We start from the raw sequence: 56,692 nt of genomic DNA, 5'->3' as shown, positions 1-56,692 counted from the left end.
CGTCTCGCGCCGATTTGGCAAGAAGACCGCCGTCGACAGCGTCGCGCTGGAAATCGAGCAGGGCCAGATGGTCGGCATCATCGGCCGTTCCGGCGCCGGTAAATCGACCCTTCTGCGCATGATCAACCGTCTTATCGATCCCTCTCAGGGGTCGATTTTTTTTGAGGGTGCGGAAGTGTCGGCCCATCGCGGCGCGACATTGCGGCGATGGCAGCGCGACTGCGCCATGATCTTCCAGCAGTTCAATCTCGTGCCGCGCCTCGACGTGCTGACCAACGTCCTGCTCGGCCGGCTCAACCACCGTTCCACCGCACTGAACCTGCTCGGCATGTTCTCCAACGAGGAACGTGCCCAGGCGATTGCGGCGCTTGAACGACTAGACATCGCACCGACCGCACTTCAGCGCGCCGGCACGCTTTCGGGTGGCCAGCAGCAGCGCGTGGCGATCGCGCGCGCCCTGATGCAGCAGCCGAAGCTGATCCTCGCCGACGAACCGATCGCCTCGCTCGACCCGATGAATGCCAAGGTGGTGATGGACTCGCTGCGCGACATCAACCTGAGGGAAGGCATCACCGTCATCACCAATTTGCACACGCTGGACACGGCGCGCAGCTATTGCAACCGCATAATCGGCATGGCCGGCGGCAAGGTGGTGTTCGACGGCGCGCCTGAAAGCCTCACCCGCGAGGCCGTGCGCCTCGTCTACGGCGCCGATGCCAATGGCGAAGAAATCTCCGAGGCCATTACCTCGACCAGCATCCGCCCCGAGCGGCTGCGCAAACTCGAATCCGCCGGATCGCTCGAGCCCGCCTACGCCGGCCACTGAGCGTCCGTGATCGTTTCGCCCGCGTGAAGGGCCGGTTCTGCACAAGACACATCGATATCAATCGGAATTAACAGGAGACACGTCCATGTTCCCAAGGAAAGCCCTTATGGGCGCGGTTGCGCTCGCAACTCTGGCCGGTGCCACGGTCGCTCATGCCGATAGCCCGGAAGTGTTCCGCGTCGGCATTCTCGGCGGCGAAAACGAAGCCGACAGCCTGCGCAACTACCAGTGCCTCGCCGACAAGCTTCCGGCTGCCATCGGCGTCAAGGAAGTCAAGCTGTTCCCGGCGACCGACTATGACGGCGTCATCCAGGGCCTGCTCGGCGGCACGCTCGACTATGCCGAGCTCGGCGCCTCGGGCTATGCCAAGATCTACCTGGCGAAGGCCGACGCGGTCGAGCCGATCCTGACCACCGTCCAGACCGACGGCGCGACCGGCTACTATTCGATCATGGTCGCCCGCAAGGATTCGGGCATCAAGACGCTGGCCGACATGAAGGGCAAGAAGCTCGGCTTTGCCGACCCGGATTCGACCTCAGGCTACCTGATCCCCGTCACCTCGCTGCCCAAGGATATCGGCAACGTCGCGGTCAAGGACTATTTCGGCGAAACCGGTTTCGGCGGCGGCCATGAAAACCTCGTTCTGGCCGTCAAGGACGGCAAGTTCGACGCCGGCACCACTTTCGGCTCGGGCGTAGGCTCGTTCGACGAAGGCTACACCTCGGGCAACCTGCACAAGATGGTTTCCAAGGGCATGATCGACATGAAGGACTTCAACGAAGTCTGGCGCTCGCCGCTGATCCCGAACGGCCCGATCGTCGTGCGCACCGCAATCGACGCCAACATGAAGGCAAAGTTCAAGCAGTTCATGGTCGATCTGCCGAAGTCCGATCCGGCCTGTTTCTCCGCCATCCAGGGCGGCGACTTCACCAGCTACACCGAAGTGACGCCGGCCTTCTACCAGCCGATAATCGACGCCCGCAAGGCGCAGATCGGCGGCTAAGAACCCTTCCTATAAGGCGGCCGGGCAATAAAAAATGCCCGGCCGTTTTTGCAATCTGATGTGAGTTGGAAAGCGGCATGAGCCAGACTGTCCATACCGGCCTTTCCGCCGAGGGATTAGCCATAGAGCGGCATTGGCGCGAGCTGGCCTCGCGGCGGCGTCTCTATTCCATCCTGATAATCGGCGCGCTGGCAGTGGCGCTTGGAAGCTCGCTTTGGTTTGCCAATGAATCCAATGCCGGCAAATTCTTCGACCGGCTGCCGCATTTCTTCGATTTCGCCGGTGACATGCTGCCCCGCGACGGCTGGGAAGTGTGGCGCGCGCTGTTCGACCTGCCCTCGCCCTATTTCGACGGCAGCCTGAAATATGATTATCCGGAAGGCCGCGTCTATCTGTTCGGCTCCAGCCTCTATGTGCCGGAGTATTTCTACAAGATGCTGGAAACGCTGAACATCGCAGCCCTTTCCACGCTGATCGGCTTCGTCTTCGGCTTCATGCTCTGCTTCCTCGCCGCCAAGAACCTCGTTGCCAGCCGGATGCTGCGCTTCCTCGTGCGCCGCTACATGGAAGTGCTGCGCGCCTTCCCGGAAATCGTCATCGCCGGCTTCTTCGCCGCCGTGCTGTCGCTGGGCGCGATCCCGGCGATCTTCGCGGTCGGCATCCACACGATCGGCGCGCTCGGCAAGCTGTTCTACGAGGTGGTCGAGAATGCCGACATGAAGGCCGAAGAGGGCCTGCGCGCCGTCGGCGCCAACTGGTTCGAGCGCGTCGGCTTCGCCATCGTGCCGCAGGTGATGCCGAACTTCATGTCTTATGCGCTGCTGCGCCTCGAGATCAATGTACGCGCCTCGACCATCATCGGCGCGGTCGGCGGCGGCGGCATCGGCGAGGAATTGCGGCTTTCGATCGGGCGCGGCCATGAGGCCAAGACGCTGGCAATCATCCTGCTGCTGTTCACCACCGTCGTTGCAGTGGACCAGTTCTCGGCATGGCTGCGCCGCCGGCTTGTCGGCGCGCAATCCTTCGATTTCGGACGCTGATCATGACAAGTCTTTCTGCAACACAACTCGCCGAGATCGAAAACCGTCATCCGGACGTGTTCCGACGCTCGCTGCTTAAGCGCTACACGCCGCTGTTGGTGGCGCTGGGGTGCCTGCTCTATGTCGTCTATTGCTGGTGGTTCTTCTCCATTGGCGCGGTGATAGGCGGCGGCCAGTGGGAGCGCGCCAATCTCTATGCGCGGCAATGGTATTCCTACGACCTGCGGCCGACGATCCGATTCACCGGCACCGAGGCAAAGATCACCTATCCGCGCTATTCGCCGCTGGGCAACAATCCGAGCCCGGAGTGGGTGAACCAGGCCGGCGGCAGGGTGACCGTGGATTTCGGCTCCAGCGGCAGCGTCAGCGCGGACAGCAAACGCGTTACCGTCGACCACCGTGGCGAGACGCTGACCATGGTTCTGGAGCCGGACGGCGCCAAGCCGCAAGGCCCGATGCCCGGCTGGGCGACATTACGCGAAGATGAGGTGAAGGTCGATTTCGGCTTTGCCGGCGAAGCGCGCATCTCGCCGGAGCGGGTGTCGATCAGCCGCCGCTTCATGGGTTGGCCGAACTTTGTTTTCGACCCGAACTCGCCCTTCTGGGGCAAATCGTTCTCCGAAGTTGCGGGGCTCATCACGTCGGGCGAGCGCATCAAGCCGGAAATGTCGAATGCGTCGCTTGCCTTCGACAACATCTGGAACAATTCGCAGTGGCAGCATGGCGACGTCTGGACCAAGCTGCTTCAGACCATCGTGATGGCATTCGTCGGCACGCTGTTTGCATCTCTTGTTGCGCTTCCGCTTGCCTTCATGGCGGCGCGCAACATCACGCCCAACTTCTTCGCCAACCAGCTGACCAAGCGCTTCTTCGACTTCCTGCGCTCAGTCGACATGCTGATCTGGGCACTGTTCTTCACCCGCGCCTTCGGACCGGGACCGCTCGCCGGCATTTCAGCGATCTTCTTCACCGACACCGGCACGCTCGGGAAGGTCTATTCCGAGACACTGGAGAATGTCGACGACAAGCAGCGCGAGGGCGTGCGCTCGGTGGGCGCTTCGCCGGTGGTGGTGCAGCGCTTCGGCGTGGTGCCACAGGTGCTGCCGGTGTTCCTCAGCCAGGCGTTGTATTTCTGGGAATCCAACACCCGCTCGGCGACCATTATCGGTGCCGTCGGCGCCGGCGGCATCGGCCTGAAGCTATGGGAAGCGATGCGCACCAATTCGAACTGGGCCAACGTCGCCTATATGGTGCTCTTGATCCTGATCGTGGTGTTCATCTTCGACAATATTTCCAATGCGCTGCGAAGAAGGCTGATGGACGGCGGGAATGCGGGGCATTGAGCGGCATTTCGATGGTTCGCAAGTCTACGCTGCCCCTCATCCGCCTGCCGGCACCGACCGGGGCGAGCCACGGGTCTCGCCCGTCCTTCGGACCCCCGTATAGTGACGGGGAGAAGGTGGAAGCTCCAACGCTGACGCCTCCCTCTCCCCCGTCCTTACGGGGAGAGGGTAAGGGTGAGGGGCGGCGCTACGCGGGAGATTGCGATGCGACTAGCCAGTCACCCCAGCTGATAAACCCGCTTAGCCGTATCATGCAGCACGGCCTTCTGCACCTTCTCCGGGAAGGACGACAGCGCCGTGCGATAGGCCGCAACGAGATCGGCGTAGCTCGTCCATAATTTCTCGATCGGGAAGTTGGAGCCGAACAGGCAGCGCGCAGGCCCGAACCGGGCGATGGTCTCGGTCACCACATCGCGAATATGCTCGGCGTCGTTGCTGTGGATGAAAGTGCCGAGGCCGGAAAGTTTGCTGACCACGTTTTCCTGATCGGCCAGCCGCTTCATGCCCTCACGCCATGATTTTCGCCCGGCCGGCGACAGGTTTTCGAGCATGCCGGCATGCTGCAGCACGAAGGTGATGTCGGGGTTGTCCTTGGCGAGTTTCGCCGCACCCTTCATCTGCGACGCAAAGACCTGGAGGTCGAAGGACAAGCCGTGTTCGGCCAGCAGGCGGATGTTCTTCCTCAGTCGCGCATCGCTCGCCAGATCCGGATCGGCGGCAAAGCGGTAAATCTCGTTTTTGTGCCAGTGAAGCTGCATGCGGATGCCGCGCATCAGCGGGAATTTCGCCTGGCGCTTCAAGGTCTCGCCGGCATTGTCGTCGAGCAGGTCGGCATAGCCGACGATGCCGTGCGGCCAGCCATGCGCGTCGGCCACGCTCTGCACCCAGGCGACCTCGTCGACCGCACCGGTCTTGGCCCAATTGGTCTGGATATAGACGGATTTTTCGACGTTCGAGCTTTTGATGTCGGCCAGGAATTCTTCGATCGGATAGTCGCGGCGAATGGATTCGTAAGGCCCGAAAATGCGCGGCACCATCGGCCCCTGTAGCCACGGCAGATCGGCCTGCCGCCAGATGTGGTGATGGCCATCGATAATCTTGATCATGAAGGAACCTCTGTCGAAAAGCGTCTTGCCGCCTGCCGGCGCGGACGCTGTTCCAGCCCGGCGAGATCGCCGACCAGCCTTTCCAGCGCGACAAGACTGCCGCCATCGGCGACGAGATCGAGGCTGGGCAGAATGCCGGCCATGGCGCGCGTGACGGGGCGATAGCGTGGATCGGCGGCCAGCGGCGTGACCCAGACGAGCCGGTGGCCGAGGCGGGACAGACGCTCGACGGCATGGACCATCGCCGCCTGATCGCCGCGCTCCAGCCCATCGGAAAAGACGATGACGACCGCGCCGCGCACGAGGGCAGTATGGCGAGAGACGGAAAGAAAATCCTCCAGCGACCGGCCGATCAAGGTGCCGCCGTCGAAGTCGAAGACGATGTCGGCGAGGCCGGCCAGCGCCTGCTCCTCGTTGCGGTGCTTCAGCACCTTTGTCACCCGCGACAGCCGCGTGCCGAAGCAGAAGGTCTCGACCTTGGGCCGCTGCCGCGTCAGGAGATGGGCGAAGCGCAGATAGGGTTCCGACTGCGCCTTCATCGAGCCGGAAACATCGATGAGGAGCAGCAGCCGGCGTGGGCGTTCGGGGCGGGCCTGCCGCAGGATGCGCAGCGTCTCGCCGAAGGTTTTTCGCGCCGCGCGAATGGTGCCCGCAAGGTCGATGCGATGACCTGCGAGGGCCGGCCGCCAGCTTCGGCTGCGCGTTGCCGGCAGGCGGTCGAGGCGGCGCCGCATGCGGGCGAGCGTATCGCGGTCATCTTCACCAGCGCTGGCGAAGTTCTTGCGGTTGCGCACATGATCATCGGCAGCCGCTTGCCCTGCGGCATCGCCATCGAGCAGATCGAGAAGCTGGTCGCTGCCCTGCGGACGGTCGCTGCGCGGGCTTTCCTGCTCGTCCGGCGACTTGACCACGCCGGCGATAGAGGCCGCACCAAACCACGCCTCGAAAACGGAATCATAGAGCGGGAATTCTTCCGGAGAGGCGGTGAGCGTGACGCGACCGGCGCGCGCTAGATCGCCGATGCCGGAAAGCCGCGACACGCGCACGGCGTGAAGAAAATTCATCGCGCGGCCTGGATCGATCGGCAGGCCGGCCTCACGTAGTGCTGCGGGAAAGCCGGCGAGCAGGTCGGCGCCGAGCGCTGCCGGAAGGCTTTGTGCGGTCGCGCTCATATCACGCCCGCACGCTCGATGACGCCAAAGTCTTCCTGGTCCTTGACCAGCAGGCCGAGCGACCGTTTCAGCGCATCGGGCCATGGCGTGCCATCGCGGTGCAGCACTTCCGCCGCGCGCGCCCAATCTATGCTTTCGGCAATGCCGGGCCGCTTGATCAGCGGCAGGCGGCGGATGGCGGCGACGGCCTCGACCAGCCGCTCGGCCGCTTCCGACGCAATGCCGGGCGCATGGCGCTCGATGATGGCGCGCTCGCGGGCACGGTCGGGATAGTCGATCCAGTGATAGAGGCAGCGACGGCGCAGCGCGTCGTGCAATTCGCGGGTGCGGTTGGAGGTCAGGATGGTGACGACGGGCTGCTCGGCCTTGACCGTGCCGATCTCGGGGATGGAAATCTGGAAGTCGGACAGGAATTCGAGCAGGAACGCCTCGAAGGCATCGTCGGCGCGGTCGATCTCGTCTATCAGGAGCACCGTCGTGCCGGCGTTGCGCAGTGCTTTCAGCAGCGGCATTTCGATGAGGAATTCCGGGGCGTAGAGGTCGGCGGTCTGGACCTTGCCGCCGCGCTCGGCCACCCGCACCGCCAACAGTTGGCGGGCGTGGTCCCAGTCGTAGAGCGCCCGCGAGGCATCGATGCCTTCATAGCATTGCAGGCGCACGCATTGCCGATCGAGGATTTTCGCCAGCGTGTTGGCGACCTCGGTCTTGCCGACGCCGGGCACGCCCTCGAGCAACAGCGGCTTGCCGAGCTCGAGCGCGAGATAGAGGGCGGTGACCAGCGTTTCGTCGGCAAGATAGCCGGCGGCGGCTAGGGAGGCGTCGAGTTGGTCCTGGGTTAGTGGTGCGGGCATGGAAATGCACCCGATCTTACGCCCGAAACCACCTTGTAATAGATCAGGTAAGTTGGAGGTACAGGCCGGAGTCGAACCGGCTCATGGCGGTTTTGCAGACCGCAGCGTTCCCATCTCGCCCCTGCACCATGCCTCGGCTTTAGCAAGAAATCATAAGGGAAGCTACCGTCCATAGAAACGATCTCGCACTGATGCTCTGCGCCAGCTTTTCGCCTCAAAACTGCAATTTCTCGTCGCACACCATCCGAAACCGGTTGGAACAATGCGCGGCAGCATCCCCGCCCGCAGCCTTGCCGGCTTCGGTGGCGAAGGCATCGGCCATGGCCTGCTCGCTGTCGAAATACATCTCCGACACGCCGTCGAAAGGCGCTTCGGCATTCTCGGCGCGCAGCACATTGGAGGTGTATTTGCGCATGCCCGGCAGGTTGCGGGCGAAGGCTACGTGGTCTTCCAGAATCCATTTGCGGAAGTCGTCGAAGCTCATGCCGTCCTTGCGCTTCATCAGGGCCATGACTTTGATCATTCCATCGTCCTTTCGATTTCAGTTCGGGTTGCCGCGCAGCGCATCAAGGCCGCGCAGGATTTTTTCGGGCGTGATCGGCATGGAGGTGACGCGCACGCCGCAGGCGTCGAAAATGGCGTTGGCGATGGCGGGAATCGGCGAATTGGCCGTCATCTCGCCGATGCCCTTGGCGCCGTAAGGGCCGTTGGAGGACGGCCGCTCGATGATGACCGAATCCATCTCGGCGATGTCGCCCGGGCCCGGCATCAGATATTCGGAGAAGTCGAGCGGACCATGCGCGCGGTTCGGATAATAGGGCTCCGTCGTCTCATAGAGCGCATGGCTGATGCCCATCCAGGCGCCGCCGACGATCTGCTGGTGGGCAAGCGCCGGGTTCATGGCGCGGCCGATCTCATAGGCGTTGGTCATCTTGAGCACGGTGACGTCGCCGGTCTCGTCGTCTACCTCGACCTCGGCGATGGTGCAGGCATGGGCCTGGCAGGAATCCGGGTCCATCTCGCCGGTTTCGGGCACGACCTCGCTTTTCGGCTTGAGATACATGCCGCGTCCCGAGATGGTCTTGCCGTGCTTGAAATGGGCGGCGAGCGCGACATCGAGCACGGCGATGCCCTTGTCTGGCGCGCCGTTGACATGGATGCGGCCCTTGCCATCGGTGACGAGATCGCCGGCATCGACTTCCAGCTCGGTCGCCGCCACGCACATCATCACTTCGCGCGCTTCTTTCGCCGCCATCATGATGGCGTTGCCGATGCGGTGGGTGCCGCGCGAGGCAAACGTGCCCATACAATGCGGCCCGGTGTCGGTGTCGGCAGTGTCGATCATCACGCTTTCATAGGGCACGCCCAGCGTTTCGGCGGCAATCTGGGCGCCGACCGTCTTGATGCCCTGCCCGAGATCGACGGAGGAAAGCGTGATGACAAAGCTGCCTGTGGTCGTCGCATGGATCAGCGCCTGAGACGGGTCGCCACCAAGGTTCATGCCGGTGGGATAGTTCACTGCCGCAACGCCGCGGCCCTTCAGCCTCGCCATGTCACCCCTCCCTCGTCATCGACGACATTTTTGCAAAGCGCGGCGCAAGCTGCTTGCCGGTCTGGCGGGCGGCGGCCTGGATGACTTCGACCAGGGCAGCGCCATCGACCTTCTTGCGGTGGGCCTTCATGTCGCCGTCGCGATAGGCGTTCAGCAGCCGCAATTCCATCGGGTCCATGTCGAGGAAGCGCGCGATCTGGTCCATCTGCGATTCCAGCGCGAAATCGCCGATGGTCACGCCAAAGCCGCGCATGGCCGAGGACGGCGTGCGGTTGGTGTAGACGCAATAGGCGTCGACATGGACATTGGGGATCGTATAGGGCCCCGGCATATGGGCGGCGGCCTTGGTGGTGCCGTAGGTGGAATGGCGGCAATAGGCGCCGGCATCGACATAGAGCGTGATTTTCCGGGCAATTATGCGCCCGTCCTTCATGACGCCGTCCTTGATGTAGATGCGCTCGGCGGCGCGCGGCGACGACACCTGCATCTCCTCGGCACGGCTGTAGGCATATTTCACCGGCCGGTTGGTGAGCATGGCGCCCAGGGCTGCAATGGGTTCGACGATGACATCGACTTTGCCGCCGAAGCCGCCGCCGACCGTACCGCCGACGAGCCGCAGCTTGTTGAAGGGAACGCCGAGGATGAGCGCCATATTGTCCAGCGTGAAATAGAGCGCCTGCGTGTTGGAATAGATGGTGATGCGGCCATTGCCTTCGGGCTTTGCGGTGCAGCCGGTGGTCTCGGTCGGCGCGTGCTCGATGGGCGAGGATTCGTAGCGGTGCTCTATGACGTGGTCGGCCTCGGCAAAGCCTTTTTCGACATCGCCGAAGCGGATGCGCCGGCAGTTGTGGCCCTCATAGACGAAGTAGTTGGTGCCGTCCTTCTTGAAGGGCGTGGAGGTCATGGCCGCCTCGACATCGAAGACGGGTGGCAGGTCCTCGTAATCGACCACCACGCGGCGCGCGGCCTCGAGGGCTGCCTGCGGCGTCTCGGCCAGCACGGCGCAGATCTGCTCGCCCATGAACAGCACCCGGTCTTCCGGTAGCACCGGTTCGTCATCGGGGCCGACGCCGATCAGCTTGAGGATCGTGTACCAGTTGTTGGGCACGTCCTTGTGGGTGAGGATGCGCACGACGCCCGGCACCTTCATGGCGGCCTCGGTGTCGATGCCCTTGATCAGCGCGTGATGGCGGGTGGAGCGCACCATCTTCAGGTGCAGCGTGTTGGGGAAGGTCACGTCCTCATAGAACTGGGTGCGCCCGGTGACATGGCCGCGCGCATCGGCACGCTGGACGCTTTCGCCGACCACCGAAAGCTCGGCCTCGCGTTCCTTGGCAAAGAAGCTGGTGTCGATCTTTTCCATCAGATTGTTTCCGTCGGCAGGGCGGTTGAGCATCCGTGGTTCGGCGAGGCTGCACTCCTTCCAGCACCCCTCATCCGTCTCGGCGTTACACGCCGATCCACCTTCTCCCACAAGGGGAGAAGGAGATGCGCGTTTCCTTCTCCCCTTGTGGGAGAAGGTGGCCGAGCGAAGCGAGGTCGGATGAGGGGTGTTGGACGGAGCGCAAAGTTACAGGAATGAAGCATACACCCTCTCCTCACGCCGCCTCGGCATGTGCGGCCGACCTGATCCTGACCGCGGCATCGAGGATGGCGTCGATGATCGCCTCGTAGCCGGTGCAGCGGCAGATGTTGCCGGAGATCGCGCGCACGACATCCTCACGCGACGGGTTGGGGTTCTTGGCCAGCAGGGCAGCAGCAACCATGATCATGCCCGAGGTGCAGAAGCCGCATTGGGTGGCGAAACCTTGGAGGAACGCTTCCTGGATCGGATGCAGCCCTTGCGGCGGCGTCAGGCCCTCGATGGTTTCGACATGCGCGCCTTCGATCGTCTCGACCGGCAGCATGCAGGACATCGCCGTCTTGCCATCGACAAGCACGGTGCAGGTGCCGCAGGCGCCCTGCTCGCAGCCGCGCCGCGTGCCGGTCAGCCCCTGGCTCTCGCGCAGTACGTCGATCAGCGTGCTGCCGGGTGCCACCAGCATCTGGCGCTCTGCGCCGTTGATGGTGAGCGATACGACGGAATGCTTCATGGCTACCCTCCCGGTGGCTTATTTTTCGCTGAAAACCGGTCCCCGCTTTTTGGGATCATGGTTTTCACTGACCCCGATTATTCTCCGAGCAATGCCCGCCTGACATGCACCGGCGTCACCCGCGCGCGATACCAGGCGCTGGCATAGGCGTCGTCTGCCGGATCGATATCCTTCAAGGCTTCCTTCGCGGCTGCTTCGACATGCGCGCGGTCGAAGAGTTTTCCCGTCAGCGCCTTCTCGACGGACGTTGCCCGGACCGGCGTCTTCGCCACGCCGCCGAGCGCGATGCGGGCTGAAGAGACGACGCCGCCTTCCAGCACCACGACCGCAGCGACGGTGACGATTGCTGCGGAGTTGAAAGCCTTGCGGGTCGCCTTGGTGAATTTGAACGCGTCTTTCGCCGGCATCGCGAAGCTGACCTGCGTGACGATTTCGCCCGCTTTCACGCCGCTGGAGACGGTCTGTTCGACCGGCTCGATGCGCTCGCCCTTCGCGCCGGCAATCGTGGCGGCAGCACCCAGCGCGATCAGGCACACAGTAAGATCGCCGTAGGGCTGTTTGACGAAAAGATTGCCGCCGGCTGTCGCCATGTTGCGGATGGTCGGCGACGCGATGGTGTCGAGGGCGGGGTGCAGGAAGGCCAGCGCCTTCTCGTCCTCCAGTTCGGTCAGCGTGGTCGCCGCACCGATGGTGGTCTTGCCAGTTTCGACGCTGATGCCGGAGAGCCCGGCCTTGCGCAGGCTGACGAGACTGGTGAAAGCGTCGGTGCCGTAGTTCAGCACCGGCATGACCACCGTGCCGCCGGCGAGGATGATCGCGCCTTCTAAATTCGACAGGAATCGCTGCGCTTCGGGCACGGAACCCGGCATTGCCACGGTCTGAAGCATGGTCTCCTCCCAGAGATCAGGCGATCTGTTTGCGCTGGTTGTCGCGCTGGCCGTCTTCGACCTTGATTATCTATTATCGATAAATCAAAATCGCTTTGTCAACTCTGGTCCGACCAAATAAGATGCTTCGACGCAGTAGCAGATGGATTCGGCAGGACATTCGATGAGCGAAATGCGCAAGGCGAAGGCGGGGGAGTTGCCGGATATGGGCTTCGTCAACACGCCGCTGAGGCAGCGGCTGAAGGAGGTGCTGCTGCGCCGCATCCTCGGCGGGCATTACGATCCCGGCGAGCGGCTGATCGAACTGCGCATCGCCGAGGAATTCGGCACCAGCCAGGGGCCGGTGCGCGAGGCGCTGCGCGAACTGGAAGCGACCGGCCTCGTCACCAATTTGCCGAGGCGCGGCACCTATGTCTCCGAAGTGATGGGCGATGGCCTGCGCGAAATCTACACGGTGCGCGGCGCGCTGGAGGAGCAGGCGACGCGCATCGCCACCACGCAGCGCGCCTGCGACCTCGATTACCTGCAGCGCGAGATCGACCTGATGCGCGATGCGGCGATTGCCGGCGACACGCATGGCGTTGTCGAACATTCGGTAAAATTTCACCGCTCGATCATGGAGGCGGCGAAGAACCGGCTGCTGCTCAACATCTGGCAGTCGCTGCAGATCGAGACGCGCACGACCATCACCATGCTGACGGAGGGGCTCGATCTGGTCGAGATCGCCGACAGCCACCAGCCGATCATCGACGCCATCGCCAGCGGCAATGCCGAGGAAGCGGCGCGGGTGGCGCGCGAACATCAGGATTATTTCGAGCGTCTGCCGGTGCCGACGCGGGCTTGAGCCCTAGAATCAGGAATTAGCCGAAAGGCCGGCGGCGGAGCGGTCTGCGGCGGAGGAATTCAGGGAGGAATGTCATGAATATTGCGACGACTGCTGCCCAACAGAGCACGGTTCCGTTCGATCACGCCAAGCTCGACCGGCTGATGGACGAGGCCGGCATAGACGTGCTGGTCGCGACCTCGAAGCACAATGTCCAGTATCTGCTGGGCGGCTACAGGTTCATCTTCTTTTCAGCCATGGAGGCTATCGGCCACAGCCGCTACCTGCCGGTGCTGATCTACGAGAAGGGCCAGCCGGACCATGCATCTTACGTCGGCAACCGCATGGAGGGCGGCGAGCACCAGAACAACCCGTTCTGGACGCCTTCGGTCCAGACCGCGACATGGGGTTCGGCCGATGCGGCAAAGCTTGCGGCAGAGCATCTGAAGAAGATCGGCAAGGACAAGGCGCGCATCGGCATCGAGCCGCCGTTCCTGCCGTCGGACGCGCATGGCGTGCTGCAAAGTGCCCTGCCCGGCGCGACACTTATCGATGCGACCTCGACCATGGAGCGCCTGCGCGCGATCAAGACGCCGCAGGAACTGGAAAAGCTGCGCCAGGCCTCCGAGCTGATCACCGATTCGATGACCGCCGTCTTCACGGGCCAGCGCGCCGGTGCGAGCAAGCGTGAGATCGTCGATGCGCTGCGCCGCGAGGAGACCAATCGCGGCCTGCAGTTCGAATATTGCCTGCTGACCCTCGGCGCCAGCCACAACCGCGCCGTCTCGCCCCACACATGGAACAAGGGCGAGGTGCTGTCGCTGGATTCGGGCGGCAATTTTCACGGCTATATCGGCGACCTCTGCCGCATGGGCGTGATGGGCGAGCCGGACCAGGAGTTGAAGGACCTGCTGGCCGAGATCGAGGCGGTGCAGCAGGCGGCATTCTCGCTGTGCCGCGCCGGCACGCTGGGCGGCGACATGATCGACCATGCCGAAAAGGCGCTAAAGGCTTCGCCGAGCGCTGCCTTCACCGATTTCTTCGCCCACGGCATGGGGCTCATCAGCCATGAAGCGCCATTCCTGATGACCAACCACCCCGTCGCCTATGAGGGCGTCGATGCCGGCAAGCCGCTGGAAGCCGGCATGGTGCTGTCGGTGGAGACGACCATGCTGCATCCAACGCGCGGCTTCATCAAGCTGGAGGATACGGTTGCGATCAAGGATGGTGGGTATGACATGTTCGGCGAGCGCGGGCGGGGGTGGAATGTGAGTGGGGGTTGAGGGTGATTGCCTGATTTGCTCATTATAATCGAGTTGACGCCGCAAGACCCCTCTCCGTCTCGGCTTCGCCAAGCCACCTCTCCCCATTTCATGGGGCGAGGAACCCAAGTTCTGTAATGCCTTGACCTCTAAAACTGCTGCGACCACGGCGAGTGCCGGTTCCTCGCCCCCCGCAAAGCGGGGGAGAGGTGGCGCGCGAAGCGCGACGGAGAGGGGGAGCGGCAGATGTTCCGGATGACGCGCTGAAACCCTACCCGCCATGCTTCTCAAGAAACGCTTCCGCATCCAGCGCCCGAAAATCATCAAGCGCCGTGCGCAACCGCGCGTGGTCCCAATCCCACCAGGCGAGCGCCTGGTAGCGCTCGGCGGTCTTGCGGTCAAAGCGCTCGCGGATCGGCTTGGCCGGCACACCGCCGACAATCGTATAGGGCGCGACATCCTTCGACACGACCCCCCCTGCCCCGACTGCCGCGCCGTCGCCGACGGCGACGCCGGGCAGGATGGTCGAACCGTGGCCGAGCCAGGTGTCGTGGCCGATGGTGACCGCGTTGGAGCGGCGCCAGTCGAAGAATTCTTCCTCATGCGTGGCGTCGTCCCAATAGTCGGAAGCGCGGTAGGTGAAGTGATGCAGCGTCGGCCGCCATGTCGGGTGGTTGGTGGCGTTGATGCGCACGGCGGCTGCGATGTTGGCGAACTTGCCGATGGTCGCGCACCAGACGCCGCAATCCTGCATGACGTAGGAATAATCACTGAGCGTCGTTTCGTGAACGCGCGAGCGGTCGGCGATCTCGGTGTAGCGGCCGAGCGTCGAGTTGCTGACCTCCGCAGTCGGGTGGACGCGCGGTTCTTCCGAAAGCTTGCCGCTCATGCTGCGATCTTTCCGGCGGCGAATTCGGTGACATCGATGATGCGGTCGGCGACCGCCTCGCGCACGTCCTGATCGTGGAAGATGCCGAGCAGGGCGACGCCCGAGGCCTTCTTCTGCGCGATGAGATCGACCACCACCTGCCGGTTGACGGCATCTAGAGAGGCTGTCGGTTCGTCGAGCAGCAAGACCGGATGCGCGGTGATGAAGCCGCGCGCGATGTTGACGCGCTGCTGCTCGCCGCCCGAGAAGGTGGCGGGCGGAAGCAGCCAGAGCTTTTCCGGCAGGTTGAGGCGGGCAAGCAGTTCACGCGCCTTGTCGCGGGCGCCATCCCTGTCCTCGCCGAGCATCACCAAGGGCTCGGCGACGACGTCGAGCGCGGATACGCGCGGAACGGTGCGCAGGAACTGGCTGACATAGCCGATCGTATCGCGGCGGATCCGCAGCATCATGCGCGGGCTGGCGGTGGCGAGATCGATCAGTTCGCCGCCATGGCTGACGATGATCTGGCCTTCATCGACGGCATAGTTGCCGTAGAGCATTTTCAGGATCGAGCTTTTGCCGGCACCCGACGGCCCGCCGAGCACGGCGCATTCGCCGGACTTCAGCGAGAAGGAGACATTGGCTACGACCGGCAGTTTTATGCCGTCGCGTAGATGCATGGTGAAGCTTTTCGCGACTTCGGAGACGACGACGGGGGTGGGCATGATTACACCTGCAGGATGGACGAAACGAGAAGCTGCGTGTAGGGCGCGCGGGGATCGTCCAGCACGCGGTCGGTGAGGCCGGTTTCGACGACGCGGCCGTCCTTCATCACCATCATGCGCTGCGACAGGAGCCGCGCCACGGCGAGGTCGTGGGTGACGACGATGGCCGCCAGTCCCAGATCGGTGACGAGGCCGCGCAGGAGATCGAGCAGGCGCGCCTGCACCGACACATCAAGGCCGCCGGTCGGCTCGTCCATGAAGACGAGGCGCGGGCCGGTGACGAGGTTGCGCGCGATCTGCAGCCGCTGGCGCATGCCGCCGGAGAAGGCGCGCGGCTGGTCATCAATGCGGTCCTCGCCGATTTCGACGCGGCCGAGCCAGTCGATGGCGGTCGAGCGGATGTTGCCGTAGTGGCGGTCGCCCACCGCCATCAGCCGCTCGCCGACATTGGCGCCGGCCGAAACCGTCATGCGTAGGCCGTCGGCCGGGTTCTGGTGGACGAAACCCCAGTCGGTGCGCATGAGAAAGCGGCGCTCCGCCTCGCTCATACGGTAGAGGTCGCGCCAGGTGCCGTCGCGCATGCGGTAGGCAGCGGTGCCCGATGTCGGCATCAGCCGGGTCGACATGCAATTGAGCAGCGTCGTCTTGCCGGAGCCGGATTCGCCGACCACGGCCAGAACTTCGCCCGGCCAGAGATCGAAGGTGATGTCCTCGCAGCCGACGCGCGAGCCGTAATATTTCGACAGGGAGGTAACGCGGAAAAGCGGTTCGTCGGTCATTATTCTGCCTCTCGGCTTTTTTCGAACGTTTGGTGCTGCCCCTCACCCTTACCCTCTCCCCGTAAAGGACGGGGAGAGGGGGGCGTCAGCGTTGGGGCTTCCTCCTCCCCATCCTTACGGGGAGAAGGTCCGGCAGAAGATGAGGGGCTGGCGCGGCTTTCATTTTCCGGAGCCATATGTCCCCGATGCCCATCTTCCCGCCGTTTCTCGCAGTGGTCGGTATCCGAGCAGACGAACATATGCCCGCCCTTGTCATCAAGGATGACCTCGTCGAGATAGACCTGCTCGGCACCGCAAAGCGCGCACGGCTGGTCGAATTTCTGGATCTCGAAGGGGTGATCCTCGAAGTCGAGGCTGACCACTTTCGTGAAGGGCGGAACGGCATAGATGCGCTTTTCGCGGCCCGCGCCGAACAGCTGCAAGGCCGGCGACATGTTCATTTTCGGGTTGTCGAATTTCGGCGTCGGCGACGGGTCCATGACATAGCGGCCCTCTACCTTCACCGGGTAAGCATAGGTCGTCGCGATGTGGCCGTGGCGGGCGATGTCCTCGTAGAGCTTCACATGCATCAGCCCGTATTCTTCCAGCGCGTGCATCTTGCGCGTCTCAGTCTCGCGCGGTTCGAGGAAGCGCAGCGGCTCCGGAATCGGCACCTGATAGACCAGGACCTGCCCGGCATGAAGCGGCGCTTCGGGAATGCGATGGCGGGTCTGGATGATGGTCGCCTTCTCCGTCTCCGTGGTGACGGCGACGTCGGCGACCTTTTTGAAGAAGGCACGGATCGAGACGGCGTTGGTGGTGTCGTCGGCGCCCTGGTCGATGACCTTCAGTATATCGTCCGGCCCGATGATCGAGGCCGTGACCTGCACGCCGCCGGTGCCCCAGCCATAGGGCATCGGCATTTCGCGGCTGGCGAAAGGCACCTGATAGCCGGGAATGGCGATGCCCTTCAGGATCGCCCGGCGGATCATCCGCTTGGTCTGCTCGTCGAGATAGGCGAAGTTGTAGGTGGCGATATCCGTTGCCTGGATGTTCATTCCGCGGCCTCCCGGGTTTCCTGATCGTCGCCGCGTTTGCGGGCTTCATGCTCGGCGCGCATGCCGCGCACGAGGCCGAGTTCGGCCTGGAAATCGACATAGTGCGGCAGTTTCAGATGCTCGACGAAGCCGGTGGCCTGGACATTGTCGGAGTGCGAGATGACGAATTCCTCGTCCTGCGCGGGGGCAACGACATCTTCGCCAAACTCGCGGGCGCGCAGCGCGCGGTCGCATAGCGACATGGCCATCGCCTTGCGCTCGGATTGGCCAAAGACCAGCCCATAGCCGCGCGTGAACTGCGGCGGCACCTTGGCCGAGCCCTTGAACTGGTTGACCATCTGGCATTCGGTGACGCGGATGCGGCCGAGCGGCACGGCGAAGGGCAGTTCCGGCACATCGATTTCAACCTCGACCTCACCAATGCGGACTTCGCCGACGAAGGGATGGCTGCGACCATAGCCGCGCTGGGTGGAATAGGCGAGCGCCAGCAAAAAGCCCTCGTCGCCGCGCGACAGCGCCTGAAGGCGCAGGTCGCGCTCCAGCGGAAACTCCACCGGCTCGCGCGTGAGATCGCCGGTGACGTGGTCTTCCGGCAATTCGCCGTCGCTTTCGATCAGCCCTTCATGGGCGAGGATTTCCGAAACGCGCGGCATCCAGCCGGCTTCGGCCTCGCGCCGTTCCGGTTCGGCCACCGGCGTGCCAGTGGCGATTTCGGGATCGAGCAGGCGGTGCGTGTAATCGAAGGTGGGGCCGAGAAGCTGGCCGCCGGGCAGATCCTTGTAGGTTGCGGAAACGCGGCGCTCGACCTGCATGGCGGCGGTGTCGATCGGGAGCGTATAGCCAAAGCGCGGCAGCGTGGTGCGATAGGCGCGGACGAGGAAGATCGCCTCGATCATGTCGCCGCGGGCCTGGGCGATGGCGAGGGCTGCCAGTTCGCGATCGTAGAGCGAACCCTCGGCCATGACGCGATCGACGCCGAGCGCCAGTTGCTCGACGATCTGGTCGAGGCGCAAGGCGGGCACGGAGCGGTCGCCACGCCGACGGTCGGCGAGAAGCTGGTGCGCGTTGGAAATGGCGGCATCGCCGCCCTTTACGGCCACATACATCGGTCAGGCCTCCATGGTCTTGATGCGCGTGGTGCGCGGCAGGCAGGCGATGCCTTCGGGTGCTGCCAGGATGACATCGACGCCACGCGGGAAACGGGCGCGGTTCTGCTTCCATTGCTCGACGAAATGGCGCGGCAGCGGGGTTGGCGCGAGCATCGCAGCCTTCTCGATGCCGGGGCCTTCAAGCAGCAGGTTTTCGCCCGAGGACAGGCTGGTCACCTGCAGGATCAACGTGGTCGAGCGGTCGGGATATTCCTGCGTGCCTTGCGCGAAATTTTCGAGCGCGATCAGTTCGGCCGGGCTGGAGACGAGCGCAAACTGCGCATCTGCCGGCGTGTGGGCAAGCGGCGAGCCGCTGTGAAAACCGAGCCAGTGTTTTGCGGCGGCAGAGGCCTGCAAGGCAGGATCGAGCCAGAGCGGCGTGTCGTTGTCGCAGAAGGTCAGCGCCACGGCACCGGCGACCGGCGACAACGGTGCCGGCGGCACGGTCAGGCCGCCGCAAGGCTGGATGGTGCCCGGACGGGCCATGGCGTCCATGACGGCGCGGAACACCGCCTGTGCGTCGAAGACCGGATTGGCGAAACCGCCATCGATTGCCTGCGTTTCCATCAATCCTCTCCGCGTACCATGGTGAAGAAATCGACCTTCGTCGCCGCCGTCTCGGCGCGGCGCGTCTCGTCGGCAGTTGTCTGCTCGGCGCGCAGCGGCTCGATGATGCAGGCTTCGATCTCGGCACGGCGCGAAGCATCCTGCCAGAGAGCGTCGGCGATGGCTGAAAGCAGCGCTTTTTCCTTGTCGCGGCCGAGCGCATAGGCATGGCCGACCGCGCCACCCTCGACCCGCACCGTGGCGCGGGTGACGGTCGCCTCGCCGAAATTGAATGGTGCGCCGCCTCCGCCGATGCGGCCGCGTACGGTGACAAGGCCGGTTTCGGGGCCGCGAAGCTTCTGCGCGTCGCGCGGCAGGCCGGCCTGCACCCACAACGCCTTGAGCCTTTCGCCCGGAGCATGGGAGAGTGCCGCCATCGCCGCCTTGCGGCCCGCCGCCTCTTCCCTTTCCTGCCGTCTGTCTGTTTTCATCGTCCGGTCCGCCGTTGCAAAATTTGTCTATTGCTCTATACAACCATACAAATTATACTCTCTTTCTAGCGCCTGTCCATGACGGTGCGATGACGGGGTGAAAAAATGGGTCCGGAAGACAGTCAACTCGGTATGGAGCGGCGCAGCGGGGTCGCGCTGTGGCGGCAGGTCGCCGACCGCATCAGACACGGCATCGGCGGCGGCACGCTCGGCGACGGGCACAAGCTGCCGCCGGAAATCTGGCTGTCCGAGCATTTCGGCGTGAACCGTCACACCGTGCGCGCGGCAATCGCAGCGCTGGTGCAGGAAGGCGTGCTGCGGGCAGAACAGGGCCGCGGCACCTTCATCGAAAGCCGCAAGCGCCTCGCCTACCCGATCTCGGCGCGTACGCGCTTTTCAACAGGCATGCAGCATCAGACGCGCGACCGGCGCGGCATACTCCTGGGGCATCAACAGGAGGAAGCCAGTGCGCGCGTGGCGGAAGCGTTGGCGCTTGAACCAGGCGCGGCGGTGCTGCGGCTTGAGACAGTGAGCGAGGCGGATGGACGGCGCGTCGGGCGTGCGACGGGCTGGTTCGATGCCGTGCGCTTTCCGGGTTTCGAGAAAGCCTATGCCGAGACGGGCTCTATCACATTATCCTTCGCGCGCTTTGGCGTGAACGATTATCTGCGCCGCTCGACACTGGTCTCGGCGCGCCATGCCGATACTGACGACCTGGAGAACCTGAAACTGTCGCCCGGCGCGATCGTGCTGGTGGCAATCGCTATCAATGACGATCTCGAAGGGCGGCCGATCCAGTTTGCTGAGACGCGTTTTGCCGCGGATCTGGTGGAGCTGACGGTGGAGACTTGAGGGATAGGGCGCACGCTTTCGAAGCTGGCGCTGCCCCTCACCCTTACCCTCTCCCCGTAAGAACGGGGAGAGGGGGTCGTGGACGTTGCGGCTAACCTCTTTCCTTCCCGTCGTTACAGGGAAAGGATGAGGCTCCCACGTTGAAGTCTCCCTCTCCCCGTTCTTACGGGGAGAGGGTAAGGGTGAGGGGCAGCTCTGCCTTATCGCCCGAGTTGATCTACCCTCTACCGCTCCATCACAATCAGCGTCGACGTGGCACTTGCATAAAGTTTGCCGTCGCGGTCCATCAGCTTCGCCTCGGAAAACCCGGCGCGGCGGCCGAAGGAAAGCACGCGACCTTCGGCGCGCAGCAGTCCGGTGTCCTTGGTGATTGCCTTGTGATAGGCGACCTTCAGTTCCAGCGTCGAATAGGCTTGGGTGGCGCTGAGCTTCGAGTGGACGGCGCAGCCGCAAGCCGAATCGAGCAGCGTCGCTGCATAGCCGCCATGGACCATGCCGATGGGATTGTAGACCGACAGGCTGGGCGTGCCTTCAAAGACGGCAAAGCCGTCGTCGACCTGGACCAGCCTGAAGTCCAGCGTTTCGGCAATCGGTGGGCGCCCTCCCGAGGCGATCAGCGCCCGAAGCTGTTCGAGCCCGGTCAGGCCCGGGCCCATTTCGGCTGCAAGGTTCATGATGGAAGGCTCCAATGGAAACTGTCACTAGGTTTGTCGAGATTCAGGTCAGGACGCGCCGAAAATGATGGTCTTCGAGAACCGGAGCGGAGCGTACGTTTTGTACGTGAGCACCGGAAGCGCAGAAGACCATCATTTGCAGGCCGTCATCACCTGAATACGACAAACCGAGCGGTCAGTAATCCTTTTCGTAGAAGACGCCAAGGCTGGAATCGCCGCCGGTGCCGACGGCGCCGCGCGCCTTGAGATCCTTGGTGATGTCGAGATTGATCGTGCCCTTGGTCGAGCCTTCGGCACCCGCCTCAACGCCGAGATAGATGTTGTCCTGGATGTAGCGGCCGGCGCGCACGGCGGCATTGCCTTCGCTGTCGGTGACGACGTCGAGATCATCCAGACCTGTCGCGCCGCGCAGGCTGCCGATCAGCGAATTGTTCGAGCCGCCGGCGAGTTCTGCCGCCGCAGCGGCAAGCTGCGCAATCTGGAAGGCGGACAATTCGCTGATGCCGCGATTGAAGATCAGGCGCGCCAGCACCTCGTCCTGGGGCAATTCTGGCTGCGACGAGAATTTGACGTCGATGTCGGAGGCACGGCCGCTGACGGTGATGAAGACGGTGATGTCGGAGCCTTGCGAGCGGGCGACGAAATTGAGGAACGGGTCGAGGTCGCCGACAAGCGTCACCGAACCCTCGTCGAAGGTGATGCGCTGGCCGAGGATGCCGAGGCGGCCACGAATGAGATCGAAACCGCCGACCGGCTGGATGTTGGAGACCGGGCCAGTGAGGCGCAACGATCCGCCAAGTTCGGCATCCAGCCCGCGCCCGCGCACGAAGATGCGGTTGGGCGCGTTCACGCTGATGTCCAGCCGCACGACGCTCGGCCGGCCGGTCGGCGTCGGCGTGCCGTCATTGGCGCGGGCGCGCTTTAGCGTCTCGGCAACGGCCTTCGATGGGTGGATATGCTTGACGTCAAGCGCTGCCGCGCCGCCGGCAAAGCTTTCCGGCACGGTGATTTCGGCGCGCTCGACATTGATCGTGCCGGACAGAAGCGGATCGCGCGTCAGCGGGCCGGTGAAGGCCAGCGCGCCGCTGACGGTGGCGACGACGAGGTTGCCGTCGGCATAGCGGGCCTGGTTGAGCGTGACGCGGATATCGGCCGGGAAGTTTGCCGCCGCATTGAGCGAGACCGTGCCTGTCGCACCGATCGAACCGCCGGCGGCGAGGTTGGCCGAGACGTTGCGGAGCGTGACGCGGTCGCCGTCGATCGTGCCCATGACCGCGATGGAGCGCAGGCGCGTGTTGCTTTCGGGGTCGACGAACTCCGCCCCTTGCGTCGAGAACATGCCGCGGATCGCCGGCTGCTTGAGGCTGCCGGACACTGTGGCATTGACCTGAAGCGTACCGCCCGCCTGCGCGCCGCGATCGGCCAGGAAGCGGTTGGCGAGCGCCAGCGGCGCCTCGCCCCGGACCGAGAGATCAAGGCCGTTGCCGGAAACCGGGAAACGTCCATTGGCCGAGACCGTCAGGCCCTGCGGGCCGTTGGCGGTTGCGGATGACAGCGTTAGCACCTTGTTGGCGAAGTTGCCGGATGCGCTGATTTCCAGTGGTGCCGCACCGGCCGAATCGAGGGCTGCCGCGCGTACGCCCGCCCCGCGCAGATTGAATGAGGCGGCGGGATTGGCGAGCTGGCCGGTGACCTTGGCCGAACCGGAGATGTTGCCGCCAAGATTCTGGCCGGGCGCCGCTGCGTTCAGCACCGCCAGCGGGAAGGATTCCAGCCCGATGTCGAGCGCCATCGCGCCCTTGTCGAGCGGCACCACGCCGCTGGCCGTGGCGCGCAGGCCTTCCGGGTTGGTCACAGCGGCTTTCAGGTTCAGCCGGTTGGCGCTCGAGGTGCCGTCGGCATCGAGATTGATCGAGCCAAGCCCTGCCTGGCGGAGTGCTGCGGCAGCGATGGAGCGGCCCTGGACGTTAAACTTCACGTCCGGGCTGGCGCGGGTGCCGCCGATATTGGCCGTGCCGTTGACGGTGCCGGCCAGCGCCAGATCGGGCTTGATGGCATTGGCGATGGCCAATGGCAGATTGGCGATGTTGACCGCCAGATCGAGCTTGTCGGCAATCTCGCCACGCGCGGTGACGCGGCCGCCGCCGACATCGAGCGCGACGTTGTCGATGGTAATGGTCTGGCCGCGCATCTGGATCGCCGCCGGCTGGGTCAGGCGGGCAGCGAGACTGCCTTGCGTCACATCGGCATTCTGGAGCGCCAGGCGGTAGCCGCCTTCGATGGGCGTGAGCGCGCCGCCGGTGGAGACCTTGGCGCCATTGTCGAGCGCTGCGTCGGCCTTGAAGTTGGTGGTCTGGCCCTGCTGCTGGGCTGTGGCCTGCAAGGTGGTGACATTGATGCCGCCGGCAGAAAGTTTGCTGGCGTTGAGCGAGCCGTCAGCGATCGGCACGTTGAACAGGTCGGCGACCCTGGCATTGAGATCGGCCTTGCCGAGCTTGACCGTGTCGACGGCGAGGTCGTTCACGTCGGCGCGCACGGTGGCGTTCTGCTTGCCGTCCTGATGGCTGAGCGCGATATCGGCGTTGACCGCGCCTGTCGCTTCCTTGAGCAGGAGTGCGGCAGCCGTGGAAACATCGGGCGCTGCCAGCTTCAACTTGCCGTCGAGCAGTCCGGCCTTGTCCTGAGTCACGTCGCCGGTAATGCTCGCACCGCCGGCGGTGAATTTGAGATCGCCGAGGCGCTTCTCGTTTTCCGTGACGGCGACTGCCGAGGCCAGCTCTATGCGCACGCCATCGAGGAAGGCGTCGCCCATGATCTGGCCGTTGAGGTCGCTGTTCTGGAGCGTGCCTTCGAAGCCGAGCACGGCGTTCTTGAGATTCTTGCCGACCAGTGCGCCGGTCGGAACCTCGGCGCCGAAGGTCAGGCCGATGAGGCCGTCGGAACCGTTCGCCCTGCCCTTGGCGGTCAGGCGGCCGGAAGCCTTTTCTGAGACCAGCGCCAGATCGCTCAGCGCGAGATCGAAGTTGAAATCGGCGGTTCCCGTGGCGAAACGGCCATCGGCGGTCATGCTGACCTGATCGTTGAAGATGCGGAACTGGCGTGCCACCAGCCCGGTCTCGCCGCGCGCAACGCCGCCGGTCAGGCGCGTCTGGCCCTGGAGCAGATTGTCGGCCGGCGGGCTGTCGATACCGAGGCCGTCAGCGGTGCCGTCGAGAGCAAGGTCGAAGCCGCCGCCGATCGGCGTGACCGTGCCCTTGGCGGTGAGATCGATCGCGCCCGAAAGCTGTCTTCCGGCAAGGCTGGAGAACGGGGCCAGCGCATTGGCCTTGAGGCCGATATCGCCCTTGAAGACATAGTCGGCAATGTCGCCGGCAAGCGACAGGGCAAAGCCGTTGGCCGCGACCTGCGCCTTGGCAAGCTTGACCGGCGTGCCGGCTGTCCATTCGCCGCCGACATCGAGCTTGATCTCCTTGCCGAGCGCCTCGGCAACGTCGGCGCGCTTGGCCTCGATGCCGGAAACGCCGCCATTGGCCGCGAAAGTGACATGGCGCTGCGCCGGGTTGGACAGGTTCTGCGCCAGGCCGGACAAAAGGATCTCGACCGATTTCGACGAGAAGGTTTCGGTGGCGAGATCGTCGACCTTGATGGCGCCGGACCATTGATCGCTGCCGCTGTCGCCAAAGGCGAGCTTCACATTGGCGCGCTGCACGGTGTTCTGGCCGGGGATCGGCAGCAGCACCTTTTCGGAGGTGCCGTTGTCGATATTGGCGTCCAGCGTCAGGCGCTGCAGGAAGTTGTCGGCGGTCGTCTCGGCGGCAGCCTTTATTTTCAGGGCAGCGCTCTCCAGGTCGAGGTTTTCGAGCAGGACACCGCCAGCGTCGCGGACGAGGCCCGAGGTCTGCAGCGTCGTGTTGGCGCCGAAGAAGTCGCGGAAGCGCGGCGAGATCAGCCGGGCGATCGGGCCTTCGAGATCGGCGGTGAAGGCAAGGCCCTCGCTCTGCCGGCGCAGCTCGGTCTTGCCGGTCAGCACGCGCTGCTGGTCGGCATCGAGCGTCAGGTCGAGATCGAGGTCGGAAAGCGGTCCCTTGCCCAGCAAGGCCAGCGCCATAGGCGGACGGCCCTCGACGCCGAGCAGATTGGCGACGATGCCGTTTGCCGGCTCATTGAGCTTCAGGTCGAGATTGAGGATCTGGTCGGCATTGGCGTAGGTCGTCGTCAGCGCCAGCTGGCCGCCGGGACCGTCGAGGCGGGTGACGTTCAGCGCGGTGTCGAGCGAGCCGCCGGCCAGTTGAAGACGCCCGGTGATGCCCATCTCGGAGGCGAGGCCGAACAGGTCCTGGCCGAAGACGACATGCGGCACTTCCAGCGCGCCGAGCGACACGGAGACCGGCAGTTCCGGTATCTGGAAACTGCCCGCTTCAGGAGCCGGAGCGCCCTCGTCCGGCAAGGGCTTGCGTATGACATCGATGCGGTCGGCTGCCAGCCGGTCGATCGACAGGCGGCCAAGCAGAAGTGCCGAGCGCGTCCAGACGATGCGGGCATTGGTGATTTTCAGCCAGACGCCCTGGCGGTCGGCAATGGTGATCTCGCCGATGACAGCGTCAGACGAGAGCACGCCCTGGATGTTGTTGATGCGTATCTGGCGGTTTGGCGTGGAGAGCTGGTCTTCGAGCAGGCCCACCAGATAGGAGCGGTCGGCCTGTTCCGAATCCTGCGCGACGGCGGCCGTAAGCGCGGTGAAGAAAAGGGCGATGGCCAGAAATATCCGGGTCAAAACGCTTGTCCTATTCCAACATAGAAGGCGACGCTCGGATCGCCGTCGTGGCGATTGAGCGGCACCGCCGCATCAAGCCTGATAGGGCCGAGGCCGGTCAGGTAGCGCAGGCCGACGCCGGTGCCGACGCGCAGATCCTCCTGAAATTTCGGGAAGGAATCGGCGCCGACATAACCGGCATCGACAAAGCCGACGACGCCGATCGAACTGGTGACGCGGGCGCGCAGTTCGGCCGAACCCTCGATCAGCGAGCGCCCGCCGATGACGTTGCCGTCCGGCAGGACGACGCCGATGTTGCGGTAGGCATAGCCGCGCACCGAGCCGCCGCCGCCGGCGAAGAACAGCTTGTCCGGCGCGGCCTCCGAAATCGGCGAACCGACGAGGCTGCCGATTTTCACACGGCCAGCGGCAACGATGCGGTTATCCTCGCCGAAGCCGTAATAGGCCCGGCCTTCGGCGGTGAAGCGGGCGACGGCATTGCCGTATTTGATCTCGTAGAAGGGTTCGAGAGTGGTCTCGAAATAATAGCCCTCGGTGGCGTCCACCTTGTTGTCGCGGCTGTCATAGATGAGGCCGCCGACCAAACCGACATTGGCGAAATCGCGCCGGCCGAAAACATCGTCGTCGAAGCGCGAGACGCCGCCGGCTATCGCGGCCCGGCCGGAAAGCTCGTCGGTGAAAATATGGGTGAAGCCGACCTCGGCATTGATCGAGGTGCGGGTGTAGGGCTCCAGCACCTCACGGTCGCCGATGAGAGAAGCGACGAAATCGGTGTCGGGCGTATAGACGCCCGGCTTGGTGAAGATCGCGCCGACACGGTAGGTGAAGTCGCCCGGATCGAGTGAAGCGCCCATGCCGGCAACCTTCGCTTCAAGCCGCAGGCGCTCGGCCTTGCCGAACAGGTTGCGGTGCAGCCAGTAGGCCTCGATGCCGGCGCCGTCGACCGTGGAATAGCTGCCGCCGACGCCGAAACGGCGCGGCAGGCGCTCCTGCACGATGAGGCTGATGGGCAAGAGCCCGTCATTTCCGATCTCATCGCCTTCCTGGAAACGCATGGCGCGGAACACGTCGAGGCGGCCCAGCCTCTTGCTGGCGCGGTCGAGATCGTCGGGATCATATTCCTGCCCCGGCTCCAGGCCGGTCATCCAGGCGAGGAATTTCGGATCGATGCGCTCGGTGCCCTGCACCTCGACGGGCGCGTAATACGCCTTGCGGCCGGGATCGACGGTCAGCGTCGCATCGACGGTATTGTCATCATGTGCCGCCTCGACGCGGCGATCGGCGATCTTTGCCTTGGCGTGGCCCTGCTGGCGCCAGGCCTCGACGGCAAGCCGCTCCGACTGGAGGATGACGCCGGACTTTGCGATCTGGCCCGGCACGAAACCTTCGTCCTCAGGCTGCTTGACCTCGTCCTTGCGCTCGACCGGCGGCGGGGCGCGATTGATGATGGCGGTTTGCCCGAACATGAAGGTCGGGCCGGGATCGACGCTGACACTGACGGCTACCGGGTCGGGCAAGGTCGCATCCGGCGGCAGGTCCGCCGCTTCCTGCCCGCCAACCTTGATGCTGATGGTGCCGCCATAGCGGCCTTCGCTGTAGAGCGCTGCCAGCAGGCGGCGATAGTCGCCGCGCGCCTTGGCGAGCAGGCCGGAGACGCCGGACGCCGGCTTCTCGCGGTCTTTCCACAGGCCGGATGTGTTTTTCAGCTTGGTTGCGATGTCTTCATTGTCGCCGGAGACGGTGAAATCCACGGAATAGTGCTGCGGCTCGCCGATGACGTCTTCGGACTCATCGACCTTCTTGCTGCCCCACAGCTTTATGCCGAAGAGCTCGAAAGCCTGCGCCGGCGTGGCCATGCCGGTGGCGAGGCTGATGCCGATAAGCAGGCAAAGGCCCCGCGAAGTCCTGGAAAACACAACTCTCACTCAAGCTCCTAGACGCGGTCGAATAGGCCACACGCACCAACATCAGCGCGCCTCGAAAAGCTCTCCGCCCCCTAGAGAATGTTACTATTGTAAGGGAATGTATTGGGGGAAGAAACCCTTGGCGGCCGTGCGATCCTCTCCTCGTAGCCAATTTTCAGCCGGCATGTGTCCCAAAATAGACACCAAAGGTTGCAGCTTTACGAACTGTTTCCTTAACGTTCGGGACACGTCCCCAGCCTCAGTGGCCCGAGGTGAGCTTGAGGCCGGTCAGGCCGACGACGATCAGACCGACGCTGGCTATGCGGAAAAAGGTGGCCGGCTCGCTGAAGAAGACCAGCCCGACGATGAAGGCGCCGACCGCGCCGATGCCGGTCCAGATGGCGTAGGCGGTGCCGAGCGGCAGCGTTTTCATGGCCAGCGCGAGCAGCCATAGGCTGATGAGCATGGCAACAGCGGTGATGATGGAGGGGGTGAGTTTGGTGAAGCCTTCCGACTGCTTCAGGGTCGAGGCCCAGACGACCTCGAACAGCCCCGCAAAGAAAAGATAGACCCAGGCCATGATGATTTTTCCTTGTATTCGATGCCCGAAAGACTGGCATCGTTCAGTTAAAGAATGAAACATGAAGTACGAAAGGAATCGCAAGATCGCTGCCTGATCGTCGAAGAGTTTCAACGGGATCGACTGCAAAAGGTCGAGCCAGATGGCGCGGAAAAGCTGACCAGCGACAGGCACGCGCCAAGCGCGGCGGCGAATGGCCGGATGCTTGAAAAGGACAGTGGGTGTCATGCGCCATTACTTCGGTTCTCCGAAACAATGGGGCCGTCCCCGGATGATTTTGGAAGCGCAGGTCGTCCTGCAGGACCCTTATATGAGACCGCCCGCCCGAATGCCAAGGGACAAAAGGTCGCCACCCATGGGTAGGCAGATCACATCCGGCGGATCGGCGCGCCGAGTTGCAGGAAATCGCGCTCGCGGCAGGTGAGGATCAGGATCTGCTGGTTGGCTGCCGCCTTGTGCAGGATAAGGTGCATGCGCTCCAGCCGCGCCTCGTCGGTGTTGACCAGCGCGTCGTCCAGCACGATGCAGGATTCCTGGCCGGCCTCGCGCAGGATATCGGCGAGCGCAATGCGGGTGATGACGGCGATCTGCTCGCGCGCGCCGACGCTCAGGCCGCCGAAGGGCTCGGCCACGCCGTTGCGCACGACCTGATCGATCTCGAATGTCTCGTCGTGCAGCACGATATTGCTGTCCGCCTCGATCAACCGGAGATAGGGCGCAGAGCGTTCGCGCACCGGCGCCAGCCAAAGGTCCCGCATCTCGCGCTGCGCCTGCGACAGCGTGTTGAACAGAAGCCGCGCCGCCTCGGCTTCCAGCGTCATGGTCTTCAGGCGGGTTTCGCCAAGCGCAACCTGACCTTCCAACTGAGCAAGCTGCTCGCCAAGCCCGTCCTTGCCGAGCGCGCGCAAGGCCGCCTCGATCTCGCGCTTTTCGATGTCGAGCGCGGTGATATCCCTGCGGATCATCGTCTCGGCCTGCTCGGCCTGTCGCAAAGCGAGCTGCTTTGCTTCGGGATCGGCGTTGGCAAGTGCTGCACTTGCGGCCTGACGATCCTGATCGGCGGCCTGAAAAGCCTGCTGCTCGGCTGCGAGTTCATCTTCCAGCACCTGGTCGCCAGTGACCTGCCGTGCCGCCGACAATTCCTCGAGGCGTTTCCCGTATCGCTGGCCGGCGGCCGAGGCGCGCTCGTCGAGTACGGCCAGTTCGCGCCGCGCGGTCTCGGCGGCTGAGCGCCGCGCCCGGGCTTCGCTTTCCAGAACCGCAAGCCGGCCGCGTATTTCGTGGCTCTCGCGCTTTGCGCATTCGAGATCGCCGGGCTCAGCGCCGTCGACAGCCTCACCCGCACTCACCAGGACGGCATTGCGCGCCAGTTCCTGTTTCAACGCCTCGATGCCGCCGGGGGCGACGGCAGCCACTGTCCTGCCAAGATTGGCAGCTTCTGCGCGCGCATTTTCCTGAAGGCGAAGCGCATTGCGCGCAGCGATCAATTCGGCAAAGCCAAGCCGGCGCAGCGCCTGCTGGAATGCCGTTTCGGCAGTCTCCGCGGCGCGCATCAAGTCTTCCGTGCCGCCACGGGGATGAATGCCGACCTCGCCGTAACCTTCGAGGACGAGCCTTGCGTCTCGGGAAAGAACGAGTTCGCCGCTCGCAACCGGCTTGCCGTCTAGACGCACGGCCTGCGCAGCGTCGGGGTGGAGCGTGATGCGGACGCCGGCGGCCTCAAGCCTGACGCGGGCCTGATACAGATCCCGTTCAAGGCTTTCCAGCGCGGCGATGTCGTTCGCCGTCAGGCTGGTCGCGCTGGCAACCGCGCTCGCCTTTCGCCGGGCTGCGTCGGCATCCTCCGCAAGCTTCAACTGGCCGGTCAGGCGCTCGACCGCTTCGGTGGCCTGACGCCGCGCGATCGCCTGCTCCATGCGGCGCACGCGCCCGGCTGCCTCCTGTTCGGCCCTCGCGGCTTCGTTCAGGCACGCCGCCGTTTTGCTGGAAATCGCATCGAGCCGGGCGAGTTCGGTGCTTGTTTCGTTGCGCGCAGCATGGGCTGCGTCCATCTCCGACTTGTCGGCAGCCAGATCGGCGGCCAGCCTGCGCCGCGCCATGTTACGGGACATGGCGGCATCCAGCCTCAGCCGTGCCCGCTCCACGCCGCCCACGGCAGCCTGATGCTTTTCCTCCAGCTGGGCAACACGGGCTGCGGCCGCGCGGGCAGCGACCGCTTTCTGGATCGCCTGATTGAGCGTGTCGTCGCGCGTGTGCCGGGCAAGGATATTTTGCACCCCGGCCAGCCGCGAAACCTGGGCATCGTGCTCGGCCATCTGCTTTTGCAGCGTGGCAAACTGTTCGCGGTCGGCTTCAAGCTGCGCGGCAAGCGCCCGGAACTCTCCGCGCGGATTGTCGCGCTTGTCCCAGAAGCCGGACTTTCGTTCCTCCGAAGCGGCCAGCAGCGCACGCCCGCGTTCGCCGCCCGTCACCTGCCCGACTTCGCTTTCGAGCGCCGAGGCAAGATGATTGCGCCCGCTGCCGATGCCGAGCGCGCGATGCGAGGTGCCCTGCTCGACCCAGAGAAGGCCGAAAACACCATGATGTTCCAGCGGCTTCGATCCGCCCGAACCAGGCGGCGTGAAGCCGAACATTTCTGCCAGTTTTTCCTCGACGGCATCGCCCGTGTAGCGCTCGCCATTGCCGGCGAGCTCGGCCTCCGGGCGCTGGCAGAATGCCTTGCGCAACTGCCACGCCGCGCCGTTGCGCTCGAAGTCGAGGCGGATTTCGGGGCGGACCGACTGGTTGTAAGGCTGCATGGCGACGGCGGCGGCCCCACCGACGCGGTGGCGCTCGAACAGCACAGCGCGCAAGGCGGCGAGCAAGGTGGACTTGCCGGCCTCGTTGTCGCCGACGACCACATTGAGGCCGTCGCCGAGATCGTCGATGACGACATGGCCGAGCTTGCGGAAATCCGTGACCTCAATGCGGCGCAGCTTCATGTGCCGCTCATATGGTCGACATACATCATGCGCAGCGCGACGCGGGCGCTTGCTGCCGCGGGATTCGACGGATTGCCGGCCTGCGCCTTCAGCCGGTCGACCGCCAGCCGGACGAAGCCGGACGAATCCAGCGCGTCGAGATCGTCTTCCGTCGGCTCCTCGAACAGGCCCGCATCATCGATGTCGAGATGGTGGAAGCGGTGCTGCCAGGACGACAGTTCGGTGCCAAGGCGGTAGCGTTCCGCCAGGCTGACGCCGCCGCGCAAGGTGAGCGACACGACGCGGCGCGCGGCTTCGCTTTCGATCGAAGACAGCGCTTCGAGCGCTGCCTGGCAGGTGCCGTCGAGCAGCTGGGCTTCGAGCTGGTGCCATTGGTAATGGCCGACCGGGACCGTCTCGACGCGCTCGGGCGCATCGGGGCCATCGAGATCGACGATGTGAACCAGACCGGAACTGTTGGCACGGTGGCGGTCGGTTTCGGGCGTGCCGGAATACCAGGTTTTCGGCGCGATCTTCAGCGAGCCATGCCAGTCGCCAAGCGCCAGATAGGCGAGCCCTGCCGTCTGCGCCCGCGTTTCCGGGATTTCGTTGCTGGCTTCGGCAACACCGGGCAGGCGATTGGCGACGCTGCCATGGGCAAGGCCGACGCGGATCGCGCCCTCGGGTGTCGCGGCGGCGTCGAACCATTCGGTCTGGTCGAGCGATTCGCGACGGCGCGACAGCGGCCCGGGCAGGACGACGGCGCGGCCGTCCCAGCCTTCGATTGGCACTGGCTTGTCGGCAATGGTGATGTTGGCCTCCAGCCCCATCTGGCGCATGCGGCTCCAGACGCTGTGGGCAAGTGCTGCATCATGGTTGCCGGGCAGGAAAATCCAGCGGCCGGAAAAGGGTTTCAGCGCATCCAGCGTGCGCAGGATAGTGCGGTCCTGCACTTCGTTGCTGTCGAAAGCATCGCCCGCGACCAGCACGGCGTCGACGCCGCGTGTTGCGGCCAGCCTGGCGATGGTGCCGATGGTGGCGATGCGCTGGGCGCGCAGCTCCGCGCCGGCATCGCCCGGAACGTTGCCGAAGGGCTTGCCGATCTGCCAGTCCGCTGTGTGAAGGAATCTGAACGCCATGTGCGTCCTCGATAGCTGTCCTTGCGCAGGCTGTGCAAGAGGCGTCTCCGCCCATCACCAGCCCATTGCGGCGGCGCTCAGATTGGTATTATGTTGGTATTACTCTGGTATTATGGTGCAACGTGACGCTTCCCGGCATTTTTTCTCCTGACAAACTGAACCGGGACGATCCCGCGCCGGCCTATCGACGCCTGCAGACGCTGGTTTCCGAGGCAATCGCCTCGGGCGAGCTGAAGCCGGGTGCCGCGCTGCCTTCCGAGCGCGAGCTTGCCGTGCAGCTCGGCATTTCCCGGGTGACCGTGCGCAAGGCGATCGTCGGGCTGGTCGAAGACGGGCTGATCGTCCAGCGCCACGGCAGCGGCAACTATGTCGCCGGCGGACCGGAGCGGCTGGTGCAGAGCCTGAGCCAGCTCTACTCCTTCACCGAGGACATGAAGTCGCGCGGCAGGGAGGCCGGCACGCGCTGGCTGTCCCGCGAACGCGCGCAGGCCAATGCCGATGAGGCTGGTTTGCTCGGCATTGCCGAGGGCGAAATGGTGATCCGCCTGCGCCGCTTGCGACTGGCCGATGGCGAACCGATCGCGGTGGAATGGTCGCTGACGCCGGCCAGCGTGCTTGCCGACCCGCAAGATGTCGGCGCTTCGCTTTATGAAACATTCCGGGCGCGCGGCTACAAGCCGGCGCGGGCCGTGCAGCATTTCACCGCCATCAATGTCGACGCCGAGACGGCCAAGCTGCTGCAGATTCCCGTCGGATCGGCAGCGCTCGATATTCACAGAATCACGCGGCTGGAAGACGGCCGCATCGTCGAATCCAGCCGCTCGATCTTTCGTGGCGACGCCTACGACTTCGTCGCGGAACTGGGCATCGGAGCTTAGAATGAGACTTTCGAACGCTACCTCGCCCGGCATCGCGCCGGGGACTCTACCGGCTTTGCATTGCGTCAATGGGGCTTGCACATGAGCCGCTATTTTCTCGGCATCGACGCCGGCTCATCCGTAACCAAGGCTGCCGTCTTCGACGAGGCAGGCCGGCAGCTTGGCGCAGGCGCGCACCGCATCCGCCTGCAACGGCCGCATCCGGGCTGGTCGGAGATCGATCCGGCTTCGGCGTGGGAGGCGGCGACCGTGGCGGTCAAGGCGGCACTGAAGGACGCGGGCGTCACGGGCGCGGATATCGCTGCCGTGGGCCTGTCGGCTGCGATGGTCGGTGCCTGGCTGGTCGATGAGGCGGGCAATGCGCTGCGCCCCGGCATCATCTGGGAAGACAGCCGCGCGCAGGATTGGATGGAGCGCCGCGCGGCGGAAGTCCCGGACTTTTATCAGCGCATCTTCCAGTCGGATGGCTGCGTGGTACAGCAGGGCTGCACGCTGCCGCTTATGGCATGGCTGAAGGAGAACGAGCCGGAGGTTCTCGACCGCGCGGCGCACGTCTTCAGCTACAAGGATTTTCTGCGGCTGAAGCTGACCGGAAAGGTCGCCGCCGACCGCACCGAGGCGGCAGTCGCCCCCGGCAGCGCGCGCGACCGCGACCGCAGCGCCGAGATGCTCGAGCTATTCCAGGTTTCGGACCTCGCGCACAAACTGCCGCCGGTGGCCGATTCCGAAACCGTCGGCGGCTTCGTCACCGCTGAGGCGGCGGCGGCAACGGGTTTGGCCGAGCGTACGCCGGTGGCCATCGGTGCGGGCGATGTGCCGGCGACCGTGACCGGCGCGAGTGCGTTGGAAGCCGGCATGGCCATGGCCGTGCTCGGCACGACCTGCATGGTCGGCGTGGTTTCGGATCGTCCCGTCTTCACCCCGCCCGATCTCGGACTGCTGTTCACCCTGCCGGGCGAGACCTGGTACCGCGCCATGGTCAATGTCGCCGGCACGCTCAATCTCGATTGGGCGGTGGAGACGCTGCTGCCCGACCTGGCGAAGGAGCCGGACCTCTATGCCCGCATGGAAGCGATGATCGCGCCCATTCCGATCGGCAGCGAGGGTGTCGTTTATCTGCCCTATCTCAGCGAAAGCGGCATCATCGCGCCGGTGGTGAACCGCGAGGCGCGGGCCGGCTTCCACGGCCTTTCGCCCCGGCATGGCCGCCCGCATATGATCCGCGCGGTCTATGAGGGCGTGGCGCTGGCGCTGCGCGACCTTTTCCAGGATCTGGAAGGCGCGGGCCACGAAATACTGCTGACGGGCGGCGGCGCGCGCAGCCCGATGTGGACGCAGATGATCGCCGATTGCCTCGGCACGGCCGTGCTGGTGCCGGCCGGTACCGAGTTCGGCGCACGCGGTGCGGCCCTGCTTGCCGCCACCGCCATCGGACGTTTTTCATCGATCCGCGAAGCCTCGGTCTCGACGCGCGAAATCCAGCGCCGGCATGAACCGGACACTGCCGTCAAACCTGCCTGGGACAGCGCTTTTGTCACCTATCGTGCCCGTCGCGACGCTGCATTGGGGAAATAGGCGGCAAAGCACTTTACAGGATGCAAGAGAGTGGTGCATACCACTGGTAGCAATGGAATATACCGGTGCCCATGACGTCTATCGCCGCCGACCAGCAACCGCTCTACCAGCGCATCGCGAATGACTTCGCGGCGCGGATCGCGTCCGGCGCACTGAAGATTGGCGAAAGGCTGCCTTCGGAACGGCAGATGGCCGAGGACCTTGGCTACAGCCGCATGACGGCGCGGCAGGCACTGAAGGTTCTGGAGCGGCGCGGGCTGGTCGAGACTCGTACGGGCCGCGGAGCATTCGTTGCCCATCCGCAGATCGAGCAGCAGCTTTCGACGCTGAGCGGCTTCACCGAAGACATGCAGCGCGGCGGCCGTGTCGCCTCCTCGATCGTGCTGGATGCCGGCGTGGGTGCCGCCGATCTGGAGGCAGCAAACGCCCTTGGCATTGCCGAGCATGCGCCGGTGCACCGGCTGGTGCGCGTGCGCCTTGCCGATGCCGAGCCGGTCGGGCTCGAGCGCACCGAGATTCCCGCCGCCCTTGCGCCGAAACTGCTCGACCGCGCCGATTTCACCACGGACTCGCTCTACCGCGTGCTGCGCGAGGACTACGGCATCTATCCGAGCGAGGCCGAGCAGAGACTGTGGTCGGCGCATCCCGACGCATCGAGTGCGGCAGCACTTGGCATCTCGATGCAGAGTTCGGTTCTCGTCCTCACCCGCCGCACGCTCGATGCGACGCGACGCCCGATCGAATATGTCCGCTCGGTCTATCGCGGCGACTGTTTCGTGATGCGGGTCAATCTGACACTCGGAAAAGATGCATGACCAAGACGCCGCACGCCGCCGCCTATCTCGCCGACCTGACCGCGCGCACCGGCCGGCTGATCGAGGAAAACGCCGCGTCGATCGCGGCAGCGGCGGACGCGGTGGAGCGCACCGCCAAGGCCGACGGTCTGGTCTATATCTTCGGCACCGGCCACAGCCACACCATGGCCGAGGAGGCGCATTACCGCGCCGGCGGGCTGGCGCTGACCGTGCCGATCCTGTCCTCCACCACCATGGTGCATGAGGGTGCCGTTGCCGGCACCGTCTTCGAGCGCATGTCAGGCATCATCGCGCCGATCTTCGAGCGCTACCCGATGGGTCCGAACGATGTGCTGATCGTCGTCTCCAACAGCGGCGTCAACACCGCAACGGTGGAGGCCGCCCAGCTCGGCAAGGCGAAGGGCGCAACCGTCATCGCCATCACCTCCGAGGAATATTCCAGGCAGGCAGCCAATGGGCGCACACGGCTGGCCGACGTCGCCGACATCGTGCTCGACAATGGCGGGCCTCCCGGCGACGCCACGATGCAGGTGCCTGGCAGCGAATTGCGCGTCGGGCCGATCTCGACCTCGATCGGCGCGGCGCTGATGAACGCGGTGTTCGTCGAGGCCGCCGTGCGGCTGCAATCCGGCGGGATCAACGCGCCGATCTATCTCAGCGCCAACATGCCGGGCGCAAAAGAGGTCAATGCGGCTCTGATCGCCAAATACAGGCCGCGCAATCCACATCTTTGAGGAAATTCCGCGGACTCAAGGGGAGCCGCGAATTAATGGGAGACTACATGATGAAATTGACGAAATTTCTGACACTTGCCGGCTTTGCCGCAACGCTTATGACCGGCACCGCCTATGCCGCGCCGGTCGACCTGACGCTATGGCACATGGAGCAGCCACCGCACCGCGTGCAGCGTATGAAGGAACTGCTCGACGAGTTCAACGCCGCCCATCCCGACATCCAGGTCAAGCAGGAGCCGCAGAGCTGGGGCGAAGTCTATGCCAAGGCGCCCGCCGCTTTCGCAGCCGGCAACGGCCCGGACCTGCTCTTCACCATTCCCGATTTCACCACGGTGCTAAAGGGCATCGACGCGGTCGTGCCGGTTGACGATCTGGTCAAGGATCTCGACGCCAAGCACGGTTTTATCCCCGCGACGCTCGCACCCTACCAGTATGACGACCATGTCTGGGCAGTGCCTGCCTACAACATGGCGATCTCGCTGTGGTACCGCAACAGCGTGCTCAAGGCTGCCGGCGTCGAAGTGCCGAAGACCTGGAGCGAGTGGCAGGCCGCCGCCGAGAAGCTCAGCACCGACGGCAAATACGGCATCGGCCTTCCGGCCAACAAGCAGCTCTACACCGACCAGACCGTCTACAGCGTCATGGTCAACAGCGGCGCTGCCGACATCTACAAGGATGACGGCTCGATCGACTTCGACAAGCCGGCGACCGTCAACGCCTATGACTTCTACAGCAAGCTCGCCAAGCTTTCACCGGCCGACAACGGCTCGTGGACGTGGGGCGAGGCCGAGGCCTGCTTTGCCAGCAACACCTGCGGCATGATCCTGCAGTTCGGCGTCATCAACACCTATGACACGCAGGCCGAAGGCGATGCTGCCGATCTTGGCGTGGCACCCGTGCCGCATGCCGACGATCAGAGCGAATCGGCGACGATCTCTTACTCCAACGCGATCATGCTGACGACCAAGGACGAGGCCAAGCAGGCCGCCGCCAAGGTGTTCCTTGCCTGGCTGCTGGAGCCGGCTAACTATGGCCGCTTCCTGACCATGGAGCCGGGCCTGTTCCTGCCGGTGACCGATGACGGCGCCAAGGCGGACTCATTCTGGAACGACAAGACCGTGACCAAGTACAAGTCACAGGTCGAGACGATGGTTGCCAACTCGCATGCCGGCAAGCTGTTCGGCTTCACCACCGGCAAGGTGTTCCCGTCGATCGGCGCCATCTCGGCGCAGAACGTGATTGCCGAAACGCTGCAGCACATCGTGGTGGACGGGCAGACCGCAGCTGACGCCGTCAAGGGCGGCCAGGCACGCATGTCCGAAATCGCCAAGAAATAAGAAAGCGGCGGGGCGGGAACAGACACGATGAAGAACACCACATTGGCCTTCCTGTTCGTGTCGCCTGCCCTGCTGTTCCTGCTGGCCGTTCTCGGCTGGCCGCTGGTTCAGGCCGTCATCCTGAGTTTTCAGGATGTCGGCGTGATCGGCTCGCAAGGCCATTATGTCGGCCTTGCCAATTATGCCGCGATCCTCGGCGGCGCCGGCTTCTGGCGCGCGCTGGGCCGCAGTGTCGTCTGGGTGCTGGGCAATGCCGTGGTGCAGACGGCACTGGCGCTGGCGACAGCGCTGATCCTCAACCAGAAATTTCCCGGCGTCCGCATCGCCCGCACCTGGGTCATCCTGAGCTGGATCGTGCCGACGGTGGTCGTTGTCATTATCTGGCGCTGGCTGCTGTCGTCGTCGGGCGGCATGATCAACCCGTTGCTTATTCAAGCGGGCGTCATCGAGCGCCCGGTCGGCTTCTTCGCCACCCGCGAAAGCGCCATGACGACACTGATCCTGATCAATTCCTGGCGCTGGTTCCCCTTCACCGCGCTGATGATGCTGGCAGGCTTGACGCGCATCCCGAGCGATCTCTATGAGGCCGCGCGCATCGACGGTGCCGGCACTTTCCAGCGCTTCAAGCGCATCACCTGGCCGCTGCTTCAGCCGACGCTGCTGGTGCTTGGCGTCGTCGGCACGCTCCTGTCCTTCAACGTCTTCGATGTGATCTGGCTGCTGACTGCGGGCGGACCGGCGGGTGCCACGCAGACGCTGCCGGTGCTGATCTACGAGACCGCCTTCAAGGGATACCGGCTGAGCGAGGCGGCGACCGTCTCGGTGCTGACCAGCATCCTGCTGATGGGCTTCGCCTTCCTTGCCACGCGCGCCATGACTGCGCAGGAGGCCGCGCGATGAAACGCAGCTTCGGACAGTCGCTTTCGCTCTATGGCGGACTTTTGCTGATCGCGCTTCTGATCGTGCTGCCGTTCTGGTGGGTCATCAGCGGCTCGATCAAGCTGCCGCGCGAGATCATTCAGCGCGTGCCGACGATGATCCCGGAAAGCTTCACGCTGCAGCATTTCGAGAAGCTGCTGCAGGCGTCGGACTTCCCGGTTTATCTCATCAACAGCATCATCGTCGCCTCGTTCTCGATGGCGTTCACCGTGCTGCTGGCGCTGCCTGCGGCCTACGCTTTCTTCCGCATGGAATTTCCCGGCCGCAACGCGCTCTACCGCACGATCCTGCTCGCCTATGCCTTTCCCGGCGTCGTGGTGCTGATCCCGCTTTACGGCCTGTTCGCCAAGGTCGGGCTGATCGACAGTCCGGTGGCGCTGGTCATCGTCAATGTCGCCTTTGCCCTGCCCTTCTCGATCTGGATGATGCGCTCCTTCCTCGCCACCATCCCGCGCGAAATCGAGGAGGCGGCGGTGGTCGATGGCGCGCCGACGACCACCATCCTCGTGCGCATCTTGATGCCGCTGATCGCCCCGGGCATCGCCAGCGTGGCGATCTTCGCCTTCATCTCGTCGTGGACCGAATATCTGTTCGCCTCGGTGTTGATCGTGTCGGACGCGCGGCGCACCATTCCCGTCGGCTTTGCCGGCATCATCGGCCAGTATCAGATCGACTGGGGCCTGCTGCTTGCCGGCGCCACAGCCGCGATCATCCCGGTCGTCATCCTCTTCGCCCTCGTCGGCCGCTGGTTCGTTTCCGGCCTTACCGACGGCGCGGTCAAGTAAGTTGAAGGTATAGTCATGGCGGGCCTGTCGCTCCAGAAAGTGAAGAAGCGCTTCGGCGAGACCGAGGTGATCGGCGGCGTCGATCTCGACGTCAAGGACGGCGAATTCGTCGTCTTCGTCGGGCCGTCCGGCTGCGGCAAGTCCACGCTGCTGCGCATGATCGCCGGGCTCGAAACCACCTCGGATGGACGCATCGAAATCGGCGGACGCGACGTGACCGGCGAGGACCCGGCCAAGCGCGGCATCGCCATGGTGTTCCAGACCTATGCGCTCTACCCGCATATGACGGTGGCGACCAATATGGGCTTTCCCCTGGAAATGGCGAAGCGGCCGAAGGAAGAGATCGACCGCAAGGTGGCGGAAGCAGCCAAGATCCTGCATCTGGAACCCTACCTGCAACGCAAGCCGCGCGAGCTTTCCGGCGGCCAGCGCCAGCGCGTGGCGATCGGGCGCGCCATCGTTCGCCAGCCCGGCGTCTTCCTGTTCGACGAGCCGCTGTCCAACCTCGACGCGGAATTGCGCGTGCAGATGCGCATCGAAATCGCGCGGCTGCATCAGGAACTCGGCACGACCATGATCTACGTCACCCACGATCAAGTCGAGGCGATGACGCTGGCGAGCCGCATCGTGGTGCTGCGCGCAGGTCGCATCGAGCAGGTCGGCGCGCCGCTGGAACTCTACGAAAACCCCGACAACAGCTTCGTCGCCGGCTTCATCGGCTCGCCGCGCATGAATTTCGTGCCGGTCACGGTTGTCGGCGTGGAAGGCGGCAAGGCCATGGTCGCAGCACCCAAGCTTGGGTTGACGGGCATGGCGGTCGCAACGCGCGGCGCGGCGCCCAAGCTTGGAACGGCAGTCAACCTCGGCATAAGGCCCGAGCATTTCGTGGCAGCAGACGGGGCAACCAGCGCGCTTTCCGGCAAGGTCACGCTGGTCGAGCGCCTCGGCGGCGTCACCTATGCGCATGCGCAACTGCCCGAAGGCGGCACGATCACCGTGGAGAGCCGCGACGCCCGCAGCTTCAACGCCGGCGACGGCGCGCGCTTCGGGCTGGATGGATCGCGGGCGTTTCTGTTCGATCAGGATGGGAAGCGTATCTGAGAGTTGCGCTGCCCCTCACCCTTACCCTCTCCCCGTGAAAAACGGGGAGAGGGGGTCATCGACGTAGCGGCCAATCTCCTTCTCTCCGTCACAATATGGGGAAGAAGGACGCTCCAACGCTGACGCCTCCCTCTCCCCGTTTTTCACGGGGAGAGGGTAAGGGTGAGGGGCAATTTTTCAGACGAAACCTCTCACAGAAAACGCCATCAATGCCCCGGTGAATCGTCGTCCTCGAGCTCGGCATCGCCCCGCTGGTCATGCACCTTGCGCCACACCGTAAGCCGGTGCGCCAGCTCCGAGTCCTGCTGGTGTTCGGCCAGCCGCGCCTGCTGGCGCAGCACAAGGCGCACGACGCCGCGTTCGAAGCGGCCATCGGGAACGACAAAGCCTTCCGGGTCGCCGCCACGTTGCAGCGCGCCGAGGACAGTTCGCTTCAGCATCACCAGGTTCGGGTCGCCATAGGCGAAATAGATATCCTGGAAATGCCGGTGCAGTACCGCATCGAATTCGATGTCCTCGCCCATGGCGCCGATGACCGGGTTGCCGGGATGGAGCGAGCCGAGCGGCATGAGCCCTTCCGGGATCGGCGTGTTGGCCGAATGCGTACGCCCGGTTCGCAGCAGCTTCAGCAGCAGATGCGTGTGCGGGCCGGGTGGCGAGACGCCGCCGGTGTCGGGACCGCCGATCTTCTGGAACACCTCGACGCGGCCGATATGGGTGAGCGCGACGCGGTGCGGATGCGCGGAAAGAATGGCGGGCATGGCGGCGTTGTCATGCTCGAACAGCGAGCGGCCAAGATTGGCGCGCAGCACGGCAAGCAGTTTCGGATCGCTGGTGCGGATGCAGAAATCGCATTGCGGCAGGGACAGGCCCATATCGAAAAGAATGCCGGTGTGGTCGATGCCGCGAATGGCGTCGTCGTCGGGACCAAGCTCTGTCAGGACTGAGCGCGCCTCGCGGCGCGCCAGCGCATCCGGCAGGCACAGTGCGACCGCCTGGCTCCAGCGATGGGCGCGCGGGCTAACCGTCTCGTAGGCGAGCGGGACGACCTCGTCGAGCCGCTTGCGGTCGATGTGGATCGCGCCGCGCCGTGTCGCGCGCGACAGTGTGAAGCCGTCGTCGATGACCGGCGTCTCGTCGCGGTCCTGATGGAACTCGGCGATTGCGCCGAAGGTGCCCATGCTCCAGCCCGTCTGCCAGTCGCGCAGATGGTCGCGAATGAGGTTGTGCAGCTTTTCCATGTTTCGCCCTCCCAAGTCCGTCAGCTGGCGACATCCAGCGGCATGACCAGCATGCCGCCCTGCGTCTCGCCGAGATAAGCCTCCACGCCATAGACCGAGCGCAGGCGCGCAGCCGTAAGCACCTCGCGCGGCGCGCCGTCGGCAACGATCCGGCCCTTGTCGATGAGGATAAGCCGCGTGCACCAGCGTGCCGCAAGGCCGAGATCGTGAAGCGATGCGACGACGTCCCTGCCCTCCGCGGCGAGCTGCGCAAACAGGCGCATCAGCGTGATCTGGTGGGACGGGTCGAGGCCGGCGGTCGGCTCGTCGGCGAGCAGCAGCGGCGCATCCTGAGCAAGCGCGCGGGCGATAAGTACGCGCGCTTTTTCGCCACCGGAAAGGTCGGTCGCCGGGCGGTGGCGGAAGGCGTCGACCTCCATGCGGCGCATGGCTTCTTCGATCTTTGCTGTATCGGCGGCGTCCAGCCCAGCGAAGGCCGGACGGTGCGGCGCGCGGCCGAGCGAGACGAGCATTTCGACCGAAACCGGCCAGCCGATCTCGCGCTCCTGCGGCAGATAGGCGAGGTGACGCGCCCTTTCCTTCGCCGGCATGGCGGCGGCATCCTTACCGGCAATGGCGATCTTTCCGGTCGAGGGGATGAGACCGAGGGCTGCCCTGAGCAGCGTCGATTTGCCGGCACCGTTCGGGCCGATCAGCCCGACGAATTCGCCTTCCTGCACGGCAAGCGAAAGCCCGTGCAGCACCGGCTTGCCGCCAAGCGAGGTATGTAGCTGATCGATGGCAAGCAGGGTCACAGCAGGTTCCTCCGCGTGCGATAGACGAGCCAGAGGAAGAACGGCGCGCCGACGATTGCCGTCAGCACGCCGAGCTTGAGATCCTTTCCCGGTGCGATGATGCGGACCAGAATATCGGCGGCGAGCAGCACGCAGGCACCGCCGAGCGCGCTGGCCGGCAGCAGGCGCGATGGGCGCGAGCCGACCAGCGGGCGCAATATATGCGGCACGACGAGACCGACGAAACCGATGGCGCCGGCGACAGCGGTTGCGGCACCGACGGACGCGGCGGTGCCGAACACCGCCAGGAACTGAACGCGGCGCATATCGACACCCATGCTTGCGGCGGCGTCATTGCCGAGCGTCAGCGTGTCGAGCGGGCGACCGAGCGAGGCAAGCATGACCCAGCCGACGACCATGAAGGGCGCGGCGAGCCAGACATGGGTCATGGAACGGTCGGTGAGCGAGCCTAGCATCCAGAACATGATTTCGAGTGCGGCAAAGGGGTTCGGCGACAGGTTGAGCGCCAGCGAGGTCATTGCACCGGCAAAGCTCGAAACGGCGACGCCGGCGAGGATGATGGTGAGCGCGCCGCCCTTCATGCCGGCCATGGCTTGCACGACCAGCACCGCGAGCATGGCACCGGCAAGGGCGGCCAGCGGGAGGCCGAGCGGGAAGACCGCGGAGAAGCCGGTGTAGATGGCAATGACCGCACCGAGCGAGGCAGTGGCGCTGACGCCGATCAACCCCGGCTCGGCCAGCGGGTTGCGCAGATAGCCTTGCAGTGCCGCACCCGAAAGACCGAGCGTCGCGCCGATCATCAGGCCGAGAATGGCGCGTGGCAGGCGGATTTCCTGCATGATCAATGCGATGGCGCCGGCCTTCGATGAGAATAGCGCGGCGATGCTGTCGGTAAAGGCCAATGCCGCGGGGCCGACGGTGAGCGACAGCAGGAACAGGATGAACGTGGCCGCGCCAAGCACGATGAGCAACAGTCGATAGCGGGCAGTCTCGCTCATTTGGCCGCTCCCGCCGCGTCGCGAAGCATGTGCGCCGCCTCGAGCGTGAAGGGCGCGCCGCAGATGGTGTATTTCGTCGAAATGTTGACGGCCTTGCTGCCGGCGGTCACAGCCTTGAAGGCCGGGTGGACATAGCCTTCCTCGGCCAGCGCCGGGGCCGCATAATCGCCCTCGCTGGAGACGATGAGATCGGGATTGGCCAGCAACAGCAGTTCCAGCGGCAGTTTCGACGTGCCGGTCAGGCCGAGCCGTGCAGCGACATTTTCGAGGCCCGAGACGCCTATCAGCGCGTCGACCAGCGTGCCGGAGCCGGAGGTGTAGCTGTTGGCGTAGTAGGTGGCGACAGACTTGCTGGAAGGCGGCTGCGCGCGCAGGGTGGCAAGATCATTGTCGATGCGTTTTACCAGTTCGGCGGCCTTCTCCTGCCGCCCGAGAAGTTCGCCCATGCGCGCGATATGTTCGCGGATATCATCAAGGGAATTTGCCGGCGCGAATTCCTCCACTCGAAAACCCAGCCGCCGCAGAAGCTCGACCGTGGTCCGGGTCGTGAAGGTGCCAGCGATGATCAGGTCCGGCTGCATGAGAAAGACTTCCTCCGCCAGCCCATGGTTGACCACATAGCCTCCGGCCTGATCGGCAAGCACCGACGCATTCCTGTCGCCGGCGAGATAGGAGACCGAATAAAGCTGGCCCGCGCCGGCGATCAGCATGGCAAGCTGGTCGGTACAGACATTCATCGAGACGACGCGGTGCGGAACCTCGGCGGCGAGAGCCGCAGAGGCGTTGAGAACCGAGATCATCAAGATCGCCATGATTTGTTTCATGCTTTTCTCCAGGCATCGGACCTCCAAGAGAGGCCCGATGCAGAACCTCCCCGTTCAGAACGTTCGCGTAAAGCTCAGATTGAAGGTGCGCCCCGGTGCGCGATAGTCGGTGACGGTGGCGTATTCCTCGTCGAACATGTTCTCGACCGAGAATTTGAACTGCGACCGCGCATCAAGGGCATAGAGCGCCGTGAAATCGACGGTCACGTAGTCCGGCAGTTCGACGGTGTTGGCGGCGTTGGCATAACGCGCCGCGCCGTAGAGGACCTTCGCCGTGAGATCGAGCTGTTCGGTCGGGCTGTAGGTGAGCTCAGTGGTCGCCTTGAAGCGGTCGCGATAGAGAATGTACTTGCCATTGTCCTGATTGAGCGGCTCGCGGATGTCGAGCGTGGCCTTGCCGCTCCACTCGTCGCTGAAGCGATGCGCCAGCGTCGCCTCGAAGCCGGTTATGCGAGCGCGGGCGACGTTGAAGGGGAGGTAGGTCGGCGGATTGGAGGCGATCGCGTCGGTCAGCCACGTCTGGTAGAAAGCGAGGTCGAGACCGGTGCCGGCGGTTGCCTGCCAGTTGAGCCCGACTTCATAGGAGCGCGACTTTTCCGGCTTCAAGTCCGGATTGGAGTAACCTGGATAATAGAGATCGTTGAAGGTCGGCGCGCGGAAGCCGGTGGCGTAGGAGGAGCGCAGCACGAGATCAGGCAGCACCTCGTAGCTCGCGCCGACATTGTAGGTGGTGGCGCTGCCGAACTGGCTGCTGTGGTCGTAGCGGATGCCCGTATCGATGCGAAGCGCCTCATATTCGAGCGAATACTGGCTGAACAACGCCGCCAGATCGCGCGAATCGACGGCGAAGTCGACGGTCGAATCGACCTGCTCGCGATAGGCTTCGACGCCGCCGGTCAGGATGTGGCTGGCCTTGCCGGTTTCGAAGCGTTTTTCGGTCGAGGCGAAGATGCCGTAGCGTTGCGTGTCGAACTGGCTGTCGCCGGACACGCCGTCGCGGAAATTGGTCGAGTAGTCGAGGCCGGAGCTGACTTCGACGGTCGAGGACCAGCTATCGGAATGCAGGACATGCGCTCCCACTTTGCCGGCAAAGGTCGTCGTGTCGACCTCATTGCTGGATGGAAATGTCGCGTCGTATTGGCTGCGGCCACGCGCGAAAAGGCCGTCGGCATAGAGCCGTCCCCAATCGAAGTCCTTCGACAGCGAGAGATTGGCTGAGCCTTGCAGGAAGCCGTCATCGTCGGGCTCATGGCCCCAGGCCAGCGGCGTGGTGAAATCATAGCCGCGCGTGCCGAGCAGGCTGCCGCTGAGCGCGTAGTTCACGCCGCTTTCGCTGCGTCCTTGAACCGTGCCGGAGACATAGCCGCCCCAGGGATGGGTGACGCCGGTGGTGAGCGTGGCACATGCATTGCGGCCATCGGCGCAGGCCCCGCCCTGCTTCGTTATGATGTTGACGACACCCCCCATGGCGTCGGCGCCGTACTGGGCCGAATGCGCGCCCTTGGCGACCTCGATGCGCTCGATGGAAGCCAGCGGGATGTTGAAGATGGATGTCGTGCCGCTGGTGGCGGAACTTGCTCGCACACCGTTGATCAGCACCAGCGTCTGCGTGGCCGACATGCCGCGCAGATAGACATTGGCCCCCGCGCCCTGCCCGCCATAGGAGATGATCGAGACACCGGTATAGGATTTCAGCAGCGACGGCAGGTCGGGCGCGGCCGACTGCGCGATCTCCTTGCGGTCGATCACCGTCACCGACGAGGTCGAGCGCGCCAGCGTGGTCTCGCGCCGAAGCGGCGTGACCACCACGGTGTCGAGCCTGATTACGTTCGCGTCACCGTCGTCCAGTTCCTGCGCACCGGCATTATTCGAGAAAGCCAGCGCCAATGCGCCAGCCAAAATGGTCGATTTCTGCATGTCTGCCCCCGATAGGCTTTTGGCGGGCGGCAAAGCGCGCCCGAAGGTTTGATGACAAACCGCAGACAGGAAAATGATCGACAGGCAGACTATGAAACGACGACATCGAACCCTCGGCCAACCCCGGCATGCGGCAACACTTTTTCAAATGTCACCGCCACGGGCGACCGCGCCTGAACACACCCCGTGTTCAAGCATGGGTGACCGGAAAAGGCAGGTCTCCTGACTTCCGGGTCAATGCTTGTCTTTCGCCTTCCCAATCGCGCTGGAGCGCTTTTAGTGGCCTGTTGAAAGAAAGCTCGCCGGCTACAGTTGCGGGGGCAGTCGCGGCTTCGATCTGACGATCTCACCGTGTTCCCTTTTCATCCGCCGTGAAGCGGAACCATTTCCGATTCCACTGGTAGCTGTGCGTCCGGCGAGCGTCAACCGGGTTTGGCCATGCGTGGAAAAAGCCGATGTGGAAATGCCTAAACGGCCGAGCCGTTTGCGACGAGCATGAACATGCGTCGCAGACGCCGCAGGTCATCGCGCAGTGGTGCACGGCGGTCGAGCCGCGCCACTTCGCGGGCGGCGGCAGTGCGTATGTCGCTGCCTTGCGGCAGCCATAGCAGCCAGGACAGGAAGATATCTTCCGGGCACGACAGGGCTGGGTCTTCGACAGACACAGCCGAGCCGGCGGGACGCTCGATCGCGTCCGATTGCCAATGCGAGCCCATGGGTCAGGCCTCGACCGTCAGCGCACCGAGCGGCTTCGAGCAGCAGGCGAGGATAAAGCCGTCCTCGATCTCGTGGTCGAGGATGCCGCCATTGTGGCTCATCTCGACCTCGCCCGAGACCTTCTTGATCTTGCAGGTGCCGCACAGGCCGAATTCGCAAGCAGCTGAAATACGCACGCCCGAGGCGCGGGCGGTCTGGAGTACGGTCTGGCCGGAGACGCAATCGGCATCGACATCCGAGAGCGCAAAGCGGATCGGCGTGATCTGCTCGACAGGCGCGGCGTCGCCGGTGGTCGAAGATGCGTCGGAAAAGGGCGCCGGAACGACTTCGACCGGAGGCGCGCCAAAGCTTTCCTGATGATAATGCGCCATGTCGAAGCCGGCGGCCTCGAGCATCTGGCGCACCGCGCGCATAAAGGGGTCTGGGCCGCAGCAGAAGACTTCGCGGTCGCGGAAATCGGGCGCGAGCAGCGGCAGGCGCACGGCGTCGATGCGGCCCATATGGCCGCTCCAGACCTCGCGGTTCGAGCGCTCCTCGATGAGGAAGCCGAGCGACAGGCCGGGCATGCGGCTGCCGAGCAGTTCCAGCTCCTTGCGGAAGATGATTTCTTCCGGGCGGCGCGCGCAGTTGACAAAGGCGACGTCGGTCCATGGAGCGCAGTCGTTGAGCCAGCGCAGCATCGACATCATCGGCGTGACGCCGGAACCGGCGGAGACGAACAGGTATTTCGCTGACGGGTGGTTATGATGCGAGAAATCGCCGGCCGGGCCGTAGGCCTTGATGTGGACGCCCGGCACGAGGTTGTCGAACATCCAGCGCGTGCCGATGCTGCCGGCCTGAGCCTTGACCGTGACCGCGATGGAGAACGGCCGCGACGGGCTGGACGACAGCGTGTAGGTGCGCATCACCGGGCCGTCTTCCAGCGGCAGTTCCAGCGTGACGAACTGACCCGGCTGGTAGCGGAACCAGGTCTGGTTGTCGGAGCGGAAGATAAAAGTCTTCACCTCCGGCGCCTCGTCGATCACGCCGATGCATTCCAGCACCTGCAGCCGGTCGTTCCACGGCACCATCTCATCCAGATGCCGATAAAGGGAAAGTTCCGTCATCGCGTTCATCCGCTTATTTCCGTTTGATTGACCATGAGCTTTTCCGAAAACCGGCAACCACTTTTCGCTAACGCGGTCCTGCGGTTCGGGCTCATGGTCTTAGGCGACGCTACGCAGCGCCGGCTTTTCGCCGTCCGTCAGGCGCGGCTCGATGAAGTTGCAGTACCATTCGACGAACTGCATCACGCCGCCCTCATGCTCTACCGAATAAGGTCCGGGCTCGTAGGCCGGCGACTTGATGCCGAAGGCATTTTCCTCGACGATCCGGCGGTCCTGGTCGTTGGTTTCGGTCCAGACATGGGTGAGTTCGGCAAGGTCGTAGTCGACGCCTTCGACCGCATCCTTGTGCACCAGCCATTTGGTGGTGACAGCCGTCTCTGTCGCCGAGATCGGCAGCACGCGGAAGGTGACGGCGTGGTCGCCGAGCACGTGGTTCCAGGTCGTCGGGTAGTGATAGAGCAGCAGCGCGCCGATCTTGTCGGCGGTGACGATGTCGGACAGGTTCTTCTTCACCGCGCGCCTGCCGGACATCGTGTAGCTGACGGCGTCGCGCAGCAGCGGTGCACGCGTGGCGCGGTACTGGCCACCAGCATCGATGCGGAACTTGCTCGGCAGGCCGACAGCCTCGCACTTCGCCCAATGGGCGAGCATTTCCGGGTCGCTCTCGGCACCGTTGACGCCGGTGACGGTCGGGGCTTCGGGGAAGGTCTTGCACAGTTCGGGATGGTTCGCCGCACAGTGATAGCACTCGCGGTTGTTCTCCCAGACCAGCTTCCAGTTGCCCTTCTCGACGATGGTGCTCTCAAAAGCGACCTTCGCATCGCGCAGGCGGTGCGGCAGCAGATAGGGCTCGACCAGCGCCCGCATCGGCGCGAAATCCGCCGGCTCCTTGGCTAGGCAGATGAAGATGTAGCCGCCGACGCTTTCGCAGGCGACGGGCTTGAGGCCGAACTGGTTCTTGTCGAAGCCTTCCGCCATCTGGCGCGCAAACAGCAGGCGGCCGTCGAGCTCGTAGGTCCACTGATGATAGGGGCAGACGAGCTTGGCTGTCGTGCCCTTTTCCGCGGTGCAGACGCGCGAGCCGCGATGGCGGCAGGAATTGTGAAAGGCGCGGATGTCGCCCTTCTGGTCGCGCACGACCAGCACCGGATAGTCGCCGATCTGCGCGGTGATGTAGCTGCCGGGCTTGGGCAGTTCGCAATCATGGCCGAGGAACAGCCAGTCGCGATACCAGATCAGGTCGAGGTCCAGCTTGAAATAGTTCGGATCGATATAGAAAGCCTGCTCGAGGCTGAAGCCCTCGCGGCGGTTGCGTAACTGCCGCAGCATCTCATTGCGCGCATCCATGTCCTGTCCTCGCTATCCAAGGACTGAACTGGTGGTGATTTCAGGGGAGAACGATTGCACGGCAACGCCCGCTGGAGCCTGTCCGCGCAAAAATCCGCCGCTTGATCGCCCACCGCGATCAGTCGAATTTACAACACTCAAGGCTGGTTTCCGGGCTCTGGAGCGGTCCTGCAGGACCTGTCACGAACACCTTCCCAAGCCATTTGCGGCCCAGTGGTCTCCCATCGCGACATTCTCCACCACCGTTGCGGGGGCAGCGCCGGCATTGAACCGGCTTCCCAATTCTCCGATCCGCCCTCAAGCGAACCAGCACCTCAAGTATCCCGATATAATCACCGAATCCCGCCGCACGGCGATACGAAAGCGACATGGCCAGAGCGCAAAGGCGACAGCGGAAAAATCCGCCGCTATTCCGCCGCCTCGGCATGCGGGACCGGCACATAGTTGAGGATCGGCCCGAGCCAGCGCTCGACCTCGATCACCGCCATATCCTTGCGAACCGCATAATTCTCGACCTGATCGCGCTCGACCTTGGCGACGCCGAAATAATAGCTTTCGGGGTGCGAGAGGTACATGCCCGAAACGGACGAACCCGGCCACATCGCCATGCTCTCTGTCAGGCTGACACCCGAATTGCGCTCAGCGTCGAGCAGCCTGAACAGTGTCACCTTCTCGGTATGGTCTGGCTGCGCGGGATAGCCGGGCGCGGGACGGATGCCCTGATAAGGTTCACCGATCAACTCGTCCGGCGCGAGGGTCTCATTCGGCGCATAACCCCAGAATTCCTTGCGCACCTTCTCATGCATACGCTCGGCAAAGGCTTCGGCGAAGCGGTCTGCCAGCGCCTTGACGAGGATCGAGTTGTAATCGTCATTGGCGCGTTCGAAACGCTCGGCGATCGCGACTTCCTCGATCCCGGCCGTAACCACGAAGCCGCCGATATAGTCCGGCTTGCCGCTGTCCGCGGGTGCGACGAAATCCGACAGCGCGACGTTCGGGCGGCCGTCGCGCTTGGCTAGTTGCTGGCGCAGCGTGAAGAAGGTAGCGAGTTCCTGCCCCCTGCCCTCGTCCGTGTAGAGCCGGACATCGTCGCCGACGGCATTGGCCGGCCAGAAGCCGATGACGCCTTTCGGCGCGAACCATTTTTCGGCGATGATCTTCTTCAGCATCGCCTGCGCATCCTCAAACAGCTGGCGCGCGGCCGGTCCCTGCTTTTCATCCTCGAGGATTTTCGGATAGCGGCCCTTCAGCTCCCAGGTCTGGAAGAAGGGTGTCCAGTCGATGTAGCGGGCGAGCTCGGCAAGGTCCCAGGTCTCGAAGGTGCGAGTGCCGAGGAAGGACGGTTTTGGCGGCTGGTAAGTCGTCCAGTCGATCCTGTGCGCATTGGCGCGGGCCTTGGCCAGCGGCAGGCGCTGCTTGTCTGCCTCGGAGCGGGCGTGAGCGTCGGCGACCTTCCTGTATTCGGCGCGGACATTCTCGACATAGCCGGGCTTGGCATCTGCCGACAGCAGGCTCGACACGACGCCGACGGCGCGGCTGGCATCGGTGACATAGACGGTCTGGCCGCGCTCATAGCGCGGGTGGATTTTCACGGCGGTATGCACGCGGCTGGTCGTCGCCCCGCCGATGAGCAGGGGGACGCTGAAACCCTCCCGCTCCATCTCAGCAGCGACATGCACCATCTCGTCGAGCGACGGCGTGATCAGGCCGGACAGGCCGATGATATCGGCCTTCTCGTCGCGCGCCGTCTGCAGGATCTTCGCCGCCGGCACCATGACGCCGAGGTCGATGATCTCGTAGTTGTTGCAGGCCAGCACGACGCCGACGATGTTCTTGCCGATGTCGTGGACATCGCCCTTCACCGTCGCCATCACGATCTTGCCGGCGCTTTCGCGGCCGCTGGAAGCAATGCCGTTCTTGGCATTGGCGATCTTCTCGGCTTCCATATGCGGCAGCAGGCCAGCGACGGCCTGTTTCATGACGCGGGCCGACTTGACCACCTGCGGCAGGAACATCTTGCCTGCGCCGAACAGGTCGCCGACGACATTCATGCCGGCCATCAACGGGCCTTCGATGACATGCAGCGGCCGCTCGGCCTTCAGCCGCGCCTCATCCGTGTCGGCGTCGATGAATTCGGTGATGCCATTGACCAGCGCGTGCGAAATGCGCTGATCGACCGGCCATTCGCGCCAGGCAAGGTCGCGCTCCTTGGCCTCCTTGCCGGCCGTGCCCTTGTAGCGCTCTGCAAGCTCCAGCAGGCGCTCGGTGCCATCGTCGCGACGGTTGAGAACGACGTCCTCACAGGCCTCGCGCAGTTCCGGGTCGATCGATTCGTATACGGCAAGCTGGCCGGCATTGACGATGCCCATATCCATGCCCGCCTGAATGGCGTGATAGAGGAACACGGCGTGCATCGCCTCGCGAACAGGCTCGTTGCCGCGGAAGGAGAAAGACAGGTTCGAGACGCCGCCGGAGATATGGACATGCGGCAGCGTCTCGATGATCTCGCGGGTGGCCTCAATGAAATCGACGCCGTAATTGTTGTGCTCCTCGATGCCGGTGGCGACCGCGAAGATGTTCGGGTCGAAGATGATGTCTTCCGGCGGGAAGCCGGCCTGTTCGGTCAGCAGCTTGTAGGCACGGGTGCAGATCTCGACTTTTCTGGCCTGCGTGTCGGCCTGGCCCTTTTCGTCGAACGCCATGACGACGACCGCCGCGCCATAGGCCCGGCACAGCTTGGCGTGATGCAGGAAAGCCTCCTCGCCTTCCTTCATGGAAATGGAATTGACCAGCGGCTTGCCCTGAACGCATTTCAGCCCGGCCTCGATCACATCCCATTTGGACGAATCGATCATTACCGGCACGCGGGCGATATCGGGCTCGGCGGCGATGAGGTTGAGATATTCGACCATCGCCTTTTGCGAATCGATCAGGCCCTCGTCCATGTTGATGTCGATGATCTGCGCGCCGTTGACGACCTGATCGCGCGCGACATCGAGGGCGGCTGCATAGTCGCCGGCAGTGACCAGCTTGCGGAACTTGGCCGAGCCGGTGACGTTGGTGCGCTCGCCGACATTGACGAAGGGGATTTCGTCGGTGAGCACGAAGGGCTCCAGCCCCGACAGGCGCATCTTCGGCTCGATCTGTGGCAGCGCGCGCGGCGGATATTTCTTCACCACCTCGGCGATGGCGCGGATATGATCTGGCGTCGAGCCGCAACAGCCGCCGACGATATTGACCAGACCTTCGCGCGCAAAATCCTCGATCTGCGCCGCCATGAACTCCGGGCTCTCGTCATACTGGCCGAATTCGTTGGGCAGGCCGGCATTGGGATAGGCGCAGACGAAGGTGTCGGCAACGTCAGAAATCTCGGACAAATGCGCGCGCATGGCGTTGGCGCCGAGCGCGCAGTTGAGGCCGATTGTGAACGGGCTGGCGTGGCGCACCGAATGCCAGAAGGCTGTCGGCGTCTGGCCCGACAGGGTGCGGCCGGAAAGATCGGTGATGGTGCCCGAGATCATGATTGGCAGGTCGATGCCCTTTTCGGCAAAGACTTCGCTGCAGGCGAAGATCGCCGCCTTGGCATTCAGCGTGTCGAAGATCGTCTCGATCAGGATCAGGTCGGCGCCACCATCGATCAGGCCGCGCAACTGCTCGCCATAGGCGATGCGCAGATCGTCGAAACTGACGGCGCGGTAGCCGGGATTGTTGACATCCGGCGAGATCGAGGCCGTGCGGTTGGTCGGCCCGAGCGCACCCGCGACGAAGCGGCGCTTGCCATCCTCCTGCTCGGCGCGGATCGCGGCGCGACGCACCAGCCGCGCGCCGTCGCGGTTGAGGTCATAGACCATGTCCTCCATGCCGTAATCGGCCTGCGCGATGGAGGTCGATGAGAAGGTGTTGGTCTCGATGATGTCGGCGCCGGCGATGGCGTATTTGTAGTGGATTTCCTCGATCGCCGCCGGCTGCGACAGGATCAGAAGGTCGTTGTTGCCCTGCTGGTGGCAGGCGCAGCCGCCGAAACGCTCGCCGCGAAAATGATCCTCGTCAAAGCCGAGCCCCTGGATCTGCGTGCCCATCGCACCGTCGAGGATGAGGATGCGCTCGCGCGCCGCCTTTTCCAGTGCGACGCGTATCTCCGCGCCGTCGCGCGGTGCCGAAACGGCACCGAACAGTGCATCGAGGGCGTTATTTGACTGCGACATATTTTGCACCTTAAGCGACATGCCAGCGCATGTCACATAACGACATCTTTATGTCAACATATCACAATGGAATGCACCTGCGAAGCCGCAGAATCCTCTTCGGGCTGCCGCGCGCAACCTTTGCTAACGCGCCGCGTTAGCGGTCCGATGCCGCAAGTGTGATCACCCGTTTGGCTGAATTGACGGCGTCAACGCTTGGCGCGACGGATGCCGGCCACCATATCGGCGGAAAAGCCGAATGCCTGCGATGGCAGAGACGAGGTTTGAAATGGACAGGTTGCAGTTCATCATACCGGTGCGCATAAGCCCCGAGCCCAGCCAACCGGTAACGGAAATCTACAGCGTCGGCGACGCGATGACCTTCCTGCAGGAATGGCCGGTCGGGCGGCAGGGTCCAGTCTATCAGACGGCGATGAATGCCTGCCTGGAAGCAATGATCGAGCAGGTTCCCACCGAAGATGCGCGCAAGGCGTTTACGAGCTTTGCTCGCGTCTCCAAGATCCTCACCAAGGACGACGCCCATGCGCTCGTGCTGGATGGGGACGGTGAGATCAGGCCGGCGCACTAAGCGTCGACAGGGACCGTGAGCCGCAACTCAGATAACAATTGTGTATGTTGAACCTTACGATCGCCACCAGCCTGTGAGAACGGCTACCTATGACCTAGATAGACGGCGTCCAGGCAAGCTTCGCCGCCATGCAAAGGGAATAATATCGTGCCGAAATCGAAAGCCGTGGTCGAAACCGAGAACGCAAGCCGCTACCTGCAGCAGCTTTGCAAGCATTGGGGCCACAAATTCACGGTCGATTTCACCCCGCTCAAGGGGCATATCGATCTGGGTGAAGGGCGTCTGGTCGATATGGACGCAAGCCCGACCGCGCTTACGGTCGAGGTCGAAGCTTCCGACTTGCCGCGAATGGAACAGGTCGTCGCCGACCATATCGTGCGCTTTGCGTTTCGGGAGGAACTGGCTTTCGAGTGGAAGCCGATCGGCGGGTAGAGACCTTGCGGGGGGGGTGCACTTCGAATTTGTGCCTTTCCGCAGTTCAGAATACGCCGGGAAAAGCTTTCGGAAGAATCAACCGCTTGGAAATATTTGGTGGAGCCAAGCGGGATCGAACCGCTGACCTCCTGCATGCCATGCAGGCGCTCTCCCAGCTGAGCTATGGCCCCATTTTCCGAATTTAAAACCCGGACGCCGTTTCCGGCGAGTAGTCCGACCGGGGCTGGCCCCGAACCGGTGTGAGGCGGCTTCTAGCGCCGCCTCGTCGGAAGATCAAGCCTGCTTGAGGCCTTTTTCTTACACCGCAGTGCCGGCACCCCGACACCGCGGCATTGGTTCAAGTCTCGTCGTCGTCGCCAACGCCGATGATGTCGGAGACGTCGTCGTCGTCTTCCTCTTCATCTTCAAGGAAGGTGTCGTCGTCATCATCGCCGAGGTCGACGTCTTCCTCGTCCTCGATCTCGATAACGTCGTCCTTGGCCTCGTCGTCTGCTTCTTCGAGAGAAACGACTTCGGCGCCTTCTTCCTCGGCGTCGACTTCCTTCTCCTCGACCTCTTCCTCTTCGTCATCGACAGCCTTGATGCTGGTCGAGTCGAAATAAGACCGGGGGTAGGTCTTGCCCGTGTAGGGCGAAACGATCGGATCCTTGTTCAGGTCGTAGAATTTACGCCCGGTTTCCGGATCGATGCGCTTTATGCCAAGTTCTGGTTTAGCCACCGTCTATGCCTCGTATGCAAAGTTTGGTCCCCATAACCACAGTTTGATGCGCTGTCAAAGCCAAAAGACGGAAATTTCCGCATCAGCCAAACAGCTGTCAAAACAGCCGCACTGGAGGGGATGACCGGCACGGCGGGCCATGGTAGGAGACCGCCGCACTATCTGGAAAACGCATGTTTTGCGGTCTTCCGCAAGAGGTATCTTCATGTCGCATCAATCACTTCCGCAGCCTGCGGCCGCTCGCAAATCGTCAGCACTCTCCGGAACGGTCCGGATGCCGGGCGACAAGTCCATCTCCCACCGCTCCTTCATGTTTGGCGGACTGGCCTCCGGAGAGACGCGCATCACCGGCCTGCTCGAAGGCGAAGACGTGCTGCGCACCGGCGAAGCGATGAAGGCGATGGGCGCGCATATCGAGAAGCGCGGCGCCGAATGGATCATCCAGGGCACCGGCAATGGCTGCCTGCTGGAACCCACGGCGCCGCTCGACTTCGGCAATGCCGGCACCGGCTCGCGCCTGACCATGGGGCTCGTCGGCACCTATGACATGGAGACGACCTTCATCGGCGACGCCTCGCTGTCCGGCCGGCCGATGGCGCGTGTGCTCGACCCACTGCGCGAAATGGGCGTTCAGGTGCTAAAGGCTTCGCCCGGCGACCGCATGCCGATCACGCTGCGCGGGCCGAAGCAGGCCGCTCCCATCAGCTACCGCGTGCCGATGGCCTCCGCACAGGTGAAATCGGCCGTGCTGCTGGCCGGCCTCAATACACCGGGCATCACCACCGTCATCGAACCGGTGATGACGCGCGACCACACCGAAAAGATGCTGAAAGGGTTCGGCGCCAATCTCGAGGTGGAAATCGACAAGGACGGCGTGCGCCATATCCGCATCGAGGGCCAGGGCAAGCTTTCCGGCCAGACCATCGCCGTTCCGGGCGACCCATCGTCGGCCGGCTTCCCGCTGGTGGCGGCACTCATCGTGCCGGGGTCGGACATCACCATCGAAAACGTGCTGATGAACCCGACGCGCACCGGCCTGATCACCACGCTTCTGGAAATGGGTGCGTCGATCGAGCTTCTTAACCGGCGCAATGCCGGCGGCGAGGATGTGGCGGACCTGCGCGTGCGCTCGTCCGAGCTGAAGGGCGTGACCGTGCCGGCCGAGCGTGCGCCGTCGATGATCGACGAGTATCCGGTTCTGGCGGTCGCAGCCTCGTTTGCCG

49 protein-coding genes, 2 tRNA genes and 2 riboswitches (2 of these 53 only partly in view) are annotated in these 56,692 nt (G+C 64.1%); of the genes, 18 read left to right on the top strand and 33 right to left on the bottom strand.

Annotation, left to right across the window (positions count from 1 at the left end):
- From phnC to phnE (G6N74_RS19420), 4 genes are all read left to right on the top strand, one after another.
- Positions 1 to 826: the 3' portion of a phosphonate ABC transporter ATP-binding protein gene (gene phnC, locus G6N74_RS19435; RefSeq protein ID WP_205826755.1), read on the top strand. It extends 17 nt beyond the left edge of the window; 826 of the gene's 843 nt are visible here — the last part of the coding sequence; its start codon lies beyond the left edge, outside the window; it ends in the stop codon at positions 824 to 826.
- An 85-nt stretch (positions 827 to 911) separates the two neighbouring features.
- Positions 912 to 1,829 (top strand): phosphonate ABC transporter substrate-binding protein, encoded by a 918-nt coding sequence (gene phnD / locus G6N74_RS19430; protein WP_165119600.1) that lies wholly within the window; start codon positions 912 to 914, stop codon positions 1,827 to 1,829.
- Between the two features lie 77 nt (positions 1,830 to 1,906).
- Positions 1,907 to 2,869: a phosphonate ABC transporter, permease protein PhnE gene (gene phnE / locus G6N74_RS19425; RefSeq protein ID WP_165119599.1), complete on the top strand. Its 963-nt coding sequence runs from the start codon at positions 1,907 to 1,909 to the stop codon at positions 2,867 to 2,869.
- A gap of 2 nt (positions 2,870 to 2,871) precedes the next feature.
- Complete coding sequence (gene phnE, locus G6N74_RS19420) at positions 2,872 to 4,212, top strand: phosphonate ABC transporter, permease protein PhnE (protein ID WP_165119598.1); 1,341 nt, start codon at positions 2,872 to 2,874, stop codon at positions 4,210 to 4,212.
- A gap of 218 nt (positions 4,213 to 4,430) precedes the next feature.
- On the opposite strand, the gene G6N74_RS19415 is transcribed toward phnE (G6N74_RS19420), so the two are convergent.
- The 9 genes from G6N74_RS19415 to G6N74_RS19375 form a co-directional block, all read right to left on the bottom strand.
- The gene (locus G6N74_RS19415) at positions 4,431 to 5,318 is read right to left on the bottom strand and encodes an amidohydrolase family protein (RefSeq protein WP_165119597.1); all 888 of its coding nucleotides are present in this window, start codon (positions 5,316 to 5,318) and stop codon (positions 4,431 to 4,433) included.
- On the bottom strand, positions 5,315 to 6,490 hold the full coding sequence (locus G6N74_RS19410; protein ID WP_165119596.1) for a vWA domain-containing protein: 1,176 nt from the start codon (positions 6,488 to 6,490) through the stop codon (positions 5,315 to 5,317). Before G6N74_RS19410 ends, G6N74_RS19415 begins: the two co-directional genes overlap by 4 nt.
- A complete protein-coding gene (locus tag G6N74_RS19405; protein ID WP_165119595.1) occupies positions 6,487 to 7,341 on the bottom strand; it encodes an AAA family ATPase in 855 nt (284 codons plus the stop codon). Before G6N74_RS19405 ends, G6N74_RS19410 begins: the two co-directional genes overlap by 4 nt.
- A gap of 53 nt (positions 7,342 to 7,394) precedes the next feature.
- Positions 7,395 to 7,469: transfer RNA gene (locus G6N74_RS19400), tRNA-Cys, on the bottom strand.
- A gap of 86 nt (positions 7,470 to 7,555) precedes the next feature.
- Entirely contained in the window at positions 7,556 to 7,864 is a 309-nt protein-coding gene (locus G6N74_RS19395; protein WP_165119594.1) for an EthD family reductase, read from the bottom strand.
- An 18-nt stretch (positions 7,865 to 7,882) separates the two neighbouring features.
- A complete protein-coding gene (locus tag G6N74_RS31195; RefSeq protein WP_165119593.1) occupies positions 7,883 to 8,893 on the bottom strand; it encodes a xanthine dehydrogenase family protein molybdopterin-binding subunit in 1,011 nt (336 codons plus the stop codon).
- Between the two features lies 1 nt (position 8,894).
- Positions 8,895 to 10,256, bottom strand: coding sequence for a xanthine dehydrogenase family protein molybdopterin-binding subunit (locus G6N74_RS31190; protein ID WP_165119592.1), 1,362 nt, complete (start codon positions 10,254 to 10,256; stop codon positions 8,895 to 8,897).
- A 235-nt stretch (positions 10,257 to 10,491) separates the two neighbouring features.
- Positions 10,492 to 10,986, bottom strand: a complete 495-nt coding sequence (locus tag G6N74_RS19380) for a (2Fe-2S)-binding protein (protein WP_165119591.1) — start codon at positions 10,984 to 10,986, stop codon at positions 10,492 to 10,494.
- A gap of 77 nt (positions 10,987 to 11,063) precedes the next feature.
- Positions 11,064 to 11,873, bottom strand: coding sequence for an FAD binding domain-containing protein (locus G6N74_RS19375; RefSeq protein ID WP_165119590.1), 810 nt, complete (start codon positions 11,871 to 11,873; stop codon positions 11,064 to 11,066).
- Between the two features lie 163 nt (positions 11,874 to 12,036).
- Between G6N74_RS19375 and G6N74_RS19370 the strand changes: the two genes are divergently transcribed.
- The gene (locus G6N74_RS19370; protein ID WP_165119589.1) at positions 12,037 to 12,717 is read left to right on the top strand and encodes a GntR family transcriptional regulator; all 681 of its coding nucleotides are present in this window, start codon (positions 12,037 to 12,039) and stop codon (positions 12,715 to 12,717) included.
- A 74-nt stretch (positions 12,718 to 12,791) separates the two neighbouring features.
- Positions 12,792 to 13,979: a M24 family metallopeptidase gene (locus G6N74_RS19365; protein WP_165119588.1), complete on the top strand. Its 1,188-nt coding sequence runs from the start codon at positions 12,792 to 12,794 to the stop codon at positions 13,977 to 13,979.
- 250 nt (positions 13,980 to 14,229) lie between these two features.
- On the opposite strand, the gene G6N74_RS19360 is transcribed toward G6N74_RS19365, so the two are convergent.
- Genes G6N74_RS19360 through phnG form a run of 7 tightly spaced genes read right to left on the bottom strand, consistent with a single transcriptional unit; the run spans position 14,230 to position 19,552 of the window.
- The gene (locus G6N74_RS19360; protein ID WP_165119587.1) at positions 14,230 to 14,847 is read right to left on the bottom strand and encodes a DapH/DapD/GlmU-related protein; all 618 of its coding nucleotides are present in this window, start codon (positions 14,845 to 14,847) and stop codon (positions 14,230 to 14,232) included.
- A complete protein-coding gene (gene phnL / locus G6N74_RS19355) occupies positions 14,844 to 15,551 on the bottom strand; it encodes a phosphonate C-P lyase system protein PhnL (RefSeq protein WP_165119586.1) in 708 nt (235 codons plus the stop codon). Before phnL ends, G6N74_RS19360 begins: the two co-directional genes overlap by 4 nt.
- A 2-nt stretch (positions 15,552 to 15,553) precedes the next feature.
- A complete protein-coding gene (phnK, locus tag G6N74_RS19350; RefSeq protein ID WP_165119585.1) occupies positions 15,554 to 16,330 on the bottom strand; it encodes a phosphonate C-P lyase system protein PhnK in 777 nt (258 codons plus the stop codon).
- The gene (locus G6N74_RS19345) at positions 16,330 to 17,367 is read right to left on the bottom strand and encodes an alpha-D-ribose 1-methylphosphonate 5-phosphate C-P-lyase PhnJ (RefSeq protein WP_246245814.1); all 1,038 of its coding nucleotides are present in this window, start codon (positions 17,365 to 17,367) and stop codon (positions 16,330 to 16,332) included. The genes phnK and G6N74_RS19345 overlap by 1 nt, the downstream gene beginning before the upstream one ends.
- Entirely contained in the window at positions 17,364 to 18,473 is a 1,110-nt protein-coding gene (locus tag G6N74_RS19340) for a carbon-phosphorus lyase complex subunit (RefSeq protein WP_165119584.1), read from the bottom strand. The genes G6N74_RS19345 and G6N74_RS19340 overlap by 4 nt, the downstream gene beginning before the upstream one ends.
- 3 nt (positions 18,474 to 18,476) lie before the next feature.
- A complete protein-coding gene (phnH, locus tag G6N74_RS19335) occupies positions 18,477 to 19,082 on the bottom strand; it encodes a phosphonate C-P lyase system protein PhnH (RefSeq protein WP_165119583.1) in 606 nt (201 codons plus the stop codon).
- Entirely contained in the window at positions 19,082 to 19,552 is a 471-nt protein-coding gene (phnG, locus tag G6N74_RS19330; RefSeq protein WP_165119582.1) for a phosphonate C-P lyase system protein PhnG, read from the bottom strand. The genes phnH and phnG overlap by 1 nt, the downstream gene beginning before the upstream one ends.
- Positions 19,553 to 19,657: 105 nt before the next feature.
- On the opposite strand from phnG, the gene phnF reads away from it, so the two are divergent.
- Positions 19,658 to 20,404 (top strand): phosphonate metabolism transcriptional regulator PhnF, encoded by a 747-nt coding sequence (gene phnF / locus G6N74_RS19325; protein WP_165119581.1) that lies wholly within the window; start codon positions 19,658 to 19,660, stop codon positions 20,402 to 20,404.
- 224 nt (positions 20,405 to 20,628) lie between these two features.
- On the opposite strand, the gene G6N74_RS19320 is transcribed toward phnF, so the two are convergent.
- The 6 genes from G6N74_RS19320 to G6N74_RS19295 form a co-directional block, all read right to left on the bottom strand.
- Positions 20,629 to 21,078 carry a PaaI family thioesterase gene (locus tag G6N74_RS19320; RefSeq protein ID WP_165119580.1) on the bottom strand — a complete coding sequence of 150 codons (450 nt, stop codon included), beginning with the start codon at positions 21,076 to 21,078 and terminating at the stop codon, positions 20,629 to 20,631.
- 175 nt (positions 21,079 to 21,253) lie between these two features.
- Positions 21,254 to 25,852, bottom strand: coding sequence for a translocation/assembly module TamB domain-containing protein (locus tag G6N74_RS19315; RefSeq protein ID WP_165119579.1), 4,599 nt, complete (start codon positions 25,850 to 25,852; stop codon positions 21,254 to 21,256).
- Entirely contained in the window at positions 25,849 to 27,708 is a 1,860-nt protein-coding gene (locus G6N74_RS19310; RefSeq protein WP_165119691.1) for an autotransporter assembly complex protein TamA, read from the bottom strand. Before G6N74_RS19310 ends, G6N74_RS19315 begins: the two co-directional genes overlap by 4 nt.
- A 307-nt stretch (positions 27,709 to 28,015) precedes the next feature.
- Positions 28,016 to 28,336 carry a quaternary ammonium compound efflux SMR transporter SugE gene (gene sugE / locus G6N74_RS19305; protein WP_165119578.1) on the bottom strand — a complete coding sequence of 107 codons (321 nt, stop codon included), beginning with the start codon at positions 28,334 to 28,336 and terminating at the stop codon, positions 28,016 to 28,018.
- 368 nt (positions 28,337 to 28,704) lie between these two features.
- On the bottom strand, positions 28,705 to 31,317 hold the full coding sequence (locus G6N74_RS19300) for an AAA family ATPase (protein ID WP_165119577.1): 2,613 nt from the start codon (positions 31,315 to 31,317) through the stop codon (positions 28,705 to 28,707).
- Positions 31,314 to 32,435 carry a metallophosphoesterase family protein gene (locus G6N74_RS19295; RefSeq protein ID WP_165119576.1) on the bottom strand — a complete coding sequence of 374 codons (1,122 nt, stop codon included), beginning with the start codon at positions 32,433 to 32,435 and terminating at the stop codon, positions 31,314 to 31,316. The genes G6N74_RS19300 and G6N74_RS19295 overlap by 4 nt, the downstream gene beginning before the upstream one ends.
- A gap of 122 nt (positions 32,436 to 32,557) precedes the next feature.
- Here G6N74_RS19295 and G6N74_RS19290 point away from each other — a divergent pair, with 122 nt between their 5' ends.
- From G6N74_RS19290 to G6N74_RS19255, 8 genes are all read left to right on the top strand, one after another.
- Positions 32,558 to 33,313 (top strand): GntR family transcriptional regulator, encoded by a 756-nt coding sequence (locus G6N74_RS19290; RefSeq protein ID WP_165119575.1) that lies wholly within the window; start codon positions 32,558 to 32,560, stop codon positions 33,311 to 33,313.
- An 81-nt stretch (positions 33,314 to 33,394) separates the two neighbouring features.
- A complete protein-coding gene (locus G6N74_RS19285) occupies positions 33,395 to 34,888 on the top strand; it encodes an FGGY-family carbohydrate kinase (protein ID WP_165119574.1) in 1,494 nt (497 codons plus the stop codon).
- Positions 34,889 to 34,959: 71 nt separating this feature from the next.
- The gene (locus tag G6N74_RS19280) at positions 34,960 to 35,703 is read left to right on the top strand and encodes a GntR family transcriptional regulator (protein ID WP_246245825.1); all 744 of its coding nucleotides are present in this window, start codon (positions 34,960 to 34,962) and stop codon (positions 35,701 to 35,703) included.
- On the top strand, positions 35,700 to 36,437 hold the full coding sequence (locus G6N74_RS19275; RefSeq protein WP_165119572.1) for an SIS domain-containing protein: 738 nt from the start codon (positions 35,700 to 35,702) through the stop codon (positions 36,435 to 36,437). The genes G6N74_RS19280 and G6N74_RS19275 overlap by 4 nt, the downstream gene beginning before the upstream one ends.
- A 47-nt stretch (positions 36,438 to 36,484) precedes the next feature.
- On the top strand, positions 36,485 to 37,774 hold the full coding sequence (locus tag G6N74_RS19270) for an ABC transporter substrate-binding protein (protein WP_246245813.1): 1,290 nt from the start codon (positions 36,485 to 36,487) through the stop codon (positions 37,772 to 37,774).
- A gap of 27 nt (positions 37,775 to 37,801) precedes the next feature.
- On the top strand, positions 37,802 to 38,674 hold the full coding sequence (locus G6N74_RS19265; protein WP_165119571.1) for a carbohydrate ABC transporter permease: 873 nt from the start codon (positions 37,802 to 37,804) through the stop codon (positions 38,672 to 38,674).
- Entirely contained in the window at positions 38,671 to 39,498 is an 828-nt protein-coding gene (locus tag G6N74_RS19260) for a carbohydrate ABC transporter permease (RefSeq protein WP_165119570.1), read from the top strand. The genes G6N74_RS19265 and G6N74_RS19260 overlap by 4 nt, the downstream gene beginning before the upstream one ends.
- Positions 39,499 to 39,513: 15 nt before the next feature.
- Positions 39,514 to 40,599, top strand: coding sequence for an ABC transporter ATP-binding protein (locus G6N74_RS19255; protein ID WP_165119569.1), 1,086 nt, complete (start codon positions 39,514 to 39,516; stop codon positions 40,597 to 40,599).
- 206 nt (positions 40,600 to 40,805) lie between these two features.
- Here G6N74_RS19255 and G6N74_RS19250 read toward each other — a convergent pair whose 3' ends face one another.
- From G6N74_RS19250 to metH, 9 genes are all read right to left on the bottom strand, one after another.
- Positions 40,806 to 41,840 carry a DUF6925 family protein gene (locus G6N74_RS19250; protein ID WP_165119568.1) on the bottom strand — a complete coding sequence of 345 codons (1,035 nt, stop codon included), beginning with the start codon at positions 41,838 to 41,840 and terminating at the stop codon, positions 40,806 to 40,808.
- 20 nt (positions 41,841 to 41,860) lie between these two features.
- Entirely contained in the window at positions 41,861 to 42,634 is a 774-nt protein-coding gene (locus tag G6N74_RS19245) for an ABC transporter ATP-binding protein (RefSeq protein WP_165119567.1), read from the bottom strand.
- A complete protein-coding gene (locus G6N74_RS19240) occupies positions 42,631 to 43,632 on the bottom strand; it encodes a FecCD family ABC transporter permease (protein ID WP_165119566.1) in 1,002 nt (333 codons plus the stop codon). Before G6N74_RS19240 ends, G6N74_RS19245 begins: the two co-directional genes overlap by 4 nt.
- Positions 43,629 to 44,456 (bottom strand): ABC transporter substrate-binding protein, encoded by an 828-nt coding sequence (locus G6N74_RS19235; protein ID WP_165119565.1) that lies wholly within the window; start codon positions 44,454 to 44,456, stop codon positions 43,629 to 43,631. The genes G6N74_RS19240 and G6N74_RS19235 overlap by 4 nt, the downstream gene beginning before the upstream one ends.
- Positions 44,457 to 44,510: 54 nt before the next feature.
- Complete coding sequence (locus G6N74_RS19230; RefSeq protein WP_165119564.1) at positions 44,511 to 46,373, bottom strand: TonB-dependent receptor domain-containing protein; 1,863 nt, start codon at positions 46,371 to 46,373, stop codon at positions 44,511 to 44,513.
- A 195-nt stretch (positions 46,374 to 46,568) separates the two neighbouring features.
- A riboswitch (cobalamin riboswitch) is annotated at positions 46,569 to 46,775 on the bottom strand.
- Between the two features lie 65 nt (positions 46,776 to 46,840).
- Complete coding sequence (locus G6N74_RS19225; protein ID WP_165119563.1) at positions 46,841 to 47,089, bottom strand: hypothetical protein; 249 nt, start codon at positions 47,087 to 47,089, stop codon at positions 46,841 to 46,843.
- A gap of 3 nt (positions 47,090 to 47,092) precedes the next feature.
- Positions 47,093 to 48,196, bottom strand: coding sequence for an FAD-binding oxidoreductase (locus G6N74_RS19220; RefSeq protein WP_205826754.1), 1,104 nt, complete (start codon positions 48,194 to 48,196; stop codon positions 47,093 to 47,095).
- Between the two features lie 99 nt (positions 48,197 to 48,295).
- Complete coding sequence (locus G6N74_RS19215) at positions 48,296 to 49,543, bottom strand: aromatic ring-hydroxylating oxygenase subunit alpha (protein WP_165119561.1); 1,248 nt, start codon at positions 49,541 to 49,543, stop codon at positions 48,296 to 48,298.
- A gap of 124 nt (positions 49,544 to 49,667) precedes the next feature.
- Positions 49,668 to 49,875: riboswitch (cobalamin riboswitch) on the bottom strand.
- Between the two features lie 75 nt (positions 49,876 to 49,950).
- Positions 49,951 to 53,748 carry a methionine synthase gene (metH, locus tag G6N74_RS19210; RefSeq protein ID WP_165119560.1) on the bottom strand — a complete coding sequence of 1,266 codons (3,798 nt, stop codon included), beginning with the start codon at positions 53,746 to 53,748 and terminating at the stop codon, positions 49,951 to 49,953.
- 268 nt (positions 53,749 to 54,016) lie between these two features.
- Here metH and G6N74_RS19205 point away from each other — a divergent pair, with 268 nt between their 5' ends.
- Both G6N74_RS19205 and G6N74_RS19200 read left to right on the top strand, forming a co-directional pair.
- On the top strand, positions 54,017 to 54,316 hold the full coding sequence (locus tag G6N74_RS19205) for a DUF982 domain-containing protein (protein WP_165119559.1): 300 nt from the start codon (positions 54,017 to 54,019) through the stop codon (positions 54,314 to 54,316).
- A gap of 147 nt (positions 54,317 to 54,463) precedes the next feature.
- Positions 54,464 to 54,748, top strand: a complete 285-nt coding sequence (locus tag G6N74_RS19200) for a DUF2218 domain-containing protein (protein WP_165119558.1) — start codon at positions 54,464 to 54,466, stop codon at positions 54,746 to 54,748.
- 97 nt (positions 54,749 to 54,845) lie between these two features.
- Here G6N74_RS19200 and G6N74_RS19195 read toward each other — a convergent pair.
- Positions 54,846 to 54,921, bottom strand: a tRNA-Ala gene (locus G6N74_RS19195).
- 167 nt (positions 54,922 to 55,088) lie between these two features.
- On the bottom strand, positions 55,089 to 55,469 hold the full coding sequence (locus G6N74_RS19190) for a TIGR02300 family protein (protein ID WP_165119557.1): 381 nt from the start codon (positions 55,467 to 55,469) through the stop codon (positions 55,089 to 55,091).
- 205 nt (positions 55,470 to 55,674) lie between these two features.
- Between G6N74_RS19190 and aroA the strand changes: the two genes are divergently transcribed.
- Positions 55,675 to 56,692 carry the 5' portion of a 3-phosphoshikimate 1-carboxyvinyltransferase gene (gene aroA / locus G6N74_RS19185; protein WP_165119556.1) on the top strand. 344 nt of this gene lie beyond the right edge of the window, so only the first 1,018 of its 1,362 coding nucleotides appear in the window; the start codon lies at positions 55,675 to 55,677; its stop codon lies off the right edge, out of view.

The organism is Mesorhizobium zhangyense (genome assembly GCF_011045115.1).
Taxonomy (GTDB): domain Bacteria; phylum Pseudomonadota; class Alphaproteobacteria; order Rhizobiales; family Rhizobiaceae; genus Mesorhizobium_M; species Mesorhizobium_M zhangyense.
The sequence above is the reverse complement of the archived record's forward strand: the minus strand, read 5'-3'. Positions and strand labels throughout refer to the sequence as shown.

What these genes read in the sequence shown, in the direction of transcription:
- phnD (WP_165119600.1), top strand. Translation starts at nt 912, where the DNA reads ATGTTCCCAAGGAAAGCCCTTATGGGCGCGGTTGCGCTCGCAACTCTG.
- phnE (WP_165119599.1), top strand. Translation starts at nt 1,907, where the DNA reads ATGAGCCAGACTGTCCATACCGGCCTTTCCGCCGAGGGATTAGCCATA.
- phnE (WP_165119598.1), top strand. Translation starts at nt 2,872, where the DNA reads ATGACAAGTCTTTCTGCAACACAACTCGCCGAGATCGAAAACCGTCAT.
- G6N74_RS19415 (WP_165119597.1), bottom strand. Translation starts at nt 5,318, where the DNA reads ATGATCAAGATTATCGATGGCCATCACCACATCTGGCGGCAGGCCGAT.
- G6N74_RS19410 (WP_165119596.1), bottom strand. Translation starts at nt 6,490, where the DNA reads ATGAGCGCGACCGCACAAAGCCTTCCGGCAGCGCTCGGCGCCGACCTG.
- G6N74_RS19405 (WP_165119595.1), bottom strand. Translation starts at nt 7,341, where the DNA reads ATGCCCGCACCACTAACCCAGGACCAACTCGACGCCTCCCTAGCCGCC.
- G6N74_RS19395 (WP_165119594.1), bottom strand. Translation starts at nt 7,864, where the DNA reads ATGATCAAAGTCATGGCCCTGATGAAGCGCAAGGACGGCATGAGCTTC.
- G6N74_RS31195 (WP_165119593.1), bottom strand. Translation starts at nt 8,893, where the DNA reads ATGGCGAGGCTGAAGGGCCGCGGCGTTGCGGCAGTGAACTATCCCACC.
- G6N74_RS31190 (WP_165119592.1), bottom strand. Translation starts at nt 10,256, where the DNA reads ATGGAAAAGATCGACACCAGCTTCTTTGCCAAGGAACGCGAGGCCGAG.
- G6N74_RS19380 (WP_165119591.1), bottom strand. Translation starts at nt 10,986, where the DNA reads ATGAAGCATTCCGTCGTATCGCTCACCATCAACGGCGCAGAGCGCCAG.
- G6N74_RS19375 (WP_165119590.1), bottom strand. Translation starts at nt 11,873, where the DNA reads ATGCTTCAGACCGTGGCAATGCCGGGTTCCGTGCCCGAAGCGCAGCGA.
- G6N74_RS19370 (WP_165119589.1), top strand. Translation starts at nt 12,037, where the DNA reads ATGAGCGAAATGCGCAAGGCGAAGGCGGGGGAGTTGCCGGATATGGGC.
- G6N74_RS19365 (WP_165119588.1), top strand. Translation starts at nt 12,792, where the DNA reads ATGAATATTGCGACGACTGCTGCCCAACAGAGCACGGTTCCGTTCGAT.
- G6N74_RS19360 (WP_165119587.1), bottom strand. Translation starts at nt 14,847, where the DNA reads ATGAGCGGCAAGCTTTCGGAAGAACCGCGCGTCCACCCGACTGCGGAG.
- phnL (WP_165119586.1), bottom strand. Translation starts at nt 15,551, where the DNA reads ATGCCCACCCCCGTCGTCGTCTCCGAAGTCGCGAAAAGCTTCACCATG.
- phnK (WP_165119585.1), bottom strand. Translation starts at nt 16,330, where the DNA reads ATGACCGACGAACCGCTTTTCCGCGTTACCTCCCTGTCGAAATATTAC.
- G6N74_RS19345 (WP_246245814.1), bottom strand. Translation starts at nt 17,367, where the DNA reads ATGAACATCCAGGCAACGGATATCGCCACCTACAACTTCGCCTATCTC.
- G6N74_RS19340 (WP_165119584.1), bottom strand. Translation starts at nt 18,473, where the DNA reads ATGTATGTGGCCGTAAAGGGCGGCGATGCCGCCATTTCCAACGCGCAC.
- phnH (WP_165119583.1), bottom strand. Translation starts at nt 19,082, where the DNA reads ATGGAAACGCAGGCAATCGATGGCGGTTTCGCCAATCCGGTCTTCGAC.
- phnG (WP_165119582.1), bottom strand. Translation starts at nt 19,552, where the DNA reads ATGAAAACAGACAGACGGCAGGAAAGGGAAGAGGCGGCGGGCCGCAAG.
- phnF (WP_165119581.1), top strand. Translation starts at nt 19,658, where the DNA reads ATGGGTCCGGAAGACAGTCAACTCGGTATGGAGCGGCGCAGCGGGGTC.
- G6N74_RS19320 (WP_165119580.1), bottom strand. Translation starts at nt 21,078, where the DNA reads ATGAACCTTGCAGCCGAAATGGGCCCGGGCCTGACCGGGCTCGAACAG.
- G6N74_RS19310 (WP_165119691.1), bottom strand. Translation starts at nt 27,708, where the DNA reads ATGGCCACGCCGGCGCAGGCTTTCGAGCTCTTCGGCATAAAGCTGTGG.
- sugE (WP_165119578.1), bottom strand. Translation starts at nt 28,336, where the DNA reads ATGGCCTGGGTCTATCTTTTCTTTGCGGGGCTGTTCGAGGTCGTCTGG.
- G6N74_RS19300 (WP_165119577.1), bottom strand. Translation starts at nt 31,317, where the DNA reads ATGAAGCTGCGCCGCATTGAGGTCACGGATTTCCGCAAGCTCGGCCAT.
- G6N74_RS19295 (WP_165119576.1), bottom strand. Translation starts at nt 32,435, where the DNA reads ATGGCGTTCAGATTCCTTCACACAGCGGACTGGCAGATCGGCAAGCCC.
- G6N74_RS19285 (WP_165119574.1), top strand. Translation starts at nt 33,395, where the DNA reads ATGAGCCGCTATTTTCTCGGCATCGACGCCGGCTCATCCGTAACCAAG.
- G6N74_RS19280 (WP_246245825.1), top strand. Translation starts at nt 34,960, where the DNA reads ATGACGTCTATCGCCGCCGACCAGCAACCGCTCTACCAGCGCATCGCG.
- G6N74_RS19275 (WP_165119572.1), top strand. Translation starts at nt 35,700, where the DNA reads ATGACCAAGACGCCGCACGCCGCCGCCTATCTCGCCGACCTGACCGCG.
- G6N74_RS19270 (WP_246245813.1), top strand. Translation starts at nt 36,485, where the DNA reads ATGATGAAATTGACGAAATTTCTGACACTTGCCGGCTTTGCCGCAACG.
- G6N74_RS19265 (WP_165119571.1), top strand. Translation starts at nt 37,802, where the DNA reads ATGAAGAACACCACATTGGCCTTCCTGTTCGTGTCGCCTGCCCTGCTG.
- G6N74_RS19260 (WP_165119570.1), top strand. Translation starts at nt 38,671, where the DNA reads ATGAAACGCAGCTTCGGACAGTCGCTTTCGCTCTATGGCGGACTTTTG.
- G6N74_RS19255 (WP_165119569.1), top strand. Translation starts at nt 39,514, where the DNA reads ATGGCGGGCCTGTCGCTCCAGAAAGTGAAGAAGCGCTTCGGCGAGACC.
- G6N74_RS19250 (WP_165119568.1), bottom strand. Translation starts at nt 41,840, where the DNA reads ATGGAAAAGCTGCACAACCTCATTCGCGACCATCTGCGCGACTGGCAG.
- G6N74_RS19240 (WP_165119566.1), bottom strand. Translation starts at nt 43,632, where the DNA reads ATGAGCGAGACTGCCCGCTATCGACTGTTGCTCATCGTGCTTGGCGCG.
- G6N74_RS19235 (WP_165119565.1), bottom strand. Translation starts at nt 44,456, where the DNA reads ATGAAACAAATCATGGCGATCTTGATGATCTCGGTTCTCAACGCCTCT.
- G6N74_RS19230 (WP_165119564.1), bottom strand. Translation starts at nt 46,373, where the DNA reads ATGCAGAAATCGACCATTTTGGCTGGCGCATTGGCGCTGGCTTTCTCG.
- G6N74_RS19225 (WP_165119563.1), bottom strand. Translation starts at nt 47,089, where the DNA reads ATGGGCTCGCATTGGCAATCGGACGCGATCGAGCGTCCCGCCGGCTCG.
- G6N74_RS19220 (WP_205826754.1), bottom strand. Translation starts at nt 48,196, where the DNA reads ATGACGGAACTTTCCCTTTATCGGCATCTGGATGAGATGGTGCCGTGG.
- G6N74_RS19215 (WP_165119561.1), bottom strand. Translation starts at nt 49,543, where the DNA reads ATGGATGCGCGCAATGAGATGCTGCGGCAGTTACGCAACCGCCGCGAG.
- metH (WP_165119560.1), bottom strand. Translation starts at nt 53,748, where the DNA reads ATGTCGCAGTCAAATAACGCCCTCGATGCACTGTTCGGTGCCGTTTCG.
- G6N74_RS19205 (WP_165119559.1), top strand. Translation starts at nt 54,017, where the DNA reads ATGGACAGGTTGCAGTTCATCATACCGGTGCGCATAAGCCCCGAGCCC.